Annotated in this window: 51 protein-coding genes (2 of these 51 running past the window's edge); 17 read left to right on the top strand and 34 right to left on the bottom strand. The window is 68.4% G+C overall.

Translation table 11 applies throughout. The features are described from left to right. On the bottom strand, positions 1-93 hold the start of the coding sequence (gene fabA / locus WFK98_RS19170) for a 3-hydroxyacyl-[acyl-carrier-protein] dehydratase FabA (RefSeq protein WP_266336791.1). 435 nt of this gene lie to the left of the window's left edge; 93 of the gene's 528 nt are visible here — the first part of the coding sequence; the start codon lies at positions 91-93; its stop codon lies beyond the left edge, outside the window. Between the two features lie 221 nt (positions 94-314). Here fabA and WFK98_RS19165 point away from each other — a divergent pair, with 221 nt between their 5' ends. Next, positions 315-653: a hypothetical protein gene (locus WFK98_RS19165; RefSeq protein ID WP_336801334.1), complete on the top strand. Its 339-nt coding sequence runs from the start codon at positions 315-317 to the stop codon at positions 651-653. Positions 654-708: 55 nt separating this feature from the next. On the opposite strand, the gene WFK98_RS19160 is transcribed toward WFK98_RS19165, so the two are convergent. Beyond that, a complete protein-coding gene (locus tag WFK98_RS19160) occupies positions 709-1,020 on the bottom strand; it encodes an ArsR/SmtB family transcription factor (RefSeq protein WP_266336789.1) in 312 nt (103 codons plus the stop codon). 114 nt (positions 1,021-1,134) lie between these two features. Here WFK98_RS19160 and WFK98_RS19155 point away from each other — a divergent pair, with 114 nt between their 5' ends. Beyond that, a complete protein-coding gene (locus WFK98_RS19155; protein ID WP_336801333.1) occupies positions 1,135-2,334 on the top strand; it encodes an MFS transporter in 1,200 nt (399 codons plus the stop codon). Here WFK98_RS19155 and mtnA read toward each other — a convergent pair whose 3' ends face one another. Next, a complete protein-coding gene (gene mtnA / locus WFK98_RS19150) occupies positions 2,335-3,429 on the bottom strand; it encodes an S-methyl-5-thioribose-1-phosphate isomerase (protein WP_336801332.1) in 1,095 nt (364 codons plus the stop codon). Positions 3,430-3,515: 86 nt separating this feature from the next. On the opposite strand from mtnA, the gene mtnC reads away from it, so the two are divergent. Both mtnC and WFK98_RS19140 read left to right on the top strand, forming a co-directional pair. Next, positions 3,516-4,235, top strand: coding sequence for an acireductone synthase (mtnC, locus tag WFK98_RS19145; protein WP_336801331.1), 720 nt, complete (start codon positions 3,516-3,518; stop codon positions 4,233-4,235). Continuing rightward, positions 4,232-5,143: a DMT family transporter gene (locus tag WFK98_RS19140; RefSeq protein WP_336801330.1), complete on the top strand. Its 912-nt coding sequence runs from the start codon at positions 4,232-4,234 to the stop codon at positions 5,141-5,143. Before mtnC ends, WFK98_RS19140 begins: the two co-directional genes overlap by 4 nt. Positions 5,144-5,163: 20 nt before the next feature. On the opposite strand, the gene WFK98_RS19135 is transcribed toward WFK98_RS19140, so the two are convergent. The 9 genes from WFK98_RS19135 to hemP all read right to left on the bottom strand — a co-directional run bounded on the left by WFK98_RS19135 (position 5,164) and on the right by hemP (position 14,346). Further along, entirely contained in the window at positions 5,164-5,895 is a 732-nt protein-coding gene (locus tag WFK98_RS19135) for a dienelactone hydrolase family protein (protein ID WP_336801329.1), read from the bottom strand. 70 nt (positions 5,896-5,965) lie between these two features. Then, a complete protein-coding gene (locus WFK98_RS19130; RefSeq protein WP_336801328.1) occupies positions 5,966-6,895 on the bottom strand; it encodes an ABC transporter permease in 930 nt (309 codons plus the stop codon). Further along, a complete protein-coding gene (locus tag WFK98_RS19125; protein WP_336801327.1) occupies positions 6,892-8,526 on the bottom strand; it encodes a sugar ABC transporter ATP-binding protein in 1,635 nt (544 codons plus the stop codon). Before WFK98_RS19125 ends, WFK98_RS19130 begins: the two co-directional genes overlap by 4 nt. Then, complete coding sequence (locus WFK98_RS19120; protein WP_336801326.1) at positions 8,523-9,398, bottom strand: sugar ABC transporter substrate-binding protein; 876 nt, start codon at positions 9,396-9,398, stop codon at positions 8,523-8,525. Before WFK98_RS19120 ends, WFK98_RS19125 begins: the two co-directional genes overlap by 4 nt. Positions 9,399-9,502: 104 nt before the next feature. Then, positions 9,503-11,077: a xylulokinase gene (locus WFK98_RS19115; protein ID WP_336801325.1), complete on the bottom strand. Its 1,575-nt coding sequence runs from the start codon at positions 11,075-11,077 to the stop codon at positions 9,503-9,505. Between the two features lie 148 nt (positions 11,078-11,225). After that, on the bottom strand, positions 11,226-12,011 hold the full coding sequence (locus tag WFK98_RS19110) for a heme ABC transporter ATP-binding protein (protein ID WP_336801324.1): 786 nt from the start codon (positions 12,009-12,011) through the stop codon (positions 11,226-11,228). A gap of 74 nt (positions 12,012-12,085) precedes the next feature. Further along, the gene (locus WFK98_RS19105) at positions 12,086-13,153 is read right to left on the bottom strand and encodes a FecCD family ABC transporter permease (RefSeq protein ID WP_336801323.1); all 1,068 of its coding nucleotides are present in this window, start codon (positions 13,151-13,153) and stop codon (positions 12,086-12,088) included. 11 nt (positions 13,154-13,164) lie between these two features. Then, the gene (locus WFK98_RS19100; protein WP_266336777.1) at positions 13,165-14,157 is read right to left on the bottom strand and encodes a heme/hemin ABC transporter substrate-binding protein; all 993 of its coding nucleotides are present in this window, start codon (positions 14,155-14,157) and stop codon (positions 13,165-13,167) included. A 12-nt stretch (positions 14,158-14,169) separates the two neighbouring features. Next, entirely contained in the window at positions 14,170-14,346 is a 177-nt protein-coding gene (gene hemP, locus WFK98_RS19095; protein ID WP_266336776.1) for a hemin uptake protein HemP, read from the bottom strand. Positions 14,347-14,637: 291 nt separating this feature from the next. Here hemP and WFK98_RS19090 point away from each other — a divergent pair, with 291 nt between their 5' ends. The 3 genes from WFK98_RS19090 (at position 14,638) to WFK98_RS19080 (ending at position 19,116) form a co-directional block, all read left to right on the top strand. Next, entirely contained in the window at positions 14,638-16,752 is a 2,115-nt protein-coding gene (locus WFK98_RS19090; protein ID WP_336801322.1) for a TonB-dependent receptor domain-containing protein, read from the top strand. A 151-nt stretch (positions 16,753-16,903) separates the two neighbouring features. Beyond that, entirely contained in the window at positions 16,904-17,215 is a 312-nt protein-coding gene (locus tag WFK98_RS19085) for an antibiotic biosynthesis monooxygenase family protein (protein ID WP_266336774.1), read from the top strand. A 191-nt stretch (positions 17,216-17,406) separates the two neighbouring features. Further along, positions 17,407-19,116, top strand: coding sequence for an MFS transporter (locus WFK98_RS19080; protein ID WP_336801321.1), 1,710 nt, complete (start codon positions 17,407-17,409; stop codon positions 19,114-19,116). 210 nt (positions 19,117-19,326) lie between these two features. On the opposite strand, the gene polA is transcribed toward WFK98_RS19080, so the two are convergent. Together polA and WFK98_RS19070 are read right to left on the bottom strand one after the other, a co-directional pair. Continuing rightward, on the bottom strand, positions 19,327-22,272 hold the full coding sequence (gene polA, locus WFK98_RS19075; RefSeq protein ID WP_336801320.1) for a DNA polymerase I: 2,946 nt from the start codon (positions 22,270-22,272) through the stop codon (positions 19,327-19,329). Between the two features lie 92 nt (positions 22,273-22,364). Further along, positions 22,365-22,916, bottom strand: a complete 552-nt coding sequence (locus WFK98_RS19070; protein ID WP_336801319.1) for a hypothetical protein — start codon at positions 22,914-22,916, stop codon at positions 22,365-22,367. A 255-nt stretch (positions 22,917-23,171) separates the two neighbouring features. Here WFK98_RS19070 and WFK98_RS19065 point away from each other — a divergent pair, with 255 nt between their 5' ends. Both WFK98_RS19065 and WFK98_RS19060 read left to right on the top strand, forming a co-directional pair. Further along, a complete protein-coding gene (locus tag WFK98_RS19065; RefSeq protein ID WP_336801318.1) occupies positions 23,172-26,210 on the top strand; it encodes a PBP1A family penicillin-binding protein in 3,039 nt (1,012 codons plus the stop codon). 144 nt (positions 26,211-26,354) lie between these two features. After that, positions 26,355-27,110: a J domain-containing protein gene (locus WFK98_RS19060; protein WP_336801317.1), complete on the top strand. Its 756-nt coding sequence runs from the start codon at positions 26,355-26,357 to the stop codon at positions 27,108-27,110. Positions 27,111-27,112: 2 nt separating this feature from the next. Here the strand turns inward: WFK98_RS19060 and WFK98_RS19055 are convergent, their stop codons facing one another. From WFK98_RS19055 to phaZ, 5 genes are all read right to left on the bottom strand, one after another. Then, complete coding sequence (locus WFK98_RS19055; RefSeq protein ID WP_266336768.1) at positions 27,113-27,970, bottom strand: sugar phosphate isomerase/epimerase family protein; 858 nt, start codon at positions 27,968-27,970, stop codon at positions 27,113-27,115. A 105-nt stretch (positions 27,971-28,075) separates the two neighbouring features. Next, the gene (locus WFK98_RS19050; protein WP_266336767.1) at positions 28,076-28,834 is read right to left on the bottom strand and encodes a M48 family metallopeptidase; all 759 of its coding nucleotides are present in this window, start codon (positions 28,832-28,834) and stop codon (positions 28,076-28,078) included. A gap of 118 nt (positions 28,835-28,952) precedes the next feature. After that, positions 28,953-29,393 (bottom strand): DUF3597 domain-containing protein, encoded by a 441-nt coding sequence (locus tag WFK98_RS19045; RefSeq protein WP_336801316.1) that lies wholly within the window; start codon positions 29,391-29,393, stop codon positions 28,953-28,955. 106 nt (positions 29,394-29,499) lie between these two features. Then, positions 29,500-29,970 (bottom strand): DUF2852 domain-containing protein, encoded by a 471-nt coding sequence (locus tag WFK98_RS19040; protein WP_266336765.1) that lies wholly within the window; start codon positions 29,968-29,970, stop codon positions 29,500-29,502. A 66-nt stretch (positions 29,971-30,036) separates the two neighbouring features. After that, entirely contained in the window at positions 30,037-31,710 is a 1,674-nt protein-coding gene (phaZ, locus tag WFK98_RS19035; protein WP_336801315.1) for a polyhydroxyalkanoate depolymerase, read from the bottom strand. 206 nt (positions 31,711-31,916) lie between these two features. On the opposite strand from phaZ, the gene WFK98_RS19030 reads away from it, so the two are divergent. Both WFK98_RS19030 and WFK98_RS19025 read left to right on the top strand, forming a co-directional pair. After that, positions 31,917-33,284: an ActS/PrrB/RegB family redox-sensitive histidine kinase gene (locus tag WFK98_RS19030; protein ID WP_336801314.1), complete on the top strand. Its 1,368-nt coding sequence runs from the start codon at positions 31,917-31,919 to the stop codon at positions 33,282-33,284. A 134-nt stretch (positions 33,285-33,418) separates the two neighbouring features. Beyond that, the gene (locus WFK98_RS19025; protein ID WP_266336762.1) at positions 33,419-33,976 is read left to right on the top strand and encodes an ActR/PrrA/RegA family redox response regulator transcription factor; all 558 of its coding nucleotides are present in this window, start codon (positions 33,419-33,421) and stop codon (positions 33,974-33,976) included. 71 nt (positions 33,977-34,047) lie between these two features. Here the strand turns inward: WFK98_RS19025 and WFK98_RS19020 are convergent, their stop codons facing one another. The 14 genes from WFK98_RS19020 to WFK98_RS18955 form a co-directional block, all read right to left on the bottom strand. Beyond that, on the bottom strand, positions 34,048-34,398 hold the full coding sequence (locus WFK98_RS19020; protein ID WP_266336761.1) for a RidA family protein: 351 nt from the start codon (positions 34,396-34,398) through the stop codon (positions 34,048-34,050). A 105-nt stretch (positions 34,399-34,503) separates the two neighbouring features. Continuing rightward, positions 34,504-34,782, bottom strand: a complete 279-nt coding sequence (locus tag WFK98_RS19015; protein ID WP_266336760.1) for a BrnA antitoxin family protein — start codon at positions 34,780-34,782, stop codon at positions 34,504-34,506. Then, the gene (locus tag WFK98_RS19010; RefSeq protein ID WP_266336759.1) at positions 34,718-35,017 is read right to left on the bottom strand and encodes a BrnT family toxin; all 300 of its coding nucleotides are present in this window, start codon (positions 35,015-35,017) and stop codon (positions 34,718-34,720) included. Before WFK98_RS19010 ends, WFK98_RS19015 begins: the two co-directional genes overlap by 65 nt. A 93-nt stretch (positions 35,018-35,110) precedes the next feature. Then, positions 35,111-35,593 carry an MmcB family DNA repair protein gene (locus WFK98_RS19005; RefSeq protein WP_336801313.1) on the bottom strand — a complete coding sequence of 161 codons (483 nt, stop codon included), beginning with the start codon at positions 35,591-35,593 and terminating at the stop codon, positions 35,111-35,113. A 254-nt stretch (positions 35,594-35,847) separates the two neighbouring features. Continuing rightward, positions 35,848-36,789: a lipid A biosynthesis lauroyl acyltransferase gene (locus WFK98_RS19000; RefSeq protein WP_336801312.1), complete on the bottom strand. Its 942-nt coding sequence runs from the start codon at positions 36,787-36,789 to the stop codon at positions 35,848-35,850. Positions 36,790-36,793: 4 nt separating this feature from the next. Next, positions 36,794-37,819 (bottom strand): zinc-binding dehydrogenase, encoded by a 1,026-nt coding sequence (locus WFK98_RS18995; protein ID WP_266336756.1) that lies wholly within the window; start codon positions 37,817-37,819, stop codon positions 36,794-36,796. Between the two features lie 88 nt (positions 37,820-37,907). After that, the gene (locus tag WFK98_RS18990) at positions 37,908-39,188 is read right to left on the bottom strand and encodes a beta-ketoacyl-ACP synthase (RefSeq protein ID WP_266336755.1); all 1,281 of its coding nucleotides are present in this window, start codon (positions 39,186-39,188) and stop codon (positions 37,908-37,910) included. A gap of 14 nt (positions 39,189-39,202) precedes the next feature. Continuing rightward, positions 39,203-40,417, bottom strand: coding sequence for a beta-ketoacyl-ACP synthase (locus WFK98_RS18985; RefSeq protein WP_336801311.1), 1,215 nt, complete (start codon positions 40,415-40,417; stop codon positions 39,203-39,205). Then, entirely contained in the window at positions 40,414-40,881 is a 468-nt protein-coding gene (locus WFK98_RS18980; protein ID WP_266336753.1) for a 3-hydroxyacyl-ACP dehydratase FabZ family protein, read from the bottom strand. The genes WFK98_RS18985 and WFK98_RS18980 overlap by 4 nt, the downstream gene beginning before the upstream one ends. Before the next feature lie 22 nt (positions 40,882-40,903). Next, positions 40,904-41,185, bottom strand: a complete 282-nt coding sequence (locus tag WFK98_RS18975; protein ID WP_018182383.1) for an acyl carrier protein — start codon at positions 41,183-41,185, stop codon at positions 40,904-40,906. Between the two features lie 205 nt (positions 41,186-41,390). Continuing rightward, entirely contained in the window at positions 41,391-42,284 is an 894-nt protein-coding gene (locus tag WFK98_RS18970) for a transglutaminase family protein (RefSeq protein WP_266336752.1), read from the bottom strand. Between the two features lie 2 nt (positions 42,285-42,286). Further along, complete coding sequence (locus WFK98_RS18965) at positions 42,287-44,803, bottom strand: circularly permuted type 2 ATP-grasp protein (RefSeq protein WP_336801310.1); 2,517 nt, start codon at positions 44,801-44,803, stop codon at positions 42,287-42,289. Further along, a complete protein-coding gene (locus tag WFK98_RS18960; protein WP_336801309.1) occupies positions 44,803-48,165 on the bottom strand; it encodes a transglutaminase family protein in 3,363 nt (1,120 codons plus the stop codon). The genes WFK98_RS18965 and WFK98_RS18960 overlap by 1 nt, the downstream gene beginning before the upstream one ends. Before the next feature lie 256 nt (positions 48,166-48,421). Continuing rightward, positions 48,422-49,396, bottom strand: a complete 975-nt coding sequence (locus WFK98_RS18955; RefSeq protein WP_266336749.1) for an isopenicillin N synthase family dioxygenase — start codon at positions 49,394-49,396, stop codon at positions 48,422-48,424. 86 nt (positions 49,397-49,482) lie between these two features. Here WFK98_RS18955 and WFK98_RS18950 point away from each other — a divergent pair, with 86 nt between their 5' ends. Next, entirely contained in the window at positions 49,483-50,517 is a 1,035-nt protein-coding gene (locus WFK98_RS18950) for a heparan-alpha-glucosaminide N-acetyltransferase (RefSeq protein WP_336801308.1), read from the top strand. A 15-nt stretch (positions 50,518-50,532) separates the two neighbouring features. Next, entirely contained in the window at positions 50,533-51,648 is a 1,116-nt protein-coding gene (locus WFK98_RS18945; protein ID WP_336801307.1) for a mannitol dehydrogenase family protein, read from the top strand. Positions 51,649-51,833: 185 nt separating this feature from the next. On the opposite strand, the gene WFK98_RS18940 is transcribed toward WFK98_RS18945, so the two are convergent. After that, positions 51,834-52,811 carry an NAD-dependent epimerase/dehydratase family protein gene (locus tag WFK98_RS18940; RefSeq protein WP_336801306.1) on the bottom strand — a complete coding sequence of 326 codons (978 nt, stop codon included), beginning with the start codon at positions 52,809-52,811 and terminating at the stop codon, positions 51,834-51,836. A 139-nt stretch (positions 52,812-52,950) separates the two neighbouring features. On the opposite strand from WFK98_RS18940, the gene WFK98_RS18935 reads away from it, so the two are divergent. The 4 genes from WFK98_RS18935 to cysW form a co-directional block, all read left to right on the top strand. Beyond that, a complete protein-coding gene (locus tag WFK98_RS18935) occupies positions 52,951-53,424 on the top strand; it encodes an RrF2 family transcriptional regulator (RefSeq protein ID WP_266336745.1) in 474 nt (157 codons plus the stop codon). Positions 53,425-53,524: 100 nt separating this feature from the next. Continuing rightward, on the top strand, positions 53,525-54,562 hold the full coding sequence (locus tag WFK98_RS18930) for a sulfate ABC transporter substrate-binding protein (protein WP_336801305.1): 1,038 nt from the start codon (positions 53,525-53,527) through the stop codon (positions 54,560-54,562). Positions 54,563-54,572: 10 nt separating this feature from the next. Beyond that, on the top strand, positions 54,573-55,421 hold the full coding sequence (gene cysT, locus WFK98_RS18925) for a sulfate ABC transporter permease subunit CysT (protein ID WP_266336744.1): 849 nt from the start codon (positions 54,573-54,575) through the stop codon (positions 55,419-55,421). A gap of 61 nt (positions 55,422-55,482) precedes the next feature. Beyond that, positions 55,483-56,010: the 5' portion of a sulfate ABC transporter permease subunit CysW gene (gene cysW / locus WFK98_RS18920; RefSeq protein WP_336801568.1), read on the top strand. 297 nt of this gene lie beyond the right edge of the window; only the first 528 of its 825 coding nucleotides appear in the window; the start codon lies at positions 55,483-55,485; the stop codon falls past the right edge of the window.

Below are 56,010 nucleotides of genomic sequence, written 5' to 3'. Positions count from 1 at the left end.
CAGCGGCAATTGCGCATTGCCTTCGCCAAACAATTCCCCTCGCCCGCAGGCGAGCAGAGCCTCATAGTCGAAGCTCGACGGGCGATCTGCCATGCCGTCAATCTACCTCTGTTCGGCGCGGCCTCTTAACAATGCGGGCCCGCGCACTATCCTGTTTGCGTGGAGACGTTCGCCCCCCGACGCTGATCGAGGCCTTCCTAACATAGCCGTTCCCCGATCGAAAGCCCGGCGGATTTGTTCGTTCGTGCTGCGCCGGCCGCGCTGATAGGATGAAGCGGGCCGCGATCGCCCCGATGCCGCCAGGAGATGATTCGATGCCGAGATCCTTCCGCAGGAGCGTCGTTTTCGGCGCGCTGGCGATGTTTGCCGGCTTGGCAGCAGGGCCGGCGCTCGCGGGCAGCGGCATCGACACGCCGCAACTGTTCCAGCAACCCAATCTTTTCAGCCAGCCAAAGATGTTCACGGCGCCACAGCCGACCGTGCGCACGCCGGCCGGTCCGCAGATCCGGCCGATGGTCGGCAGCGAATGCCGCACCCTGCTCGGCACCTGCCCGCTCGGCCGGCTGGAGCAGGTCGGCGACCGCTGCTTCTGCCGGACGCCGAGGGGCGCCGTGCAGCAGGGCACGACGGAGATCCGTCGCCAGGGTCGCTGACGGCCGGGGCCGCGTGGCTCTTCAACGTCGGGAAGGCAACGCCCGGAGGCGCCGGTCAGGACTTCGGACCGAGGATCGCCGGCAGCAGGCCGGGGAAGCGGGCTTCGAGGTCGTCGAAGCGGACCGAGATCATCCGCTTGGCACCATCGATGCGGGCGCGGGTGACGCCGGCCTCGCGCAGCTTGGCGAGGTGATAGGTCAGGTTGGTCTTGGGCAGGCCGGAAAAGGCCGAGGTCGCGCCGCAGCTGTCCTCGCCAACCTTCATCAGGTGCTGCACCACGTCGCGCCGGATCGGGTCGCTCAGCGCCTCCAGCACGGCGGAAAGATCGATCTGCTCGGTGAGCGGGTGAAACAGGTCCTTGGCCATGGACGAGACATAAAGGTGGCGGCCAATCAGTTCAAGAGTTATTGAACTTTGCTTGACGCCTCCGATTGCCGCGCCATATTGTCCAACAGTTTTTGAACTCTTGGATAAAACACCATGCTTCGCTCCCTGATCTGGCTGGCGCTCGGCACCTTCGCCATCGGCACGGAAGGCTTCATGATCGCCGGCATCCTGCCGATGATCGCCGGCGACCTGCAGGTGTCGGTCGCGGCGGCCGGCCATCTCGTCACCTGCTTCGCGCTGGTCTACGCCGTGGCGGCGCCGCTGCTCGCGGTGGCGACGGCCAACTGGCCGCGCAAGACGCTGCTCGCCGCCGCCATCACCGCCTTCGGCCTCGCCAACATCGTCGCCGGGCTGGCGCCGGACTATCTCTGGCTGATGGTGTCGCGTGTGCTGCTGGCGCTGTCGGCCGCCGCCTTCGTGCCGTCCGCCTCGGGCACGGCGGCGACCATGGTCGCGCCGGAAAAGCGCGGCCGCGCCATCTCGATCATCTACACGGGCATGACGGTGTCGATCATCGTCGGCGTGCCGATCGGCACGCTGGTCGCCGAGCATTTCGGCTGGCGCGCCACCTTCCTCGGCGTCGCCGGGCTGGCGGCGATCGCCCTTGTCGGCATCCTCGCCGCGCTGCCGCGCGTCGGCGCGCCGGCCAGCGTCTCGCTCGCCGCCCGCATCGAGATGGTCCGCCGCCCCGACCTCCTGATCGTGCTGGCGCTGACCTTCCTGACGCTCGGCGGCATCTTCGCGATCAACACCTATTTCGGCGCCCTGATGACCGAGATCTTCGGCGCGACGCCGGAAATGGTCGCCGGCGCGCTGTTCCTGGCCGGCATTGGCGGCGCCGCCGGCAACCTGATCGGCGGCTATGCCGCCGACCGCTGGAACGGCAGGCGCTTCCTCACCGCCGTGCTGGCGACGCTGACGATCAACTTCGCCGCGCTGTCGCTGGTCTCGGTCTTCGCGCCCAACCGGCACGGCCTCGTCGTCGCCTATGTCATCGCCGCCGTCTGGGGCCTGGCGGGCTGGTCGTTCCCGGCCGTGCAGCAGGTGCGGCTCGTCCGCCTGGCGCCGTCGCTCGCCGCGGTGTCGCTGTCGCTGAACTCGTCGGCGCTCTATTTCGGCACGGCGGCCGGCGCCGCGATCGGCGCGCTCGCGATCGATTTCGTCTCGATCACGGCGATCGGCTGGACCGCCGCGCTGTTCGAGCTGGCGGCGCTCGTCCTGATGCTGGCGACGATGAAGGCGCCGGCGCGACAGGCGGAGCCTTCTCCCTGCCCCGCCGCCGAGCGGGCCTGATCAGGCCTTCTCGGGATAGAGACCGAGCAGGCCGGCGCGGCTCGCCTCGGCGACGCCGCGCTCGGTGACGAGGCCGGTGACGAGGCGGGCGGGCGTCACGTCGAAGGCCGGGTTGCCGACCCTGGTGCCCTTCGGCGCCAGCCGCACCTTGACGATCGAGCCGTCGCCGGCGACGCCGGAGATATGCGTCACCTCGTCGGAGGCGCGCTCCTCGATCTCGATCTCGGCGACGCCGTCCTCCATGTTCCAGTCGATCGTCGAGCCGGGCAGCACGACATAGAAGGGCACGTGGTTGTCTTTGGCCGCGAGCGCCTTCAGATAGGTGCCGATCTTGTTGCAGGCGTCGCCCGAGGCGGTGACGCGGTCGGCGCCGACCAGGCAGATGTCGACCTGGCCATGCTGCATCAGGTGACCGCCAGCATTGTCGACGATCAGCGTGTGCGGCACGCCATGCGAGCCGAGCTCCCACGTCGTCAGGCTGGCGCCCTGGTTGCGCGGCCGGGTCTCGTCGACCCAGACATGGACGGGGATGCCGTCGTCATGGGCGCGGTAGACCACGCCGAGGGCCGTGCCCCAGTCGACGCAGGCGATCCAGCCGGTGTTGCAATGGGTCAGGATGTTGACCGGGCGCGAGCGGCCATTGGCCTCGTAGATCTCGCGCACCAGCCGCGCGCCCTGTTCGGCGATGGCGCCATTGGTCTCGATGTCCTCGGCACGCAGCCGGTCGGCGACGACATAGGCGGCGACGGCGCGATCGTCCGGGGGCAGGTCGCGGATCTCGCGGCGCAGGATCTCGAGCGCCCAGCGCAGATTGACGGCGGTCGGCCGGGCGGCGTTGATCGCGTCGAAGGCGGCATCGACATTGGCGTCGGACGGGTCGTCGCGCAGCGCCATCGCATAGCCATAGGCGCCGGTGACGCCGATCAGCGGCGCCCCGCGCACCACCATGCGCTTGATCGCGTCGATGGCGTCGGCGACGTTCATCAGCTTCAGCGTATCGAAGCGATGCGGCAGCAGGGTCTGGTCGACGACGGTGACCGTGGTCTCGGAGGGATCGCGCCAGATCGACCGATAGGATACGCCGTCGACTTTCATCAAAAACTCCGCGACCGAAAATGGGATGACCGCCCTCACGTAATCGAGTAGAGGCGGAAGTACCAGTAACCATCAGGGCTCCATCGATGTCGACCCCGCAAATCCGCGCCATTTTGACCGATATCGAGGGCACGACCTCGTCGATCTCCTTCGTCAAGGACGTGCTGTTTCCCTTTGCGCGCAGTCGCCTCGCCGGCTTCGTCGCCGAACACGCGGCCGACCCGGAAGTCGCCGACGCGCTGGCCGAGGCGCGCACGCTGGCCGAACGGCCCGATCTCGACACGGAAGCGACGATCGCCCTGCTGCAGGGGTGGATCGAGGAGGACCGCAAGGCCAAGCCGCTCAAGGCGCTGCAGGGCATGATCTGGGAGGACGGCTATCGTTCCGGCGTGCTGAAGGGCGACATCTATCCCGACGCCATCGCCGGGCTCGAGGCCTGGAAGGCCGAGGGCCTCGCCCTCTACGTCTATTCGTCCGGCTCGGTGCTGGCGCAGAAGCTGATCTTCGGCTTCACCCATGCCGGCGACCTGACGCCGCTCTTCTCCGGCTATTTCGACACCGCCATCGGCTCGAAGCTCGAGGCGGCGTCCTATACCGCGATCGCCGGCGAGATCGGCATCGCCCCGGCCGAGATCCTGTTCCTCTCCGACAACACGAAGGAACTGGACGCGGCCCGCGCCGCCGGCATGAAGACGATCGGCCTCGACCGCGGCGAGGCGGTGATCCCGCCCGACCAGACCCATCCGCTCGTCACCGAATTCGGCGCCATCGACGCGAAGGCCGGCACCGTCCGCAACGCAGGATGAACCGGGAATCGGGCTCCGCCACGGCGGTCGGCGCCGCCGCGATCGGCCTCTGGGCCTGCCTCGCGGCGCTGACCGGCGCCAGCAAGTCCGTTCCCACCTTCGAGGCGCTCGGCCTCACCTTCGCCATCGCCGCCGTCGCGGCGCTGGCCGGCTTCCTCGCCATGCGCGGCCCGGCCGGCGTCCGCGCCGGCCTGCGGCAATGGCCGCTCCGGGCGTGGGTCCTGACCACGGTCGCGATCTTCGCCTATCACGCGCTCTATTTCGCCGCGCTGCGCCTCGCCCCGCCGGCGCAGGCAAGCCTGATCAACTATCTCTGGCCGCTCCTGATCGTGCTGTTCTCCGGCCTGATCCCCGGCGGCAGCACCAGGCTCGGTCTGCCGCAGGTCGCCGGCGCCGTCCTGGGCTTCGCCGCCACGCTGCTTCTGGTCGGCGGGCCCGGCCCGGTCGAGGCGAGCGGCACGGCGATGGCCGGCTATCTCGCCGCCCTCGTCTGCGCCTTCACCTGGTCGCTCTATTCGGTGCTGAACAACCGCATCAACGCGCCGGGCAGCGAGCCGATGATCGTCGTCTGCGCCCTCGTCGCCGTGCTGGCGGGCCTCTGCCATCTCGCGATCGGCGAGACATTCGTCCTGCCCGATACCGGCGCGACATTGTCGCTGCTCGCGCTCGGCATCGGCCCGATCGGCGCCGCCTTCGTCGCCTGGGACCACGCCACCAAGCATGGCAGGCTGGCCCTGCTCGGCGCCATGTCCTATGCGGCGCCGCCGCTGTCGACGCTGATCCTGGTGCTGACCGGCCAGGCGGAGCCGAGCCTCACCCTGCTCGCCGCCACCCTGCTCGTCGTCGCCGGCGCCGGCCTCGCGGCGTTCGGCTCGAAATGGCAGCAGCGCCGCAGCCAGCCGGCCTGAGCGCCGCGAAAGCGGGCGCTCTAGCGCAGCGTCTCGCCAAAAAGCTCTAGCAGGCGCTTCCAGTGCCGCGCCGCGCCGGCCTCGTCATAGACGCCGTGATCGCTGACCGCCCAGCCATGCGCCATGCCGACATAATTCTCGAGGATGTGGTCGACGCCGGCCTCGCGCAGCGCCTCGGCCAGCTTCGCCGATTGCGCCGGCGGGAAGCTCGCGTCGACGCCTGCCTCGCCGACATAGACGCGCGCCCGGATCGAGCCGGCGCGCAGATGCGGGCTGTCGGGCGCGTCGCTGGCGAGATTGCCGCCATGGAAGCTCGCCGCCGCCGCGATCCTGTCCGGATAGGCCGCCGCCGCCGTCAGCGCCCGGCCGCCGCCGAAGCAATAGCCGACGGCGCCGATCGGACCGGTCGCGCCGGCCGCGGTCAGCGTCTCGATGAAGGCGGCGCCGTCGCGCTCGGTCATCGCCTGGGTCGTCGCCTGCAACATCGCCCGCAGTTGCACCCGCGTCGTCTCGTTGCTGAAGGCATTGGTGTCGAACGGCCCATAGGGCGCGGACCGGTAGAAGAGGTCCGGCACGAGGACGAAATAGCCGGCATCCGCCAGCTTCTCGGCCATGCCGTAGAGCGCCGGCCGGAGGCCGAAGGCGTCCATGTAGAGGATGACGCCAGAAGGGGTAGCGTTCGGCCCGGCCGGGGCGAACAGGGCGGCGCTGGCGGCGCCGTCGGCGGTCTTGATCTCGACGTCCTGTCTCATCGCAATGCGTCCGTGGTGGGAGAAGCAGCCGGAAGGCAACGGACGGAAGATAAGGCGGCCGAAGCGAACCTCAATCGCCGTCGCGGCCGAAATTGCGCACCAGCACGGCGGCCAGGATGATCGCGCCGGTCAGCAGGTCCTGCAGGAAGCTCGGCACGCCGAGGATGGTGAGGCCGTTGGAGACGACGGCGATGATCGCAGCCCCCACCAGCGTGCCGGGCACGCTCGGCTCGCCCTCGCGGAACGCCGTCATGCCGAGGAAGACGGCCGCATAGGCCTGCAGCAGGTAGCCGCCGCCGCCGGTCGGATGGGCGCTGCCGAGGCGGGCCGTCAGCAGCAGGCCGGCGAGGCCGGCGAGCGCGGCGCAGAGCGCGAAGGCGACGACCATGTCGCGCCGGACCGGCAGGCCGACGAGGCGGGCCGCCTCGCGATTTCCCCCGATCGCATAGAGCCGGCGGCCGAACTCGGTCTGGTCGAGCAGCAGCCAGAACACGATCGCGACGCCGATCAGCCACAGCGTCGGGACGGGTACGCCCATAAGCGTGCCGCGGCCGAGATCGCGGAAGCCGGCCGGGATGCCGGAAAAGAGCGTGGCGCCGTTGGAAACCCAGAAGGTCAGCCCGCCGATCACCGTGCCGAAGGCGAGCGTCGCGATGAAGCTCGGCACCTTGTAGCGGGCGACGAGGAAGCCGGAGACGGCCCCCATCGCCACCGCCGAGACGAGGACGACGATCATCACCACGGGAACGGCGACGCCGGCCGCGAACAGGGCGGCGGCGGCGATGCCGGCCCAGGAGACGACGGCCGAGACGGACAGGTCGAACTCGCCCAGCACCATCACCAGCGTCGCGCCGATGGCGACGATGGCGAGCAGCGCCATCTGCTGGGTGATGTTGACGAGGTTCGACATCGAGCCGAAGGCCTGCGGCGAGGCGATGGCGAAGACGAGGATGATCAGCGCCAGCGCCAGAAGCGTGCCGTAACGGCGAAGGAAGGTCATGCGGAGCGTTCCGAGGGCGGCCGATGCTCGTCGGGAGCATGGCCGAAGGCGGCGGCGACGACCGCCGCGCGGGTGAGCGAGGAACCGTCGAGCTCGGCCACCAGCCGACCGGCATGGAGCACGAGGACGCGGTCGGAAAGGGCGAGGAGCTCCTCGATGTCGCTGGTCGCCATCAGGACGGCGGCGCCGTCGGCGGCGATCCTGCGCATCTCGGCATGGATTTCGCCCTTGGCACCGACATCGACGCCGCGCGTCGGCTCGTCGACGAGGAGGGCGCGGATCGGGCGGCCGAGCCAGCGGCCGAACAGCAGCTTCTGCTGGTTGCCGCCGGAAAGCGTCGCCGGCGAGCGGTCCGGACCGGCGGAGACGAGGCGGAGACGGGCGCCGGTGGCGACGGCGAACTTTCGGATTTTCGAGCGCGACGGGACCGGAAGGCGCGGGACCGCGCGAAAATCGGAAAGGTGAGCCAGCGAAAGATTTCTCTCGATCGAGAGCGAATTGGCGAGGCCCTCGCGGCGGCGGTCCTCGGGCACATAGGCGCAGCCGGCGGCGATGCGGCCGGCCGGCCCATGCCCGGGCACCTGGCCGTCGATCGCGATCAGCCCCCGCCCGGGCGTCGCGCCCCAGAGCGTGCGCAGGAGCGACGAACGGCCGGCGCCGACGAGGCCGTAGAGGCCGACGATCTCGCCCGGCCGCACGGCAAGGGCGACGCGACCGTCGCCCGGGCCGAAGGCGAGATCGGCGGCCAGCGCGGGCTTTTCACCTCTCCCATCGGGAGAGGTCGACGGCGCAGCCGGCGGGTGAGGGGTTGCGGCGTTGCCGGAGCGGCCTGTCCCTCTCACCCGGCCCTCCGGGCCGACCTCGCCCCCTGGGAGAGGTGAATGAGTGGAAGAGCCCGCCCCCGTAGTCCCCGACATCATCGCGACCAGGCCGGCGCGGCTGGTGTCGGCGACGGCGCCGAAGCCGACCGTGCGGCCGTTTCTGAGCACGGTGTAGCTGTCGCAGAGGTCGAGCACCTCGTCGAGCCGGTGCGAGATGAACAGAACGGCGCAGCCCTCGGCCGAAAGCTGGCGCACGATCGCGTGCAGCCGCTCGGCCTCGCCCTCGGACAGGCTCGAGGTCGGCTCGTCCATGACGACGAGACGGCAGGGGTCCATCAGCGCGCGAACGATTTCCGCCATCTGGCGCTGGCCGGGCGTCAGCCGCGCCGCCGGCCGGTCGAGCGGCAGGTCGGGGGCGATGCGCGCCGCCACCTCGGATACCTTCGCCCGCATGGCGCGGCGATCGATGAACGGGCCGCGGCGCGGATGGCGGCGGCCGATCCAGGCATTGCCGACGGCGTCGAAATGCGGAACCAGGTTCAGTTCCTGGTGGATGAAGCGCAGGCCGAGCGCCTCGGCCGCGCGCGGGCCGTCGATGGCAATGTTCGCGCCATCCAGCCGGATCGTGCCGGCATCGGGCTGGTAGAGGCCGGAAAGCGTCTTGATCAGGGTCGACTTGCCGGCGCCGTTTTCGCCGACAAGCGCATGCACCGACCCCGCGCGGAGCGCGAGATCGGCGGAATCGAGAGCTTTCGTCGCGCCGAAGTGCTTGACGAGGCCGCCCAGCGCGAGAAAGGAATCCGATGTCACGGGCAGGTGACGCCCAGCGTCTCCGGGGTGATCAGCTTGGCCGGCGCGTAGATCTCGGCCTTCTCCGGCGCCTTGCCGGCGAGAATGCCGGTCAGGCCCTCGGCCGCGAGGCTGGCCATGGCGTCGAAGTCCTGGCTGACCGTGCCCTTGATGTGCGAGCACGACTTGATCAGCTCGACCGCCTGCGGATTGCCGTCGATGCCGGCGATGATGATCTTCGAATCCGGCTTGTCGGCCTCGATCGCCAGCTGCGCGCCGATCGCCGGCTCGTCCCAGGCCGCCCAGACCGCGTCGATCTGGTCGCCCTGGCTCTTCAGCCAGTTCTCGGTGGTCTTGCGCGCATCGTCGACCGGGCCCGGCACGACGACATAGTGATCGGCGACGACCTTGATGTCCGGGTACTTCTTCAGCGCCTCGTCGAGCGCCAGCTCGCGCTGGTGCACGCCCGGATGGGCCGAATAGTAGAACTTGGCGATGTTGCCCTTGCCGCCGAGCTTGCCGAACAGGAAGTCGGACAGCTTGGTGCCGAGCTCGAAATTGTCCGAGGTGACGTTGAGCACGACGCCCGGCGCCTTGGCGCCGTCGATGGTGACGACGGGAATGCCGGCGGCGGCGGCGGCATTGACCTGGTCCTGGATCTGGGTCGGATCGACGCTGACGAGCACGATCGCCGCGACCTTGGCGGCGACGACGTCCTCGATGCGGCTGGCGAGCTGGCCCATGTCGCCGCGCGTGTCGACCACCGTGGCGTTCCAGCCGGCCGTCTTGGCCTTGTCCTGGAACACGTTGATCATCTGGTTGGTGGCGACCGAGCTCTGATACGGCGTCAGCACCGCCACGTCGGCGGCGAAGGCGCCAGCCGTCGAGGCCATCAAACCGGCCAAGGCCAAACCAAGAATTCCAGCCCGCATTTTTTCACTCTCCCCTTGGGTGCGGGGAGAGTGATATCGCTTCCGCCACGCCGGGCGCAAGCGGCTCAGAGCGCCGGATCGAGCGCGGCGGCGAGCGCCCGCGCATGCGACGCCGCCTCACGATAGGCGGCAAAGCGCCGGGCGGCCCTCTTGGCCCGATCCTTCCTCGGCTTGACGACGGTTTCGTCGCTGCCGGCCGCCGACTTTTCCGCCTTGCCCGCAGCCTTCTTGGCGCCGGCGCCCGCCTTGGTCGCACTCGCGGCCTTGGCGGCGGCCGAGCCTCCCTTCGGCGCGAGCCCGATGATCGGCGCGATGATGCGGAAGGCGCCATAGGCGGTGACGATGCGGGAAGCGGCCGGAACGGTGACCCTGGCGCCGGTGACGTCGGCGATCAGATGCGCCACCGTCAGGCTGCCGGCGACGCCGCCGGCGAGCGCGATGGTGGCGGGCTTGATCGGCAGCGCGTCGAGATTGTCGCGGATGGCGTGAGCAAGCCCTTCAAGCACAGCATAGGCCAGCGCTTCCGGCGCGTGGTCGCGATCGAGGCCGAAGAAGGCGCCGCGCACGGCGCGATCGGAAAACGGCGCGCGCTCGCCGATCAGATAGGGCAGGAACAGCGCGCCCGGCGGGTTGGCGTCCTGCGCCTCGGCCGCCGCATAGAGCTCGGCGACCGGCCGGCCGGCGACATGGGCGAACCAGTCGATGGCGAGCCCTGCGGCGAGGAAGGGCGAGATGACGATGACGTCGGTGCCGACAGGCGCGGCGAGCGTATAGGCGTCGCGCGGCGGCTTCGCCACCGAATGGGGCATGGTGGCGGCGATCCAGCCGGTGGTGCCGAGATAGGCGTGCGGCCGGTCGTGCTGCTCGCTCGACGTGCCCCAGGCGGTGGCCCCGCCATCGCCGGCGCCGACATAGACGGGAATGCCGGGCTTCAGGCCAAGCGCGCCGGCGGGCTCCGGCAGCAGCGGCCCGGCGAGCGCGTCGGCATCGAGGATGTCGGGCAGGATCCGGAGCGACAGGCCGATGGAACCGAGGATCGTCGCGTCCCAGTGCCGCTCGGCGAGATTGAGCAGGCCGGTGGTGGTGGCGCAGGTCGGATCGACGACGGCGCGGCCGGTCATGCGGTGGATCACGGCGTCCTTGGCGCCGAACAGCACGCGCTCGACCGCCGTCATGGTGTCGATCTCGTGGTTGAGCAGCCAGTCGAGCCGGAACAGGCAGAGCGCCGGCTCGGCGCGGTTGCCGATGCGGTTCTCGAAATCGGGCGGCAGCTGCGCCTTCACGGCCGCGATCTCGGCCGCCGTCACGCGGGCGTCGCTATAGAGCAGCGCCGGCCGCACGCTGGCGCCGTCGCGGCCGAGCAGGATCACGTTCTGCATCGAACCGGTGAGCGTGATGGCGATCGGCTGGATGTCGATGGCGAGCGCCTGGACGGCGTCGACGGTCGCCTTCCACCAGGCGGCCGGATCCTGCTCGGCCCAGCCCGGATGCGGCACGGCGGTCACGATCGGCGTGTCGGCGGAGCGCAGGGTACGTCCCGCCTCGTCGAACAGCGCAGCCTTCACCGACGAGGTTCCGACGTCGATGATCAGTACCGTGCGCTCCGGCGACGGCTTCCTGACCGGCTTCCTGACTGCCATGTTCGAATCCCTGTCCGCGGTTTCGGGAGGCGCAATCTAGAGCCTGTTCCCGCCGGAGGGAATCGGCATGGCGACGCGCCCCTCCCCTTCGGGCAGGTTGTTCGCCGGAAACGCTCTGGGCCGCGCGGCCGGGACGGGAGCCGGCCGCTCAGGCGGCGTGGGCGCTGTGCGGCAGGATGAAGGGCGCATCGGTCGGCACGCCGCCGACATGGACGCTGACGCCGAAGACGGAACGCATCATCGCGTCGGTCAGCACCTCGCGCGGGGGGCCGCTCGCGGCGATCCGGCCGGCGCTGACGACGAGGATCTTGTCGGCATAGAGCGCGGCCAGGTTCAGATCGTGCAGGATGGCGACGACGCCGCCGCCGGCGCGGGCGAAGTTGCGCGCCGTGTCGAGGGTCAAGAGCTGGTGGCGCAGGTCGAGGCTCGCGGTCGGCTCGTCGAGGAACAGATAGCGCGGCACGCCGGCCACGACCGGCTCCCAGACCTGGCAGAGCACGCGGGCGAGATGGACGCGCTGCTGCTCGCCGCCGGAGAGCTCCTGGAAGAAGCGGCCGCCGAAGCCGTTCAGGTCGACGCGGGAGAGCGCGGCGGCGACGCGGGCGGCGCGGGCCGCCGGGTTCAGGGCGCCGCTGGTGCCGAGGCGGACGACCTCGTGCACGGTGAAGGGAAAGGCGAGCGACGAGGCCTGCGGCAGCACGGCGCGGCGCTGCGCCAGCTCATACGGCCGATAGGCGGAGAGGTTCCTGCCGTCGAGCCGGATCGAGCCGGAGGCCGAGCGCAGCTCGCCGGTCACCGCCTTCAGGATGGTCGACTTGCCGGCGCCGTTCGGCCCGACCACCGCCGTCAGTTCGCCCGGCTTCACGCGCAGCGACACATTGTCGAGGATGGCGCGCTGGCCGGCGCGGACGGTGAGGGCTTCGACTTCGAGCATGACGGCTTCCGGTTCGGAGGAGCGCGGCCGCCGGGCGGCCGCCGCTCCACGGTTCAGGTCGGGGCGTTGCCGCCCTAGAGGTCGATGACGCCGCGCTTCCTGAGCAGGATCGACAGGAAGAAGGGCGCGCCGATGGTGGCGGTGACGATGCCGATCGGCAATTCGGCCGGGGCGACGATCGTCCGGCAGACCATGTCGGCGACGATCAGGAGCGACGCGCCGAGCAGCGCCGTCGCCGGCAGCAGCGTGCGGTGTTCCGGGCCGATCACCAGGCGCAGCACATGCGGCACGACGATGCCGACGAAGCCGATGATGCCGGCGAACGCCACCGACACGCCGACTGCGAGCGCCACCACCAGGATGATCAGGCTCTTCAGGAACTGCGTGTTGAAGCCGAGATGGCGGGCTTCCGCCTCGCCCAGCACAAGGGCGTCGAGCCCGCGCGCGGTGAACGGCATGGCGATGAAGACGCCGATGACGAAGGGGAGCGTCAGCAGGATCTTGTGCCAGGTGGCGCCGCCGAGGCCGCCCATCGACCAGAAGGTCAGCTCGCGCAGCTGGAAGTCGTTGCTGCGGAAGACGAGATAGGCGGTGATGGCGCCGGCGATGGCGCCGAGCGCGATGCCGGCGAGCAGCATGGTGCCGACCGAGGTCTGGCCGCGCCGGGTCGCGATCGAATAGAGCAGCAGCGTGGTGCCGAGACCGCCGAAGAAGGCGGCGATCGGCAGCGCGCCGATGCCGAGGAAATCCATCACCGGGGCGAGGAAGGCGCCGCCGAGCACGATCACCAGCACCGCGCCGAGCGCCGCGCCGGCCGAGACGCCGACGAGGCCGGGATCGGCGAGCGGGTTGCGGAACAGGCCCTGCATCATCGCGCCGGCCAGCGCCAGCGCCGCGCCGACCATTGCGCCGAGCAGGGTGCGCGGGATGCGGATGTCGAACAGGATGACGTGGTTGACGGTGTTGATCGCGTCGAAGCGGCCGGCGAGCGCATCGGAAAGCAGGCCCGCCACCTCCGCCGTCGACAGGCCGGACGGACCGACGCACACCGAGATCACGCAGACGGCGAGAAGCAGCAGGACGAGGGCGGCGGTCACCACCCGCGCCCGGCCGCGACGGTCGCCGGCAATCGGCGCTGTCATCACGAGGCTCATCAGTTCGCCGCCGGCCACTCGGGAAGGTCGAGCTTCGGATAGAGCGCGTGGGCGAGGTCGCGCGCCGCATCGGCCGTGCGCGGACCGAAGCCGAGCAGATAGAGGCCGTCCATCGCCACCAGCGCCTTGTCGCGGGCGGCGGGCGTGGCGCGCAGCGCCGGCGAATCGAACACGACGTCCGGATCCGGCACCGACTGCGAATTCATCATCACGACGACCTCCGGGGCGGCGGCGATCAGCGCCTCGTCGGAAGCGGGCTTGTAGCCCTCGACGGCGGCCATCGGATTGACGCCGCCGGCAAGCGCGATCATCGAATCGGCGGCCGTGTTGTGGCCGGCCGCGAGCGGCTTGCCGCCGTTCAGGCTCATCACGAAGACGGCCTTCTTGCGCTCGTTTTCCGGGATCCTGGCGATCGCCGTCTCGAGCGCCTTGAACTTGGTGGCCAGGTCGTTGGCGATCTTGTCGCCCTTCTCCGTCTCGCCGAGGATGTCGGCGATCAGGCGGACCTTGGCGATGATGCTGTCGCCCGAGCGGCGCTCCGGCACGATGACGATCGGCACCGAGGCGGATTCGAGCAGGGTGATCGCGTCCTTCGGGCCGGAGCCCTCGACGGCGATGATCAGGTCCGGCTTGACCGAGAGCACGCCCTCGGCCGACAGCGCGCGCATGTAGCCGACATCCGGCTTGGCGTTCGCCTCGGGCGGATAGGACGAGGTGGTGTCGCGGGCGATGATGCGGTCGCCGGCGCCGAGCGCATAGACGATCTCGGTGATGTCGCCGCCGATGGTGACGATGCGGTCCGTCGAGCCGATCGTGACCTTGCGGCCGGTGGCGTCCTCGATCACCCGCTCGGCCGCGACCGACTGGACGATGGCGCCGCAGGTGATGACGATGGCGAAGGCCAGGCCAAAGAGGAACTGGAAGCGACGACCTGCCAGGCGCTCGACCGAGCGAGCCAGGCCGAAATGCAGGGGAGAGTGCGCGAGCCTCATGATTGATCCCGTCTACTTGTTCAATATGAGCTTGCCGGCCCGGGTGAGGCGCAGCCTGTAATCCTCGCCGACATGGCGAATGATGATTTCCCGCGCTCCCCGAAGCAGTTCTTCGCTGGCAATCACGCGCGGACCGGAGCCCGGGGCGGGCGAGTCCAGCGCTTCTGCGGCCGAAAATGTGTCGTGCATGTCAGCTCCACCGGATTGCCTGGGTGGCGGCAATTTCGAGTCATTCTAAACTTGCGAACTATTCGCAACAATTTAGTTGACTGACGTACTCACCTTTTCGTATCTCCGCAAGTGAAAGATCACTGCGCCGGTTCGGCCGCCCTCGGGGGAGCCGCGGACGACCGGCATTCCGCCAAGCACGCCAGTGCCGCGCGCCCCGCATCGAGCGGGCCCCGGACAGCCAGCCAGGCCTTCCACCTACAGAACGCCTATGGGGCTCGCATGCGTGTCGCTCGACATAAGACTTGGCTGATGGCTGGTACGGCCGCAGCCCTCCTCGCTGCCTTTTCCGCGACCGTTGCGAAGGCGCAGTCCGCCGCCGCGCCGACCGCCAACAGCTCGGAAACCGACGAAGAGCTGAAGAAGAAGGCCGCCAAGGGCCAGACCAGCTTCCTGGCGCCGATCACGGTGACCGCCGCGCCGGAAGGCTGGAAGAACCCGTTCGCGACGCCGGCGCCCGTCAGCTCGGCCGGCGAGGACGAGATCCAGCTGTTCGGCCAGCGCAACCTCGGCAACGTGCTGCGCGCCATGCCCGGCACCTTCTCGCGCGATTCGATCCAGAACGCCGGCCTCTCGGTCAACATCCGCGGCCTCGAAGGCTCGGGCCGCGTCAACACCATGATCGACGGCGTCCGCCAGAACTTCCGCTTCACCGGCCACGAGGCACAGGGCTTCGCCTATGTCGACCCGGCTCTGGTCGCCGGCGTCGACGTCACCCGCGGCGCCATCTCGACCGCCGGCGGCGCCGGCGCGCTGGTCGGCTCGGCCAATGTCCGCACGCTCGGCGTCGACGACATCCTGACCGACGGCAAGAACTGGGGCGCGCTCGCGACGCTGACCTGGGGCAGCAACGGCGTCGGCTTCTCGGAAATGGCGGCCGGCGCGGTGCGCTCGGCCGGCGGCGGCGCGGCGATCGCCGGCGCGATCAGCTACGCCAACCCCGACAACTACAAGAACGGCGACGGCATCGAGGTGCCCTATACCGGCCAGGATCGCCTGTCGGGCCTGGTCAAGGGCGAGTTCGCCCCGACCGACGACCTGACCGTCAATGTCGGAGCGGTGCTCTACACCAACGACTTCCTGGCCAATTCCTACAACCAGAACATCCGGTCGGACACCTACACCGCCGGCTTCAACTGGGATCCGGACAGCGAACTGGTCAACGTCTCCGGCCATTTCTACGTCAATGACGTCAAGATGACCTATGGCGACAACGCCGCCGGCACCGCCAACACGACGTCCGGCCGCGTCATCGAGGACCTCGGCATCGGCTTCGACCTGTCCAACACCTCGAAGTTCAACCTCGGCAACGTCGCCGTCAGCTCGACCTATGGCGTCGAGTACTTCCACGACGACGTCGACGCCTACAACACCTGGACGCCGAACAGCGAAGGTGGCGTCAATCCGAGCGGCAACAGCGGCATCGGCGGCGTCTTCTCGGAGACGACCTTCACCTACAACATCGTCGACGTGATCGCCGGCCTTCGCTACGACTTCTACACGCTCGACGGCACCACCAACGTGCCGAGCAACAATCTGGCCGGCCTGCCTGCGGGCAATTACGACCTCGACCAGTCGGAAGGCCGCGTCGATCCCCGTATCACCCTGGCGCTCAACCCCTATGAGTGGCTGCAGCCCTACGTGACCTATGCGGAGACCTTCCGCGCGCCGACGATCAGCGAGACCATGCTGGGCGGCATCCATCCGGGTAGCGGCCCGACCAACAGCTACAGCCCGAACCCGTTCCTGGAGCCGGAAATCGCCAAGGGCTGGGAATTCGGCGCCAACATCAAGAAGGACGGCCTGTTCACCGAAGGCGACATCTTCCGCCTGAAGGCCAACTACTACTACCAGAACATCGAGAACTACATCGCCGTCCAGAACGTCGGCTATGTCTGGTGGTTCGTGAACACGCCCGGCACCTCGGTCATCAAGGGTCTCGAACTCGAGGCTCTCTATGACGCCGGCTTCGCCTTCGCCAACGTGTCCTACACCCATGCGGAATCGAACCTGCCGCCGACCCAGAACGGCCTCGGCGTCGCGAGCTACCTGCCGGACAACGTCTTCGCTCTGACCGCCGGCGCCCGCTTCCTGGAGCGTCGCCTGACGGTCGGCGGCCGCGTCAACTATGTCGGCAACACCGACGCCGGCCAGGGCTTCTTCGGCTCCACCGTCGCCGACTGGGACGCCTACACGCTGGTCGACGCCTTCGCCAACTACAAGTTCGACAACGGCCTCGACCTGTCGCTCAACGTGACCAACATCTTCGACAAGGCTTACACCCCTGCCCTGTCGACGCTGAGCAGCTGGACCGGCGACACCGGCCGCGGCCGCACCGTCCTGCTGACGGCGAAGATGCAGTTCTGAGCCGGATCTGAATACACCGGCCCGGCGGTGTGGTGACGACGGGCAGGTGTGAGGAGGGAAGGCCGGCGACGGTCCTCCCTCCTCCTTTTTTTGCCGGATTGCCGGCGCACACCCACACGCACCTCATCGGCACGCAAACGGAAGATCCATCATGTACATCGCCATGAACCGCTTCAAAGTCATCAAGGGCATGGAAGCCGAGTTCGAGGAAGTCTGGCGCAACCGCCCGCGCAACCTCCACGAGATGGAAGGCTACGTCTCCTTCAACCTGCTGAAGGGCGCCACGGCGGAAGACCACACGCTCTATTCGTCGCACACCGTCTGGCAGACCCAGGAGAACTTCGTCGCCTGGACCAAGTCGCAGCAGTTCCGCGATTCCCACAAGGGCGCCGGCGACCGCAAGCCGATGTTCCTCGGCCATCCGAACTTCGAGGGCTTCGAGTCCGTGGAAGGCGTCGGCTAGCCAGCAGGCCGCATCGGCCGTCACGAGATTTTGAAGCCAGAGCCCTTGCGATCGGCCGACCTGTGGACCTATCGATGATTAGATCAGGGTAACTTACTATATCCCGATCGTATCAATAGGGCGCGCTTTCTGTCGTTCGTCCGCAGCTCCGCCGCGGACGAACCCCAAAAAGGCCCCTCGGGGCCACAAGAATGCAAGCCGAACACCACGCCGCGCGCCCGGCGAACTACAAATGGGTCGCGCTCAGCAACACGACGCTCGGCATGCTCGCCGCGTCGATCAACGGCTCGATCCTCCTGATCAGCCTGCCCGCGATCTTCCGCGGCGTCGGCCTCAAGCCGCTCGAACCCTCCAACGTCAACATCCTGCTCTGGTCGATCATGGGCTACATGGTCGCGACCTCGGTGCTGGTGGTGACCTTCGGCCGGCTCGGCGACGCACTCGGCCGCGCCCGGATCTACAATCTCGGCTTTCTAATCTTCACCATCTGCGCGGTGGCGCTCAGCCTGATCCCGAGCGGCGGCGGCGCGCTCGCCGCCTGGTACATGATCGGCGTGCGCGTCATCCAGGGCGTCGGCGGCGCCATGCTGATGGCGAACTCCACCGCGATCCTCACCGATGCCTTTCCGCAGAACCAGCGCGGGCTGGCGCTCGGCATCAACACGGTGGCGGCGATCGGCGGCTCGTTCATCGGCCTTTTGATCGGCGGCCTGCTCGCCGACATCGACTGGCAGCTGGTGTTCTGGATCAACGTGCCGTTCGGCGTCATCGGCACGGTCTGGGCCTACTGGAAGCTCAGGGATCGCACCACGCCGCGCCGCCGCCCGGTCGACTGGGCCGGCAACCTCACCTTCGGCATCGGCCTGATCCTCGTCCTGATCGGCATCACCGAGGGCATTCAGCCCTATGGCAGCTCGGCCATGGCCTGGGGTAGCCCGGAAGTGCTGACGCTTCTCGGCGTCGGTCTGGCGCTGATTGTCGCCTTCCTGATCGTCGAGAGCCGCGTCGCCTTCCCGATGTTCGACCTGAAGCTGTTCCGCATCCGGCCGTTCTCGCTCGGCAACCTCGCCAGCCTCACCGCCTCGATCGGCCGCGGCGGCCTGCAGTTCATGCTGATCATCTGGCTGCAGGGCATCTGGCTGCCGCTGCACGGCTATTCCTTCGAGGAGACGCCGCTCTGGGCCGGCATCTTCATGCTGCCGCTCACCGTCGGCTTCCTGGTGGCGACCCCGGTCTCCGGCTATCTCTCCGACCATCACGGCGCCCGGCCCTTCGCCGTCGGCGGCATGCTGATCGGCGCGCTGAGCTTCGCCGCGCTGATGATGCTGCCGCCCGATTTCAGCTATCCGCTGTTCGCGGCGCTGCTGTTCCTGAACGGCCTCGGCTCCGGCCTGTTCGTGGCGCCGAATTCGACGGCGATCATGAACTCGGTGCCGGCGGCCGAGCGCGGCCAGGCGGCCGGCATGCGGGCGACGACGCTGAACGCCGGCCAGGTGCTCTCGATCGGCATCTTCTTCAGCCTGATGATTCTCGGTCTGACCGAGCAATTGCCGGGCGCGATGGAAGCGGCGCTGATCGCCGAGCAGGTGCCGCAGGCGGTCGCCCATCACGCGGCCTCCGCGCCGGCGGTGGCGAGCCTGTTCGCCGCCTTCCTCGGCTACAACCCGATGGGCGAACTGCTGTCGCCGGACGTGCTCGCGACGCTGCCGCCGGCGAGCGTCGCCGAGATCACCGGCAAGACCTTCTTCCCGCATCTGATGGCGGCGCCGTTCATGCACGGCCTCGTCTTCGCCTTCACCTTCTCGATGATCCTGAACCTGATCGCGGCGGCGGCGTCCTGGGGCGCGGGCGGCAAGTTCGTCCACGCCGAGAGCGAAGCGTCCCCCGTCCCGGCCGAATAGGCTCTTTCCCAAAAAACAAAGGCGCGGCCCTGCGGCCGCGCCTTGTTATGTGACACAGGCACCCCTTCACCTCTCCCTGAGGGAGAGGTCGACGGCCGCGGGCCGGCGGGTGAGGGGTTGCGATCTCACCGGATGGGCCTCAGCCCCTCACCCGGCCCTTCGGGCCGACCTCTCCCCATGGGAGAGGTGAAGGAGAGGCTAAGCCGAATATCAGTGCGCCTCGTCCCAGTTGTCGGCGGCGCGGGCGTCGACGTTCAACGGCACGCTGAGCGCCACCGCCGGGCTGGGCGCGTTCTCCATGATACGGGTGACCAGCGCCAGCGTCGGCTCGACCTCGGCGTCCGGCACCTCGAAGATCAGTTCGTCATGCACCTGCAGCAGCATGCGGGCGTTGAGGCCGGCCTGCTCCAGCGCCGGCTCGACGCGGATCATGGCGCGGCGGATGATGTCGGCGGCCGTGCCCTGCAGGCGGGCGTTGATCGCCGCGCGCTCGTTGAAGGCGCGGATCGAGGCGTTCTTCGACGCGATCTCGGGATAGTGGCAGCGGCGGCCGAACAGGGTCGTCACATAGCCCTGGTCGCGGCAGATCCGCTTGGTCTCCTCCATATAGTCGCGGATGCCCGGGAAGCGCTCGAAATAGCGCTTGATATAGGCGCCGGCCTCATCGCGGGCGATCGACAGTTGGTTGGCGAGGCCGAAGGCCGAGATGCCGTAGATGATGCCGAAATTGATCGCCTTGGCGCGACGGCGCACTTCCGAAGGCATGCCCTCGACCGGCACGCCGAACATCTCCGACGCCGTCAGCGCGTGGATGTCGATGCCCTCGGCGAAGGCGTTCTTCAATTGCGGGATGTCGGCGATCTCGGCGAGCAGCCGCAGCTCGATCTGCGAATAGTCGGCCGAGACCAGCTTGTGGCCGGGCTCCGCGATGAAGGCGGCGCGGATCTTGCGGCCCGCCTCGGTGCGAACCGGGATATTCTGCAGGTTCGGCTCGGACGAGGACAGCCGGCCCGTCGTCGTCGCCGCCAGCGCGTAGGAGGTGTGGACGCGCTTCGTCTCGGGATGCAGGTAGGTCGGCAGCGCGTCGGTATAGGTCGAGCGCAGCTTGGAGAGCTGGCGCCAGTCGAGGATCTTCTGCGGCAGCTCGTAGCCCTGCTCGGCCAGGTCCTCGAGGATGCTGGCGCCGGTCGCCCAGGCGCCGGTCGCCGTCTTGGTGCCGCCCGGCAGGCCCATCACGCCGAACAGGATGTCGCCGAGCTGCTTCGGCGAGCCGACATTGAAGGGCTGGCCGGCCAGCTCCTGGATCTCGGCCTCGAGCGCGCCCGCCTTCTGCGCGAACTCGCCGGAGAGGCGCGAGAGGATGGCGCGGTCGATCGAGATGCCGCGCCGCTCCATCGAGGCGAGCACCGGCACCATCGGCCGCTCCAGCGTCTCGTAGACGGTGGCCATGCCCTCGGCGGCGAGGCGCGGCTTCAGCACCTGCCAGAGCCGCAGCGTGACGTCGGCGTCCTCGGCGGCATATTCGCTGGCGCGCTCGATCGGCACGCGGTCGAAGGTGATGCGCGACTTGCCCTTGCCGGTGACGTCGTCGAACGAGATCGGCTTGTGGCCGAGCCACTTTTCCGACAGCGGGTCCATGCCATGCGTGCCGCGGCCGGCATCGAGCACGTAGGAGATCAGCATGGTGTCGTCGAACGGCGCCGTGTCGATGCCGTAGCGCGCGAGGATCAGCCAGTCATATTTGAGGTTCTGCGCCACCTTGAGCACGGCGCGGTCCTCGAGCAGCGGCTTCAGGATCGCGAGCGCCGTGCGGATCTCGAGCTGGCCGGGCAGCAGGCCCTCGGTGAAGAGGCCATCGCCCTCGCCGCGATGGCCGAGCGGGATGTAGCAGGCCTCGTTCGGTGCAACGGCGAGCGAGACGCCGACGAGCTCCGCCTGCATCGGATCGAGCGAGGTGGTCTCGGTGTCGACGGCGACGACGCCGAGCTCGGTGGCGCGCGCCACCCAGGCCCAAAGCCTGTCCTCCGTCGTCACGACCTCATAGCCGGAATGGGTGAACGGGACCGCCTTGACGGCGGCGGCGCGCGCGGCGGCGAGGCCGGAGGGCGTCAGACCGCCAATATCCTCGATCGCCGGCTGCGGCATACCGTCGGGGCCGAGGACGGGCGCAGCGGCATCGGCCTGACGCCCCTTCGCGACCAGCGCGCCGCTCGCCTCGACCGCGCCGGATTCGACCCCTGTCGCGGCGGCGACGCGGCCGGTCAGCGTGGTGAACTCCATCGCCTTGAGGAACGAGATCAGCTGCTCGCCGATGACGGGCCGCACGCCGAGCCGGTCGATCGGCTCGTTCAGGGGCACGTCGCGGTCGAGCGTGACGAGCCGCATCGAGATGCGCGCCAGCTCGGCATTGGCGATCAGCGCCTCGCGCCGCTTCGGCTGCTTGATTTCCTCGGCCCGGTTCAGGAGCGTCTCGAGATCGCCATAGGTCTCGATCAGCTGCGCCGCCGTCTTGATGCCGATGCCCGGCACGCCGGGGACATTGTCGACCGAATCGCCCGCGAGCGCCTGCACATCGACGACCTTCTCCGGCGGCACGCCGAATTTCTCGATCACCTCGTCGCGGCCGATCGTCTTGCCCTTCATCGTGTCGAGCATCAGCACGCCCGGCTCGATCAGCTGCATCAGATCCTTGTCGGAGGCAACGATCGTCACGTCCGCGCCGGCCGCCACCGCCTGCTTCGTGTAGGTGGCGATCAGGTCGTCGGCCTCGAAACCTTCCTGCTCGATCGACGGCACGTTGAAGGCGACGACGGCCTGTCGAATCAGCCCGAATTGCGGGCGCAGGTCCTCCGGCGGCTCCGGGCGCTGGGCCTTGTACTGGTCGTAGAGCGCATTGCGGAAGGTAGTCGAGGAATGGTCGAAGATGACGGCGAGATGGGTCGGCTTGACGCCGGTCTCGTTCGCGTCCTTCAGCAGCCGCCACAGCATGTTGCAGAAGCCGGCGACCGCGCCGACCGGCAGGCCGTCGGACTTGCGCGTCAGGGGCGGCAGCGCGTGATAGGCGCGGAAGATGTAGGAGGAGCCATCGACGAGAAAGACGTGATCGCCTTTCTGGACGGGGCGGGACTGGATGGCGGAAGCGAGCGTGTCTGACATGCGCGGACTATGCCCGCGAGCATCCGGTTTGGCTACAGCGGCCGATACGATGACAACGGTTCTGCTGCCATCGTGCTGTCGGCCGGGAGCGGTCAGCGGAGCCGGACAGGCGCGACCTGGACCGGGCTCGTCGCGACGACGCTGGCGACGGCGAGACAGGCGGCGATGCCCGTCAGCGCCAGCACCATCTGCATCAGCGGGCCCTCGGTGAGGCCGGCGCCGGCGGCGATGGCGACGACCAGGCCGAGGCCGAAGGCGCCGCAAAGGCTGCCGAGCCGCTCGCGGGCGAAGGCGGCGACGACGGCGCGCAGGCTGGAAGCGGTGAGCAGGCCCAGGATGGCGAAGGCGGCGAACAGCGCCCAGTCCTCGGAGGGCGGCAGCAGCGGCCCGAACGGGGCGATGCCGGTCAGCGCCGCGGCGCCGAGGATCGGCCGGCGCGACAGGCTCATGACGCTGACCGCGGCAAGCGCGCCGGCAAGGTAGAGCAGCGCGCAGAGGGCGATCGGGGCCAGCGCGGCCAGCGCCGCCGCCGGCTCGAGCGGGGCCTTGCTGCCGAGGAAGAGGACGATCGTCGTCGAGGCCGCCAAAGTCGCCGCGATGCGCATTGTCGCCTGCTGTCCTGTCAATTCCGCCACCTGTGCCATTGCGGTCTCCTTCCAACGACCTGCTGTTTAACGGAACATTATCCATCTTCGTTCCCGGCGCTGTTACGCGGGTCACAGCCTCCCGCCGGCCGTTACCGGCGCTCCCCTCCGCCGCCGCCGCGAAGAGTGGTGGGCAAGTGCCAATTCCCCTTAAATCGCCGCATTCAGGGAGCATTCGGACCGGTAAGGATGCGTTCGACGCATTTTCCGGCGCCCCGCGCCTCACCACCCCTTGGACTGGAAGACGAAACAGGCATGGCGAGACCGCCGCGGAACGAACGGATCGAGCCGGCGCTCGACAAGCCGAACGACAGCGACGAGGGCGCCTTCGACATCCGCCTCGGCGCCGAGGACCGGACGGCCGGCGGCCACTACGCACCACGCGCCGAGCGGAGCCGCCCGCGTCAGGAACGCAGCGATCCGAGCTTCAGCGACCAGCGCAGCGAACCGGGCTTCGGCGGCCAGCGCAGCGAGCCGGCCTTCGGCGCGGAACGCGCACAACCCGAATTCGGCAAGGCGCGCGTAGAGCCCGGCTTTGGCGCCGAACGCGGCGAGCCCGCCTCGGATCGCCAGGCGCGGAGCGAGCCGAGCTTCGGCAGGAGCGCTGCGGACAAGACGGACGATGCCGACTGGGACGACAGCGACTGGGACGATCTCGGCTGGGACCAGTACGAGGCGGAATCCCGCAATCCGAAGGCCAGTGCGAAGACGGAGCCGAAGGCTGGCGCGGGCGAACGGCGCGAGCCCGGCAAGTCGCTGGAGCGGACCGAGCGCCGCCGCGAGCAGGCGGATCCGGGGCCCGGCCCGAGCGCTGGCCGCGAGCGGCGCGAGGGCGATCTCGGCGCCGCCGATCGCCGCGACCGCCCCGGCGAGACCGGCCCCCTGATCGACATTGAAGATGCGGAATTCATCGATCTCGGTGAAGATGACCCCATGGCCGAATCCCGTCGCTCCAAGCCCCGCCGCAGCAAGGCGCCAGCCCGCAAGAAGGCGCGCTCCGGCGGCCGCAAGCGGTCGTCCGGCGGCTCGGGCGTGGGAAAATGGATCCGGCGCGGCATCAAGTGGACCGTGATCCTGATGTTCTGGGGCACGATCGCGCTCGCAGGCGGCATCGCCTGGTACGCGACGCAATTGCCCTCGACGGCCAACTGGTCGGTGCCGAAGCGGCCGCCCAACATCAAGATCCTCGCCAATGACGGCACGCTGATCGCCAATCGCGGCGATACGGGCGGTGAATCCGTCCGGCTGGAGGAACTGCCGCCCTATCTGAGCCAGGCGGTGATGGCGATCGAGGACCGGCGCTTCCAGAGCCATTTCGGCATCGATCCGCTCGGCCTGCTGCGCGCCGCCTACATCAATTTCCGCTCCGGCGACGTCGTGCAGGGCGGCTCGACCGTCACCCAGCAGCTCGCCAAGAACCTGTTCCTGAAGCCGGAACGCACTATGGACCGCAAGATCCAGGAAGCGATCATGGCGATCTGGCTGGAGACGAAATACTCCAAGGCGCAGATCATGGAGTCCTACCTGAACCGCGTCTATCTCGGGGCCGGAACGTATGGCGTCGACGCGGCGTCGCGGCGCTATTTCGGCAAGTCGGCCCGCGACATCTCGCTGAAGGAAGCGGCGATGCTGGCGGGCCTCCTCAAGGCGCCGTCGCGCTATGCGCCGACCAGCGATCCGGTCGCCGCCAATTCGCGCGCCAATGTCGTGCTCGGCGCGATGCGCGAGGCGGGCTTCATCACCGCCGCGCAGCAGAAGGAAGCCGCCTCGATCACGGTCAAGGCGCAGCCCGAGGGCGAAGGCGGCGCCGGCCGCTATGTCGCCGACTGGGTCGCCGACCTGGTGCCGGAAGTTGTCGGCGCGCTCGACCAGGACGTGATCGTCGAGACGACGATCGATCCGCATCTGGAGGAGAGCGCCGGCAAGGCGCTGACCGAGGCGCTCGACAAGAGCGGCAAGTCGTTCGGCGTGTCGCAGGGCGCCCTGGTGGCGATCGACGGCACCGGCGCCGTGCGCGCCATGGTCGGCGGCCGCGACTACCAGAAGAGCCAGTTCAACCGCGCCGTCGAGGCGAAGCGCCAGCCGGGCTCCGCCTTCAAGCCGTTCGTCTACCTGTCGGCGCTCGAATACGGCATGGTGCCGGAGACGATCCGCGTCGACGAGCCGACCCGCATCGGCAACTGGGAGCCGAAGAACTACGAGAAGATGTACAAGGGTCCGGTCTCGTTGCAGACCGCCCTCGCGCTCTCGATCAACACCGTCGCCGTGCAGCTCGCCAACGAGGTCGGCCCGGACCGCGTCATCAAGACGGCGGAGCGGCTCGGCATCAATTCGCCGTTGCAGCCCAACCCGTCGATCGCGCTCGGCACCTCGGAAGTGAACCTGCTGGAGCTGACCGACGCCTATGTGCCCTTCGCCAATGGCGGCTATGGCGCCAAGCCGCATGTCATCGCCACGGTGAAGAACGTCGCCGGCAAGACGCTCTACGAGCATCCCGCCACCAAGGCGACGCAGATCATCGACCCGCTCTATGTGGGCATGATGAACAGCATGATGACCGACACGCTGCAGCGCGGCACCGGCCGCAAGGCGGCGATCGCCGGCTGGCAGGCGGCCGGCAAGACCGGCACCACCAATGATTCGCGCGACGCCTGGTTCATCGGCTACACGGCCAACCTCACCACCGGCGTCTGGCTCGGCAACGACGATTCGAAGCCGACCAAGCGGATGACCGGCGGCAGCCTGCCGGCGCAGATCTGGAACCGCTTCATGACCGAGGCGCACAAGGGCGTCGCGGTCGCGGCGCTGCCGGGCAACTACGCCTATCGCGACCCAGCCGAGACAGCGCAGGAGCTCTACCAGAACGGCCAGTATGTCGGCCCCGAGCAGGGCGGGCTGGTCGATGAATACGGCCAGGTGGTCGGCAGCGGCCCGCCGCCGTCGCAGCAACAGCAACAGCCCACCTATCAGGGCCAGCAACAGCCGTCCTATGAAGGCCAGCAGCAAGGTCAGCCGGGCGGCCAGCAGCAGCCGCAATATCGCGACCAGCAGGCGAGTCAGCCCGATTATGGCGGCTACAACGACCCCGAGGCCGCCGACGGCTCCTGGAGCGACGGCGGCGACTACCAGAACCCGCCGCCGGGCGCGCGCATCTATCGCGAGGGCGACCCGTCCTATGGCGCCGAGCGCGGCGCCCCGGTGCCGCCGGCCGCGGTCGGCGAGGACGGCCAGGCGGGCGTCTACCAGGCGCGCCCGCACCGCCGCAACCTGCTCGACCGCCTGTTCGGCGGCTGAGCGGGCGGGCGGCCGGCCATCGTGCGGTGGACATTGCCGGCCAGCCGTGGATAGTGGCGACGCGCCGCTTCGCGGCGCTTCCTTTCCATGCCCATCCTTCCCTGCGGAACGGCCGGGCGCCCTGCCCCAGGGAGACATCCGGCAATGGCCGACAAGCGCAAGCTCTACCGCGAGTTGGCCGTCGAACCCGACGCGACGCCGGCCGAGATCGACAAGGCCTATCGCCAGCGCGCCCGCACCGCGCATCCGGACGCCGGCGGTACGGCCGAGGCGTTTCACGCGCTGAGCCACGCCTATGCCATCCTTTCCGATCCCGACCGCCGCAAGGCCTATGACGAGACGGGCTTCGAGGGCGAACTGACAGACGACATCGTCAGCCGGGCCATGGAGCGCATCCATGCGCTGGTCGCCTCGGTGCTGGAAAGCGACCTGCCCTTCGAGACCGTCGACCTGATCGCGCCGATCCGCGACACGCTGACCAAGCAGAAGGCCGATATCGGCGCCGGCATCCGCAAGCTCGAGCGCCAGGCGAAGCGCGCCGAGGCGATGGCCGCCCGCTTCCGCAAGCGCGAGGGCGACAACATCATCCGCAAGGTGCTCGAGCGCCGCGCCGCCGACACGCGCGAACAGGCGGAAAAGACCCGGCGCGAGGAGGCGATCTTCGCCAAGGCGATCGAGCTCCTGGCCGACTATTCGTTCGACTTCGAACCGCCGCCGCCGCCCAAGACCGCGGAGCCGATCAAGGCGTCCGAACCGGCGCGGCCGGCCCCGGCGGCAAAGCCCGCCGAGCCGATCCGCCCCGTGCCGACCGCCACAAAGCCGGGCGAACCGGTCAAGCACGCGGAAGCGGCCGCGAAGCCCGCCAAGCCGGGCCCCCGGACGCTCAACCTGGTCCGCTGAGATCAGCCGGCGCTGGCGCGCGCATCCTCATAGTGCCGGCGGATGAAATCGCGCTCGATCGCGAGATTGCCGAACTCGTCATCGTCCGGACCGTCATAGATCAGCGTCAGCGGGCCGCGGAAGCCGGCCGCGTCCGCCGCCATCAGGCAGCGCCGGTAGTCCTCCGCATGCAGCACGCCGCCGCCGAAATCAGCCTTGGCGTGGCAGCAGGTGGCGAGATCGAAGATCGCCTCGAGGTCGTCATACTTGGCCGGGCCGGACCAGTTGCCGAAATCGCCGTTCAACCCCACCGTGTCGTCGAGCCGGTCGAACAGGTAGCGTACCTCGCGCGGGCCGGGCAGCAGCTCGAACCAGTTCTCGGTGACGACGCGGACGCCGCGCGCCTCGCCATAATGGCCGAGGCGGGTCAGGCCGGCGATGCTGCGATCGAGCGCCTCGCGCGTCGGCTCGGCCCGGCCGGCGATGACGCGGGCCTGCTCGGCGCCGAACAGCGCCGCCGTATCGATCCAGCCCTCGATCCAGGCGAGGTCGCGCTCGGCCGTCGCGGGATTGGAGATGTCGCCATATTCGATCAGCAGCGTCTGGAAGCGGACGCCCGCCTTCTGCAGCGCCGCCCTGAACGCCGCCGCATAGTCGGCCTCCCGGCTCGGCAGGTGGAAGGAGCAGACCTCGATGCGATGGACGTCGAGCGCGGCGACGACGGCGGCGGGCATGTCGAGCAGGCTCAGCTTGCCCACGCCATAGGTCGGCTCCGGCGCCAGCGCCACGTCATGATCCGGCCGGTTCGGATAGGTAAGCCCGAGCGTGCGGTGCAGGCTCCAGCTCGATACGGCCAGAGCTGGCGAGTTTTCGGCAGACATCACGCACTCCCGTCTTGTGACACGGTGCGATCATAGCGGGTGACGGCATCTCCGAAAATGTCTCGCCGTCCCAGAATTGCCGCGCCGGAATGGATAGCCGTCGCGCTATTCGGCCCCGACCGCATGCAGCGAGGCGCCATGGCGGGTGAGCCAGGCCTTGGCCTCCTCCATGCCGGGGCAAATCGCGGCGACATGGCGCCAGAAGCGGACGGAATGGTTCATCTCGCGCAGATGCGCCACTTCATGCGCGGCGAGATAATCGAGCACGGCCGGCGGCGCCATGATGATCCGCCACGAATAGGCGATCGTGCCCGACGACGAGCAGGAGCCCCAGCGGCTGGTCGGGTCGCCGAGCCGGATGTTCTTGACGGTCACGCCGAGCGACGCCGCATGGCGAGCGGTCGCCGCCTCCAGGTCGCGGCGCGCCTCGCGCTTCAGAAAATCGGTGACGCGGCGCGGCAGGTGGTCGATCTCGCCGGGAATGACCAGCTCGGCGCCCGCCTCGGCCTCGTGCAGGCGGACGATGCCGCGCCCGGGCCGATGGACGATGCGGACAGGCACGCCGCGCAGCGGGATCATGGCGCCGTCGGCGAGCGGCGTCGCATCCGGCAGGGCGGCGAGCCGCGCCTGCAGCCAGCCGCGATTGCGCTCGAGGAAGGCGCGCGCCTCGGAGAGCTTTCCGCGCGCCGGGATCGTCACCACCGGCTCGCGCACCGATCCGCGCAGGCGCAGCGTGTAGCGCTGCGCGCGCTCGTTCCAGACCAGCGCCACCCGCACCGGCTCGCCGCCGATCTCGACATGGCAATGGTCCGGCTTGGCGGCGGCGCGCGTGGGGGAACCGGTGAGGCGCTCGAAGAAACCCATGAAGCGTCAGTCTGCTGATTCGCAGGCAGCATGATGGCACGAAGCCGGCGCAACCCCGAAACCAGCGACGGAAGGGGCAGGCCGCGCCGAGGCCGGCCTGCCGCGAAGGGAGGGAGGTTCAGTGCTTCAGTTCGTCGGGGACCTTGCCGCCATTTTCCGCCAGCTTCTGCATCACGGCCTTGTGCAGCCAGATGTTCATGGCGGCGGAATCATGGCCATCGCCGGTATAGTGGAGCTCGCTGGCCAGTTCCTTGCGGGCGGCAAGGCTGCTGTCGAGGTCCAGCAGCTTGAGCAGATCGACGATCGACTTCTTCCAGTCCAGCTTCTGGCCCGACTTGGCGGCCATCGCCGTCAGCACCGCCACGACATCGACGCCCGCCTGCGGCGGGGCGGCCGAACCGGCAGCTTTGGCGGAACCGGTCTCAGCGGGACTGGCGCCGACGGCCGGCGGCGCGGCCGGGCTGGCGGCCCCCTTCGCTGCGACATCCGGCGCGCGCTCGGCCGCCTGGGCCTCGCCGCTCTTGAAGATCTTGTTCAGGATCACGCTCAATCGGCTCATGCTTCACCGCTCCTGCTCGTTGCTGCACCCGTCGTCGAAGTCGCATTCCGATCCGGAAAAGAAGAAGGGCCGCGCCTGCGGCGCAGCCCTTCCCGACGTCATGCCGTCAGAGGTCGATCACCGGGCCCGGCCCGTCGTCGCGCGAAGGCGGCGTCTGGTTCCGGCGCGCCTCGGCGCGATCGGCCTTGAAGCGATCGAACTCCTCCTGGTCGCGGGCGCGACGCAGGTTGCGGACGAAGGCCTCGAATTCGGCGCGCTCTTCGTCGAGCTTGCGCCGCTCCTCGTCGAGCCGCTTCAGTTCGGCGGCGCGATAGTCGTCGAAGGCGGCGTTGCCGCTGTGGCTCTGATAGGCGCCCCAGCGCTGCTCGCGCCGGCTCTGCCAGCCGCAGCCGGAGAAGGAGCGCTTGAAATCGTCGCGCATCCCTTCCGCGTTGCGGCGGAACTCGGGTAGCCGGTCGCCCCAGATGATGTAGGCGAGCATGGCGAGGCCGAGCGGCCAGAACACGAAGAAGCCGAGGACCATCAACGCGATGGTGAGCGGCGTCCATCCCGGACGCAAGGCCTGAGTATGGGACATGGAACCTTCCTCTCTCGCACCCCCAGCAACGGAAGTGGGAAAGGTCCGATCCCGATTCAAGAAGATTTATCCAGCGGACGCTGCGGCAGCTTCCCCGCCCGCCGCAGGCGCCGATTGCATCAGAGCCTTGGCCTGCTCGATCCATTTCTCGCGCGCGAGGCGGCCGCGCAGGCCAAGCCGGGCGTCGAGCGCCGTCGCCTGCTTCGCCGTCAGCCGCGCGATCTGGGCATAGCGATGGATGCCCGCGGCGTTGAGGCTCGCCTCCAGCTTCGGGCCGATGCCCGCGATCCGCTTCAGATCGTCTGCCGGCTCGCTCACGGACTTTGCCACGGGTGCCTTGGCCACCGGAGACTTGACGACCGCAGGCTTCACCGGCTCGGGCTTCGTGGTTTCGACGCTGGCCTCCTTCGCGGGCGCGACCGGCTTGGCAGTCTCGGCCGCGGCGGCCGCCGGCTTTGCCGTGGCGGCGGGCTTCGGCGCGGACGCGCGATCGCGGTTGTGCGTCAGCACGAAATCGCTGATGCGCGGCGCGATCTCGGCCCGGAAGCGGGAGCCGTTGAACACGCCGTAATGGCCGACCTTGGGCTGGACATAGTGCGCCCGCATGTCCTCGGGGATGTTGACGCAGAGATGCTGCGCCGCCTCGGTCTGGCCAACCCCGGAAATGTCGTCGTTCTCACCCTCGACCGTCAGCAGCGCGACGTTGCGGACCGCCGTCAGGTCGACCGGGACGCCGCGATGCATCATCGTCCCCCTCGGCAGGGCGTGGGTGATGAACACCGTCTCGACCGTCTGCAGGTAGAACTCCGCCGTCAGGTCCATGACCGCCAGATATTCGTCGTAGAAGTCGCGGTGCTTGGTGGCGCTGTCGCCGTCGCCGGCGACCAGGTGCTTGAACAGGTCCTGATGCGCCGTCACATGGCGATCCAGGTTCATGCTCATGAAGCCGGAGAGCTGCAGGAAGCCCGGATAGACGTCGCGCATGACGCCGGGATGCGGGAACGGCACCTTCATCACGACATTGTCGCGGAACCAGTCGAGGTTCTTGCCCTCGGCCAGCTTGTTGACGGCGGTCGGGTTGATCCGGGTATCGATCGGGCCGCCCATCAGCGTCATCGAGCGCGGCGCGAAGCGGTCGCCGGCGGCTTCCATCAGCGCCACGGCAGCGAGCACCGGCACCGCCGGCTGGCAAACGGCGATCACATGCACGTCGTCGCCGAGGAAGTGCAGCATCTCGATCAGGTAGTCGATGTAGTCGTCGAGATCGAAATCGCCATCCGACAGGGGCACCATGCGCGCATCGGCCCAGTCGGTGATGTAAACGTCGTGGCGCGGCATCATCGCCTCGACCGTGCCGCGCAGCAGCGTGGCGTAATGGCCGGACATCGGCGCGACGATCAGGAGCTTGGGATCCTTGCGCGGCCGTTCCAGCTGGCGCTCGAAATGGATCAGGTCGCAGAACGGCTTGCTCCAGGCGATGCGCTCGACGACCGGCACGCGCGTGCCGCCGACCAGCGTCGTCGGCAGGTCGAAGCTCGGCTTGGCATAGCGCCGCGTCGTCCGCTCGAACAGCTCCAGCCCGGCCCGCCAGTTGCGGGCGAGCGGCGTCTGCCCCATCGGGTTCAGCGGGTTCTTCAGGAAAAGATCGAACATGTCGGCGGCCGCGCGCATGGGCGTCAGCGCCGCGTGGTTCAGTTCATAGAGCTGATAGTAGGATAGGAAGCCCATCATGCCGTCCATCTGCCGCTCCGCGAAGGGATCGTCCCGGCCGGATATTCCGTCTGGCAGTAAGGGCGGCGGCCAGCCTTGTGCGTTGCAATATGTAAGAATGATCCGAGCTTCGATGCAAGGGAATTGCGGATACGGACACCCGCAAATCGCCTGATCGGACCGGTAACGTGCTATAAGCCGGGCAAATTTCGCATTTTCAACCCAGGTTCAAGCCCATGCCCGAGCAAGCCCATCCCTCGCACGATTTCGGCGCGCGAAGGCTGAAGCTCGACACGCTGGTCCGCCTGCGCTGGCTCGCCATCGCCGGCCAGACGGCGGCGGTGGTGTTCGTTCGCTTCTGGCTCGAATACCCGATGCCGATCGGGCTCTGCCTGGCGGCGATCGCGCTGTCGGCCTGGCTCAACCTGTTCATCAAGATCCGCTATCCCTCCAGCCTGCGCCTGCAGGGACGCACGGCGGCGCTGCTGCTCGCCTATGACGTGCTGCAGCTGACCGTGCTGCTGTCGCTGACGGGCGGATTGCAGAATCCATTCGCCGTCCTGATCATCGTGCCGGTCATCGTTTCCGCGACGACGCTGGCGCCGCGCCTGACCGTGGCGCTGGGCGGGCTGGTGATCGTCGCCGTCACGGTGCTGTCGGTCTGGCACATGCCGCTGCCCTGGGCCGGCGGCCAGGCGCTCACCCTGCCCTTCCTCTATGTCGTCGGCGTCTGGGTGGCGCTGGTCTCGGCCGTCTTCTTCATGGGCGTCTACGCCTTCCGCGTCGCCGAGGAGGCGCGCCAGCTCGCCGACGCGTTGACCGCGACCGAGCTGGTGCTGGCGCGCGAGCAGCATCTCTGGGCGCTGGACGGGCTCGCCGCAGCCGCCGCGCACGAGCTTGGCACGCCGCTCGCCACCATCGCGCTGGTGACCAAGGAGATGGAGCGCGAGCTGCCGCCCGACAGCCCCTACGCCGAGGACATCGCCCTGCTGCGCAGCCAGTCGCAGCGCTGCCGCGACATCCTGGGCAAGCTGACCTCGCTCTCGACCGAGCCCGGCCAGCATGTCGACCGCATGCCGGTCAGCCACATGCTGGCCGAAGTGATCGAGCCGCATGCCGATACCGGCATCGACATCGAAATCAAGTTCGTCGGCGAGCCCGTCAGCGAACCGGTCGGCCGGCGCAATCCGTCCATCCTCTACGGCATCGGCAACCTCGTCGAGAACGCCGTCGACTTCGCGGAGACGACCGTCGAGATCACCGCCGCCTGGAACCCGGACAATGTGTCGCTGACCATCGCCGACGACGGGCCGGGCTTCGCCTCGGAGGTGATCGACCATATCGGCGAGCCCTATGTGACGACCCGCTCGCGCGCGATCGAGGGCGCCGAGGACCATGAGGCCGGCGGCCTCGGCCTCGGCTTCTTCATCGCCAAGACGCTGCTGGAACGCACCGGCGCGCGGCTCGAACTCTCCAATCGCGAAGCGCCTGCGCATGGCGCGATCGTGCGCATCACCTGGTCGCGCGACGCGATGGACCGGCTCGGCATTTCTGGCAAGTCGGACGGCGGCGACGGCCCCAGAGGCTCCGCATCGCACAGTTGACGCCGAGAACTGCGCCGGCGCAGCGCTGTTTTGGCGTTCCCGCCTGCAGGCTGGCCTTGGCGCGGAGGCTCGGGATGCCTATAACCCGGTCTGGAAGATAAAGAGAATTCAGGGAGGCGCGGAGTTAAACGTCTATGACAGACCTAGAGTCGGCCGGCCTCGCCGGCACCGATACGTCGCTCATCATCGTCGATGACGACAAGGCTTTCCTGCAGCGACTTGCCCGGGCGATGGAAGCACGCGGCTTTGAAGTCGAAACCGCCGATACGGTCGCGGAAGGCATGCGCAAGGTCGACCAGAAGCCGCCGGCCTATGCCGTCGTCGATATGCGCCTGGAAGACGGCAACGGCCTCGACGTCATCGAGCTGATCCGCAAGCGCCGCCCGGAATCGCGCACCGTGGTCCTGACCGGCTATGGCAACATCGCCACCGCCGTCACCGCCGTGAAACTCGGCGCGGTCGACTATCTCGCCAAGCCCGCCGATGCCGACGAAGTGTTTTCGGCGCTCACCCGCGATCCGACCGAACGCGCCCTGCCGCCGGACAATCCGATGTCGGCCGACCGCGTCCGCTGGGAACACATCCAGCGCGTCTACGAACTGTGCGAGCGCAACGTCTCGGAGACGGCCCGCCGGCTCAACATGCACCGCCGCACGCTGCAGCGGATCCTGGCGAAGCGCGCCCCGCGCTGATCGACCGATTCCCGCAGAGATGAAAACGGGCGCCGCGGCGCCCGTTCGCATTTTTGATCCGAAGCCGGCGTCTACGGCAGCGCGGCGACGATGATGATCTCGACCAGGTGCGCCGGGGTGGCGAGCTTGGATTCGCCCGTGGCGCGGGCCGGCGGGTTGGCCTTGTCGACCCAGGCGTCCCAGACGGTGTTCATGGTGCCGAAATTGGCCATGTCGGCCAGCCAGATCTGCGCCGACAGGATGCGCGACTTGTCGGTGCCGGCCTCGGCCAGCAGGCGATCGATGGTGTCGAGCACGGTCTTCGTCTGGGCTGCGACGTCGTCGCCCGGATTGCCGACCTGGCCAGCGAGATACACGGTGTTGCCGTGGACGACGCCTGCGCTCATGCGGGGGCCCGGCTCGATGCGACGAATGCTGCTCATGGGATTTTCCTTTTGCGGATTGGCCGAACCCGTCTAGCGGCATAGCGCCGCTGCTTCAAGCCCGGAGCGGCAACCAATGCTGCGCACGTCGCCATCTGGCGTCGGTCAGGATTGGCGATGAGCCCGCGCATAGGCCCGGAGCACGTCCTGCATCCGCGTCAGATGTCCCTTTCCCTTGGCCTTGAAGAAATCGAAGACATCCGCGTCGAGCTTCAGATGCACCGAGCGCGGCGCCTGCTTCGGCTCGACGGCCATCGCCTTCTGCCAGAAATCCGGTCCCAGGGACTCGCCTTCCGGTGCGTCGGCATCATGAAAGAGTTCATTCCTCGCCTTCATCTCGCGGATCTCGGCGAGCGAGGCCTTCTTCATATTGTCGTCGCTCATCGCGACCTCCCTTCCATGCCGTGATCAGCCGCGTCCTGCCGTTTCGCTCGGTATGAACGACGATGAAGCATTCGTCGTCGACCATGCCCAGCGAAAGCTGCCTCACCTCGCCATAGACCCGATCATCCGGCCGGGTCAGCACGACGCCTTCGAAGATGAGGGCCGCGTACAGCATGTCGACGCCCCGCTCCCGGATGACCTGCTGACGCTTGTTCTCATCCCACTCGAAATCCAAGGAACGGTCCTTCGACGATGCGAGAATTGGCAGGTCTGAATGAAAGCGACCGGGGGTTAATGTACGATAAAAGTGTACACTTGTCACGACATCTCAGAGAATCTCGCGAAATCCGGCTTCGGGGTCGAACAGGCCGTGCAGGCGGTGGGCGGCTGCCTGGGCGAAGCGAAGCGTCATCGCCTTCCGCCTTGCGGCGACCAGCGGCGCATGCGGCGCCTCGCGCAGGATTTCCGCGCCATAGGCATCAGCCAGGATCAGCCCCGCCTGCTCGGGAAAGATCTCCTGCGGCACGCCGGCATGGCTGGCGAAATAGAGCCGGTCGCAATAGGGCGCGTAGTCCGGCCATTTACCGTCGGCGCGAAAATCGGCGATCGACGACTTGATCTCGACGATGGTGATCTCGCCAGAAGGGCCGAGTGCGATGATGTCGGCGCGCCGCCCCGTCGCCAGCACCAGCTCGGTGACGATGGCATGGCCCCGCGCACGAAAAAGCCGGCCGACGCCGCGCTGCAACGCCAGCGCCATGTCCGACTGGCGGCCATCGCGCGGGACCGTGAGGACAGGAGAATGAACCATGAACAGAGTGTGCCACGCGGCGGTGGAGAAGGAAAGAACGACGTGGCTGGGTTCACCGATCGAACGGGCGCGCGTGGGAGAAGCACTGCCAGAAACGCGGCCTCCCCTGCCTTCACCTCTCCCGGCGGGAGAGGTCGGAGCGAAGCTCCGGGTGAGGGGTTAGGGACCGTCCGGTGAAGCCGTAAACCCTCACCCGCCGGCCTTCGGCCGTCGACCTCTTCCTCAGGGACATGTGAAGGAAGAGCTCGACCCGCCTAGCGCCAGCGATTGTGCAGCCAGAGCCACTGCTCGGGATGCTCGCGCACCCAGCCCTCGACCACCGACATCACCTTGGCGGTGCCGGCGTCGACGTCTATCAGGCCCTCCGCGTCGCGCGGCAACTCGACGGGGGGCGTCAGCTCGACGCGAAAGCGGCCGTTCGGCAGGCGCACGGTGCGGGCGCCATGCACGGGGCAGTCATAGTGGCGGGCGAGGCGGGCGACGAGCGGATTGGCGTGCACCGGACGGCCGAAGAACGGCACCTTCGGCCCGCGGCTGTGGTGCTGGTCGCACAGCATGCCGACATGCTCGCCGCGATCGAGCGCCGCGCCGACCTCGAAGGTGGCGCCGCGGTTGGAAGCGACGAGCTTGCCCATCATCTGCTCGCGCTGCTGCATCAGGTCTTCGGCGATGACGTTGTTGGTCGGCGCGCGGAACAGCGACACCACCGGCAGGCCGAAACGGGCGGCGACGACCGCGAGGATCTCCCAGTTGGCGAGATGGGCCGAGAAGATGATGCCGGGCTTGCCGTCGTCGCGCATCGCCAGGAACTGGTCGACGCCGACGACCTCGATCCGGCCCTCGCCGAGCCGTTCCGGGTCGATATCGACCAGCTTGTCGAGGAAGACATACTCGACCATGGTCTGGCCGAGCCCGCTCCAGACTCCCTGCAGGATCTTCTCCCGCTCGGCGGCGGACTTTTCCGGGAAGGCGGCGGCGAGGCTCTTGCGCGCCAGCCTGGTCTCCGACACGAAGCGGCCGACGAAGCGGGCGACCGCCCCGCCGACACGGCCGGCGCGTTCCTCGCCGAGCGAGCGTACGCCGGCCACCATCCCGCGCACGACGAAGGCGATCGACGCATGCGCCGCCTTCGAGCGCGTGACGCGCCGCGTCAGCTTCTTGAGCGGCTTCTTCTTTTTCTTGCCCGGAAGCGCCATCAGATCAGAGCGTGACGATGATCTTGCCAAAGACCTGGCGCTGCTCGATCCGGTCGAGCGCCGCGTCGATGTTGTCGAACGGCACGACGCTGTCGATCACCGGCTTGACGACGCCGGCGCCGATCTTGGCGAGCGACGAGGCGATGTTCTCGATCCGGCAGCCGAACGAGCCGATCAGGCGCAATTGCTGCTGGTAGAGCTGGAACAGGTTGATCTCGGTCGAGATGCCCGTGGTCGAGCCACAGGTGACGAGCGTGCCGCCGCGCTTCAGCGAAAAGACCGAGCCGGCCCAGGTGTCGACGCCGACATGCTCGAACACGACGTCGCAGCCGCGCTTCTTGGTCAGCTTGCGGACGACGCCCTCGAAGCGCTCCTCGCGGTAGTTGATGACGTGGTCGGCGCCGAGCGCCTTCGCCTTCTCGCCCTTCTCGTCGCTGCCGACGGTGGTGATCACCGTGGCGCCAACCGACTTGGCGAGCTGGATGGCGGCGGTGCCGATGCCGCTGCCGCCGGCCTGGATCAGGATGGTCTGGCCGGCCTCGAGCTTGGCGTTGTCGAACAGCATGTGCTCGACCGTGCCGAAGGTGATCGGCGTGCAGGCGGCAGCCTGGATGGAGACATTGTCCGGCGCCGGCACGACATGGCGGGCCTTCAGCGTGACGTAGTCGCAGGCGAGGCCGTCGATGTGGAAGCCGCGAACGCCGGCGACGTTCTCGCAGAGATTGTCCTTGCCGGCATGGCAGGCCGGGCAGGCGCCGCAGGTCTCGGCGCCGTAGATTGCGACCGTCTGGCCGACGCGGACATTGGTGACGTCGGCGCCGACCGTCTCGATCGTGCCGGCAGCCTCGGCGCCGACCGTCAGCGGCAGCTTGCGCTTGGCGAAGGCCATGCCGCGCCAGCCCCAGACGTCGATGTGGTTCAGCGCCACGGCGCCAATCTTGACGCGCACCTCGCCAGGGCCCGGCTCCGCGGACATGGGGACGTCAACGATCGAAAGCTTGCGGTCGGCGAGCAGCTGAAGGGCGCGCATGGAATATCCGTCTGTCGTTCTGAACAGCGCCTGCATACCGTCTCGGCGCGGAACATGCCAGAGGCTGGCTCCGCGCCAAGCGTCGCGGTCAGGCCGGGCCGGCCGCGATCACCAGGCAGGCGTTCTGGCCGCCGAAGCCGAAGGAGTTCGACAGCACCATCGAGACCGGGGCGGTGCGGGCGACATTCGGCACCACGTCGAGCGAGATCGACGGGTCGGCGACATCGTGGTTGATGGTCGGCGGAATGACGCCGCTGCGGATGGTCTGGATCGAGAAGACCGCCTCGATCGCGCCGGCCGCCGTCAGCGTATGGCCGATCATCGACTTGTTGGAGCTGATCGGGATCTTCTTGACGTTCTCGCCGAACACGGCCTCGAGCGACAAGGCTTCCATCTTGTCGTTTTCCGGCGTGCTGGTGCCATGCGCGTTGATGTAGTCGACCTCGTCGAGCGCGATGCCGGCGTCGCCGAGCGCCTGGCGCATGGCGCCGATGACCGGCGAGCCGTCCGGCTTGGAGCGGGTGCGGTGGAAATCGTCGGCCTGCTCGGCCGCGCCGCGGATGACGGCGAGGATCTCGGCGCCGCGCGCGACCGCCGCGTCGTAATCCTCGAGCACCAGCGCGCCGGCGCCCTCGGCCATGACAAAACCGTCGCGGTTCTTCGAGAACGGCCGCGAGGCGGCGGCCGGGTCCTCGTTGTTGGTCGAAAGCGCCGACAGCAGCGAGAAGCGGATCAGCGATTCGACCTGCACGGAGCCGTCGGTGCCGATGCAGAGCGCGGCCTCGGTATCGCCGCGGCGGATCGCCTCGACGCCGAGCTGGATGGCGGTGGCGCCCGAAGCGCAGGCCGTCGACAGCGAGATCGGCGCGCCGCGCGTGCCGAAGCGGTCGGCCGTCTTGTCGGCGACGCAGGCATAGAGCGCGTATTCGTAGGTGTCGGGATCGTTGAGCGTCATGGCGCTCTCGATCATCCGGTCATAGGGATCGCTGACGCCGGCGTCGCCCTTGTCGTAGAGGTCGCGCTTGACCGACCAGTCAAGCTCGACCGGCGGCACCGCCATGAACAGCATGCCGGGAAAATCGCCGGGCGTGCCGATTTTGGCGCGAGCGATCGCCTCCTCGGCGGCGAGTTCGGCCAGCTTCTCCGTCAGCACGGCGGAGCGCGGCGCCTCGTCGAACAGGAAGTCGACCGTGCCGGCCATCGTCGTGCGGAGATGGTCGACCGGGAAGCGGGTGATGCGATGGATGCCGGACTTGCCGGATGTCAGCGCCGACCAGTTGTCGTCGATGCCCTGGCCGAGCGAAGTGACGACGCCCATGCCGGTGACGGCGACGACCGGACGCCCGAGATGATCCCGCGTCTTGCCCATGATCCCAACCTTTCTCAGTCGATCGCTTCGAGGAGCGCCATGCCCTCGCCGCGCCAGAAGCCCCAGCTCGTCGCCAGGATCTGGGTGGGGACGTCGGTCGCTTCAAGCTCCAGCCCGGTCGGATCGGACGGCCGGTAGAAACCTTTTCGCGACAGCGCCAGGGCGGCGAGCGCGATCTGAGCCGGGAAAGCAGCCTCGAGACTGTTGCCGATCCAGCTCTGCGTGGCGCGGATCGGCCCGACAAGGCCTTCCGCGACGAGCGATTCGAGCAGCGCGCGCTCTTCGCGCGTCGGGCTCGCAATGCCGGTCGCGCCCGACAGCACGCCGACCGGCTTGTCGCCGAGCGACGGACGCAGCGCATCGACCTGGCTCTTCGCCACGGCCGTGGCCTGGCCGGGCTCGCGGCGGCTGCGGCCGGAAAGCACCGGACCGAGCCGGGCGTAGCCGGCCTTGCCGCGCGCTTCGGCGTGCTCGCGCGATTCGAGCACGAGGAAAACGCCGAGCGAGCCGGTGACCATGCCGCCGCCCGCCTCGGCGCGCTCCCAGACGGAGTTGACGGCGCCCTTCCAGAGCGTGTTGCCGAGCGCCAGGCTCAGCAACATATCCTTGCGCTCGGCATTGTAGGCGGCACCAACGAGGAACTGGTCGCCCTGGCCGGCGCGGATGCGCCGCGCGGCGATCTCGACGGCGCTGATGCCGGCGATTTCCTCGCCCATGAAGGTGCGCGACGAGCCGGTCACCTTGTGAACGATCGACACATTGCCGGCGAGCAGGTTGGAAAGCTGGGCCAGGAACAGGGTCGGGCGCAGATCGTTGGCGAGGCGCTCGTTCAGGAACGCCTCCGTATCGGCCGCAGCGCCGAGGCCGGCCAGGATCTGGCCGTCGACGACGAGATCGCGCTCGCCGCCGCCCGCCGCGACGATCATGTCCATATGCGCCAGGCGGTCGAGATCGCCGGCAAGGCCCGCATCGGCGAGCGCCAGGCCGGCGGCATAGGTGCCGAGGCGCTGCCACGGCTCCATCTGGCGAATGTCGGCCTTGCGCGGGATCTGCTTGTCGAGCTCGAGCGGCACCATCGGCAGCACCGGGAACGGCGCGAAATGCTCCGTATCGGCGGCGGCCGGCCTGGGCTCGTCGACGGCCAGCGCCTGCCAATGCGCATCCAGCCCCTCGCCGAGCGAGGAAATCAGGCCGATGCCGGTGATCCAGACGTCGCGGGCGTCGCTCATGCCGTATCTCCGACCGGCACCAAGCCGATCTGCCGCACCCGCTCGCGCATGTTTTCGATGAGCTCGGGAGCCGGGAAATCCATTACGCGCAGCGTCAGCTCCGCGTCGCAGACCGGGCCGTTCGACTCGATCTTCGCCTCGGTCACGCCGAAGCCGGAGCCGTCATGCGTCAGCGTCGCATAGACGTCGAGCTCGGCGCCCGGCTCGATGAACTTGCGGAACTTCGCCTTCTTGCTGCCGGCGAAGAACGGCATGCGCGAAAGACCGTTCAAGCCGAGGATCAGGAAGCCGGAGGCCTGCGCCATGGTCTCGATCAGGAGCACGCCCGGCAGGATCGGATAGCCGGGAAAGTGACCCTCGAACACCGGGCTCGCCTCGGGGACGAATGCCTTGGCATGAATCCGACCGTTCGCAGCGTCAAAATCGACGATGCGATCGATCATCTGGAAATATTCGAGACGCATGGTGGCTTCGACGCCGGATCCGTCAGGCGTTCTTCTTGGCGACGAGATCGTCGATATGCGCGCAGAGGTTCTTCAGCAGGAAGTATTCCTCGACCGAGGCCTTGCCTGCGTTGACTTCCTGGGTCCACTGCTCGAGCGGGATCTTGATCCCGAACTTCTTGTCGAGCGCGAACACGATGTCGAGGAAATCGAGGCTGTCGATGCCCAGGTCGTCGATGGCATGGGACTCGGGCGTGATCTTCTCGCGCGGAATTTCGCTGGTCTGGGCGATCACATCGGCGACGACGTCGAACGTGGAGGACATGACGGTCACGTAATCCTATCTAGAATGGCTCTCGCATTTCGGGGCCGATCCGCACTTGCACCACTCGATCGAAGCCAGTGCGGCAGACATGCCAACCGATCCCGCAAGCCAAGGCGGCAGGGAATTGCATTCGTCCTGATACCGTGTGCCGCCGAGAAATACCAGCCTGTCGCGCTCAGCCGTCAAATTCGTTCTTGGAATGATGCTATCCGGCATCGGACCCGGAGATGGCGAGAACGTCGACCTCGACGTCGAGTTGGTGCGCGCCCGAGGTGACGATGACGCCGTCGACCGGCGCGGCGTCGGAATAGTCACGCCCCAGCGCCAGGATGACGTGATCTTCCGCCGCGACAACGCCATTGGTTGGGTCGAGCCCGACCCAGCCAACCTCGCTGCCGCACCAGACGGCGACCCAGGCGTGGGTGGCGTCGGCGCCTTCCAGCCGGGGCTGGCCGGGCGGCGGCAGCGTGCGCAGGAAGCCGCTGACATAGGCGGCGGGAAGCCCCAGCGTGCGCAGGCCGGCGATCATCACATGGGCGAAATCCTGGCAGACGCCCGCCCGCTTGGCGAAAGCATCGGCCGGCAGCGTCCGCACGTCGGTCGCCTCGGGGTCATAGGCGAAATCGGCCTTGATCCGGCAGGTGAGGTCGAAGGCCGCGGCCAGGATCGGCCGGCCGGGAGCAAAGCTCTCCATCGCGTAGGCGGCGATCGCGTCATCGATGGCGACGACGCGGCTCGCGAACAGGAAATGCACCGGCGACAGCGGCCCGAGATCGGTATCCGCCACGGCCTGGCCGCGGATCTCCTCCCAGCCGGGCGTCGCCTCGACATCGAGCTGGCCGCCAGCGTCGACGGCAACGCGCGCCCGCGTCTCCAGGGTCAGCTCCTCATGTGGAAACGCGAAGGCGACGGTGGTGATGCGGTTGCCGAAAAAATCGAAGCCGTCATGGCGTTCGGTCGGCTCGGGCGTGATGACGAGGTCGGCGGCGATGACGCGCTGGCTGTCGCGGGCGACCGGCAGCAGGCGCAGAACCTGGCGGGCGAAGGGCACCGGCGAGGCGTAGCTGTAACGCGTGGTCTGGCGAATGTCGTACAGCATCGTCAGTCCCCGCGATCGGCCGGTTCGGCGGAGCGCCGATGGGTGAAATAGGCGAGCGTGATCTCGTCGGAGATCTTCATCAGCGTCTGCTCGAAACCGAACAGACTGTCGGCATCGAGGGCGGCGGCATCGGCCGTGCCGAGCTCGGCCGCAAGGCGCGTGGCGAGACGATCTGCCGGCGCCAGCAGCCCGGCCGGCGCATGCGCCGGCATGCCGGCCAGCAACTGGCGGATCTGGTCGGCCTGGAAGGCGAGCGCCCGCGGATTGCCGCCATCGAGCAGCACGAGATCGACGACCGGAACGCGCGCCGCCAGCATCACATAGCGGATGCGGTAGGTGATCTGGCTGTCGGCGAGCTCCAGCAGCGCATCCAGTTCGCCGGGCTTGCCCGAAAGGCCGCAGAAGCGGGCGGCTCGGGCAATGGCGAGGCCGCGCTCGATGCGGCGGCCGGTTTCGAGAAAGCGCCAGCCCTGCTGACGCACCATGTTCTCGTGCACCAGGCCGGAAAACGCCGCGATCAGACGCAGCGCCGCGTTGGCGCGCTCGAGCGTGTCGCTGTCGGTCCCGGCCTCCAGCGGCTGGTTCAGCAGCGCCTCGAGGTCGGCGACGGTGCGCCAGGCGTCCGGCGACAGGCGGTCGCGGATGACCGAGGCGGCGCGGCGCGACGCCTGGGCGAGCCGGGGCACGGTGTTGAAATCGCTGCGGTCAGTCAGGATGGCGATCGCCCGCGCGGTCGGCCCCGCCTCCGCCGGCACCTCGCCGATCGAGCCGGCGGCGGCGAGCGTCGCGTCGAGCTGGGCGATCACCGCCTCGCCGTCATATTCGGCGTCGATGTGCCGGGCGGCAATGGCGCGCACGATGCGCAGCGTCGCCTCGGTCCGCTCGACATAGCGGCCGAGCCAGAACAGGTTCTCCGCCGCCCGGCTCGGCAGCGTCTGCGTCATGCGCTGCAACGCGACCTTGTCCGGCGAGGCGAGCAGCGTCGTCTCGGCCACGGGCTTGTCGGAGAGCACCCAGACATCGGCCGAGGAGCCGCCCTGCTGTAGCGTCACGGCGCGCGCGTCGGGCTGGTCGGAAATCCGGCAGAAGCCGCCGGGCATCACGGTCCAGCCGTCCGGCGTGCGCGCCACATAGAGACGGAGGATGGACGGGCGCGGCTCCAGCCTGGCGGCGTCGCCCTCGCCGCGCCAGACCGGCGTCGTCGAGAGCTTGACCGCTTCCTGGCCGACGAAATCGGTGCCGCGCCGGCCGATGGCGCGGATGAGGTCCGCCTTGCGGTCGGGATCGAGCGCGCCGCCCAGCACGGCGCCCCGGTCGATGAGGCCGGGCACGCTGGCGCCGAGCGCCGGGGCGATCACCATGCGGTCGAACTCGGCGACGACATGGTCGCGCTCCTGCGTCTGGCCGCACCACCAGGTGGCGACATTCGGCAGGATCAGGTCCTCGCCCAGCACGCGGCGGGCAAGGCCGGGAAGGAAGCCCAGCATGGCGCGCGATTCGACCAGGCCCGAGCCGAGCGCGTTGGCGATCGCAACATTGCGCTGGCGCACGGCGCCGGCGAGCCCGGGCACGCCGAGCCGCGAGGCCGGGTTCAATTCGAGCGGATCGGCGAAATCGGCATCGAGGCGGCGCCACAGCACGTCCGCCCGCTTCAGGCCCGAGATGGTGCGCATGTAGACGGTATCGTCGCGCACCGTCAGGTCCTCGCCCTCGACCAGCACGAAGCCGAGATAGCGCGCCAGATAGGCGTGCTCGAAATAGGTCTCGTTGAGCGGACCCGGCGTCAGAAGCGCGACGCGCGTCTCCTCATGCCGGTTCAGCCGGTTCAAGCCGGCGCGAAACGCCTGGAAGAATCCGGCCAGCCGCTCGACGTTGAAGCCGCGATAGAGATCGGGCAGCGCGCGCGACAGGGCAATGCGGTTTTCGAGAGCATAGCCGGCGCCGGACGGCGCCTGGGTGCGATCGGAAACCACCCACCAATTGCCGTCCGGTCCGCGCCCGACATCGACGGCATAGAAACGCAGGTGATGGCCGCCAACCGGCTTGGCGCCGACCAGCGGACGCAGATATTCCGGGCTGCCGGCGATAATCGCCGCCGGCAGGCCGCCATCGGCGGCGAGTTGCCCCTCGCCATAGGCATCGGCCAGCACGGCATCGAGCAGCTTCGCCCGCTGGATCAGCCCGGCCTCGAGGCGGCTCCACTCCTTCGGTTCGATCAGGAACGGCACATGCGACAGCGGCCAGGGGCGCTCGTCGCCATTCTCGGCGCCGTAGACACGCAGCACCACGCCGGAATCCGCCAGATGCCGATCGGCCAGGCCGAAACGATGCTGCACCTCGCTCGGGCCGAGCTGGGCCATCGATTCGACGAAGCGCATCCAATGCGGCCGGATGCTGCCGTCAGGACCGATGAACTCGTCGGCGACGCCGGCGAGCGGCCGGTAATTGGCGATCAGCCGTTCCGCCCTGTCGGCGGCGATCCTGCTGCGGCGGATCGCTTCCTTGCGCGTGATCGGCATCAGAGATTGGCCGGTCGGCGAAGATCGAGGGTCATGGGGAACTCCGGCGAGCCGGTCTCGGGCTGTGGCATGAAATGCCCAGCTGTATGCCCCATTGCCTCGAACCGCGCCAGCCGGCGGGCCTCCGCCTCGTAGGAATTGACCGGGAAGGTGTCGTAGTTGCGGCCGCCCGGATGGGCGACGTGATAGACGCAGCCGCCGAGCGACCGCTGCGACCAGCTGTCGACGATGTCGAAGGTAAGCGGCGCATGGGCCGGAATGGTGGGGTGCAGGCCGCGCGCCGGCTGCCACGCCTTGTAGCGCACGCCGGCGACGAACTGGCCGGCGGTCCCGGTCGACGTCATCGGCACGCGGCGGCCATTGCAGGAAACGACGTGCCGGCGCGGGTCAAAGCCGTCGACGCGGACCTGGATGCGCTCGACCGAACTGTCGACATAGCGCACCGTACCGCCGATCGCCCCTTCCTCGCCCAGCACATGCCAGGGCTCCAGCGCCTGGCGCAGCTCCAGCTTGACGCCCTGCTGCTCGATCCGGCCGATGAAGGGGAAGCGGAATTCGCGCTGCGCCTCGAACCAGACGGGATCGAAGGCATAGCCGGCGCGCTGCAGGTCGCCGAGAACGTCGAGGAAATCGGACCAGACGAATTGCGGCAGCATGAAGCGGTCATGCAGCTGCGTGCCCCAGCGCATCAGCGAGCCCTGCTGCGGGTTCTGCCAGAACATCGAGATCAGCGCCCGGACGAGCAGCTGCTGCGCCAGGCTCATGCGGTAGTCCGGCGGCATCTCGAACGAGCGGAACTCGACCAGGCCGAGCCGGCCGGTCGGGCCATCCGGCGAATAGAGCTTGTCGATGCAGATCTCGGAGCGATGGGTATTGCCGGTGACGTCGACGAGCAGGTTGCGGAACAGCCGGTCGACCAGCCAGGGCGCCGGCGTGAGGCCGTTGCCGGGCGCCGGCACGCTGGCGAGCGCGATCTCCAGCTCATAGAGCCCGTCATGCCGCGCCTCGTCGATGCGGGGCGCCTGGCTGGTCGGGCCGATGAACAGGCCGGAGAACATGTAGGACAGCGAGGGATGGCGCTGCCAGTAGAGCACGAGGCTCTTCAGAAGATCCGGCCGGCGCAGGAACGGACTATCGGCGGGATGGGCTCCGCCGACGACGACATGATTGCCCCCCCCGGTGCCGGTGTGGCGACCGTCGGTCATGAACTTCTCGGTGCCGAGGCGCGACAGCCGCGCTTCCTCGTAGAGGTCGCGGGTGATGGCGACGCATTCGGTCCAGTTGCCCGCCGGCTGCACGTTGACCTCGATGACGCCGGGATCAGGCGTCACCTTGATGACGTCCATGCGCGGGTCGATCGGCGGCGGATAGCCCTCGACATGCACGGCGAGGCCGAGCGCGCGGGCCGATTCCTCCAGCGAGGCGAGCAGCTCCAGATAGTCCTCCAGCGTCTCGGTCGGCGGCATGAAAACGCAGAGCCGGCCGTCGCGCGGCTCGACCGAAAGCGCGGTGCGCACCGAGCGGCCGCCGGCCAGATACTGCGCGACCTGCTCGCCGCGCTCGCCCTCGGCCGTTTCCGAGCCGGCGCCGGCAAGATGGCGGGCGCGCTCCTCCTGCCGCGACAGCGCCTCATGCCGCTCACGGCCGAGATCCTCGGGATCGGGCAGCGGCTCGCGGACCGAGCCCGGATCGCGCTGGACGATGAAGGGATAGGAGGAGACCGGCACGTAGGGCAGCGACGACAGCGGCAGGCGGAAGCCGACCGGGCTGTCGCCGGGGACCAGGAACATCTTGCCGCGCCGGAGCGGCCATTTCTCCGATATCCAGCGCCGCTGCGCCCGCGCCTGCCAGCGCTGCACCGGCAGGATGTAACCGGAGGGCTCGGCGAGGCCGCGCTCGAACACGCGGGCGATGCGGGCGCGCGCCTCCGGATCGTCGAGCTTCGAATCGTGCGGCGTGACGTTCTCCGGCAGCTCGGCTTCCTTGAGGATCCAGTGCGCCGGATCCTCATAGGCGGGGACGACATGGTCGGCGGAGATGCCGAGCCGCTCGGAGAGATCGGCGAGCAAGGCGCCTGCCTGCTCCGGCGTTGCATTCAAATCGTCGGCTTCCGTCGCGATCAGGCCGGCGTCGCGCCAGATCGGCTTGCCGTCCTTCCGCCAGTAGAGCGCGAAGGTCCAGCGCGGCAGGCTCTCGCCCGGATACCACTTGCCCTGGCCGTAGTGCAGGAACCCGCCCGGCGCGAAGCGCTCGCGCAGCCGGCGAATCAGGTCGTCGGCGCGGTCGCGCTTGGTCGGACCGACGGCGTCCGTGTTCCATTCGCCGGCCTGGTAGTCGTCGATCGAAACGAAGGTCGGCTCGCCGCCCATGGTGAGGCGGACGTCGTTCGCCTCGAGATCGGCATCGACGCGGTGGCCAAGCGCGTCGAGCGCCGCCCAGCTATCGTCGGAAAAGGGCAGGGTCACGCGGGGATTTTCCGCGACGCGGTCGACACGCATCTCGAATTCGAAAGCGGTCTCGGTGCCCGGATCGGCCGAGAACGCGCCGGTGATCGGCGCGGCCGAACGATAATGCGGCGTGGCGCAGAGCGGCAGATGGCCCTCGCCGGTAAACAGGCCCGAAGTCGGGTCCATGCCGATCCAGCCGGCGCCCGGCACATAGACTTCGGCCCATGCATGCAAATCGGTGAAATCGACATCGGTGCCGGACGGACCGTCGAGCGCCGCGACGTCCGGCTTCAGCTGGATCAGGTAGCCGGAGACGAAGCGGGCGGCGAGGCCGAGATGGCGCAGCGCCTGCACCAGCAGCCAGCCGGAATCGCGGCAGGAGCCGGCGGCCGAGGAAAGCGTTTCCTCCGGCGTCTGCACGCCCGGCTCCATGCGGATCAGATAGCGGATGTCGTTCTGCAGGCGCTGGTTGATCGCGACGAGGAAATCGACGATCTGCGTGCTCTCGCGCGGGATCGATGCCAGAAACTTGGTCAGCAGCGGTCCGGCCGGCTCCGGCGCCAGATAGGCGGCCAGTTCCTCGGCAAGCGCCGGCTCATAGGCGAACGGGAACTGCTCGGCATAGGGCTCGACGAAGAAATCAAACGGATTGTAGACCTCGAGCTCGGCCAGCAGGTCGACCTCGATGGCGAATTCGGTGGTCTTTTCCGGGAAGACGAAACGCGCCTGCCAGTTGCCGTGCGGATCCTGCTGCCAGTTCACGAAATGATCGGCTGGCGTCACCTTCAGCGAATAGCTCGGCACCTTGGTGCGGCAATGCGGAGCCGGACGCAGGCGGATGACCTGCGGCCCGAGCGCGACGGGGCGGTCATAGCGATAGCGGGTGACGTGGCGAAGCGCGGCGAGGATCGACATCGGCTCTTGGGCTCTCCTTCAGCGTTCGCCGCGGGACATTCCGGCGGGCACACCCGCCGCAACGACGCAAGATTCACGCCATGCCGGCCGCCCCGAAGCCCCAGAGACAGCTTAGGACAGGACAGGTTCCGTTTGGAATACGGATCCCGCCCATCCCCTCTCCCCGGGGGAGAGGTCGACGCACCAAGTGCGGCGGGTGAGGATCTACGACCTCACCCGGATCGCTCCCCAAGCCCTCACCCGGAGTGCCCGAGGCCTATGCCTTGACGACGGTCGAGCGGAATTTCGACGCGAGATATTCGCCGGAACCGACCGGCGGATAGGTCGCCGTCTCGCCCGGCTTCAGGCAGGTCTCGATGCAGGCGATCTCGGCGTCCCAGTTCGGCTGATGGAAGAAAGCCATCGACTGGCGGCGGGCCGAGCGGCCGACGTCGCGCGGCGGAATGGTGACGCGGTGCAGCGTCGATTTCCACTGGTCGTTGGTCCAGCGCTGCATCAGGTCGCCGATGTTGATGACAAAGCTGTCGGCGATTGCCGGCACGCGGTGCCATTCGCCGTCCAGGCCCTTCACCTCGAGACCGCCCGGGGCGTCTTCCTGCATCAGGATGGTGATCGAGCCATAGTCGGAATGCACGCCGGCACGCAGCTGGCCGGGAACGGGATCCTCGGTCAGGTCCGGATAGTTCAACAGGCGCAGGGCGCTCGCCTCATGGTCGATGAAGCGGTCGAAATAGGCCTCGTCCAGATCGAGCGCGAGGGCGAAGAAGCGCATGATGCGACCGGCGAGCGCCGACATCTCGCGGTAATAGGCCTGGGTCGCGAGGCGGAACTCGTCGCCGCCGACCGGCCAGGGATTGGCGGAGAAGACGAAGGCCTCGGCGTCGTCGCCCGGCTTGTGGTCGAGGCGCTGGAAAGCGGACGGACCGAAGGAAAACGTCTCCTTCAGATCGGCCGGCTTGGCGTCGCCGAGCGAGGCGGCGAGCGTCTCGCCCTTGACCGGGCTGTAGCCATAGGGATAGCCCGGATACGGCATCACGGCGGTCAGCTTCTCTTCGACCGGGCGATCGAAGAAGGAACGCGCCGCCTGCCAGCCGCGCTTGACGACTTCGGGGTCCGCACCGTGACCGGTAATGAGGAAGAAACCCGTTTCGCGGCAGGTGCGGCCGATGGCATCGGCGACGGCGCGCGGGCCCTGGGGATCGGAGAGATCGATGATCGGAATGATCGACATGCGGGTCCTTGAACCATGACTGAACGACGCGTCGAGACTATGGGCGGCAACGGCGCTTGGGAACCGTCAATCGGCGGCGCGTGCACATGAATGATGCAACCGTGATGCCGGCTGATGCAGAGCCGCAGGCCGATGCCATTGCGCCCCGCAGCCGGCGCATCGCCGCCCTCGACGTGGCGCGCGGCGTCGCGCTCGTCTGCATGGCGATCTTCCACGGCGCCTGGGACGTCGCCTTCCTGCACATCATCCGCTTCGATCCCGGCGCCTCGATCGGCTGGGTCGTCTTCGCGCGCTCGATCGCCGGCTCGTTCCTGCTCCTGGTCGGCATCAGCCTCGTGCTTTCGACCCGCAACGGCTTCCGCCCAAGGCCCTATCTGAAGCGGCTGGCGATGATCGCCGGCGCGGCGGCGCTGGTGTCGCTCGCCACCTATTTCGTCATGCCCGAAGGCTGGATCTTCTTCGGCATCCTGCACCAGATCGCGCTCGCAAGCGTGCTCGGCCTCGTCTTCCTGCGGCTTCCGCCGCCGGCGGTGCTCGTCACGGCCGGCGCCGTCTTCGCCCTGCCCTTCCTCTATCGCGATCCCGTCTTCGCCCAGCCGGCGCTCTGGTGGATCGGCCTGGCGCCGAAGCCGCCGACCTCGTTCGACTTCGTGCCGCTGTTCCCCTGGTTCGGCGTGGTGCTGGCCGGCATGGCGTTGGCGAAATTCGCGATCGCGCGCGGCTGGGACCAGCGCCTCGCCCTCTGGCAGCCGCGCCTCGCCCCCGCCCGTTGGCTCGCCTTCGGCGGCCGCCACTCGCTCGCCGTCTACCTGATCCACCAGCCGGTGCTCTACGCCTTCTTCTACGTCCTTGCCGCCATCGTCGCGCCGAACGGAGCGGAGGACGCGGCGCGCGCCGATTGCGCCGACCGCTGCGTCGCCGTCGGCAAGAGCGCCGCCGATTGCCAGAACTATTGCGGCTGCGTCTTCGACACGCTGAAGGACAAGCAGCTGATGTCGCCCTTCCTGGGCCGCACGCTTTCCGACGACCAGACGCTGCGCGTGCAGGAGACGGTCGCCGTCTGCTCCGCCACCACCTTCCCCCCCGCGCCGGAAGCCCCGGAAAGCGGAACGCTGCAATGAGTTTCGAGGAATCCGATGCCTGAACCCATCCGCACCCCGATCGTCCAGTTCGGCACCAGCCGCTTCCTGCAGGCGCATGCCGACCTCTTCCTGTCGGAGGCGCGCGGCCAGGGCCAGGACGTCGGCCCGGTCACCATCGTGCAGACCACGGCCTCCGGCGCCCGCGCCGGCCGGCTCAGGGCCTTCGACGGATCGCCGATCCCGATCATCATCCGCGGCATCGAGAACGGCGCGCCGGTCGAGCGCACGGTCGCCGTCACCTCGCTGGTGCGCGGCCTCTCCGCCGTCGACGACTGGGCCGAGGTCGAGCGCGTCGTCGTCGACGAGGCCGAGATCCTGATCTCCAACACCTCGGACGCCGGCTTCGCGCTCAACGAAGGCGAACGGCTCGGCGCCGAGGTGCCGCGTTCGTTCCCGCTCAAGCTGCTGAAGCTGCTCGTCGCCCGCTGGCACGCGGACGGCGCGCCTCTGACGCTGTTTCCCTGCGAGCTGATCCCGCGCAACGGCGACGTGCTGCGGGCGCTGCTCCTGAAGCTCTCCGACGAGAACGGCCTGTCGGAACCGTTCCGCGCCTGGCTTGAGTCCTGCATTTTCGCCAATTCGCTGGTCGACCGCATCGTCTCCGAGCCGATCGAGCCGGCCGGCGCCGTGGCCGAGCCCTATGCGCTCTGGGCGATCGAGAAGCAGCAGGGCCTGGTCGCGCCCTGCATCCATCCCGATGTCCGCATGGTCGAGGACCTCGCCGTCGTCGAGCGGCTGAAGCTGTTCATCCTCAATCTCGGCCACACGGTGCTGGCCGAATGGTGGCGCGAGGGCGGCCGGGCCGAGGGCGAGCTGGTGCGCGAGATCGTCGCCGACCCGGCGCTGCGCCGGCGGCTCGACGCGATCTACGACGCGGAAGTGCTGCCGATCTTCGCCGCCGGCGGCATCGCCGAGGCGCCGGAATACCGGGCGAGCGTGCTGGAGCGCTTCGAAAACCCGTTCCTTGCCCATCGGCTCGCCGAGATCTTCGGCAACCACGCGGAAAAGAAGCGCCGCCGCATCGGCGGCCTGCTGGCCTGGAAGCAGACGATCGGCCTCGACCTCCAGACGCCGCAGCTCGACGCGATCCTGGCGTCCGGGATCGGGTAAGGCTCGGACCGGTCAGTCTCCAAGCAAGCCCCTCACCCTACCCTCTCCCGCAAGCGGGCGAGGGTTTTGGCCGGCGTTCGTCATCAAGTGAGGGCGCAATTGCGGATGCGGGTCGCCGATGAGCCCCCTCGCCCGCCTGCGGGAGAGGGCTGGGGTGAAGGTCTTTCGACCTCCGCCCTCGACGCCTATCCCGTCGGCCTCGCGTTGTACCCGCGATACCAGTCGACGAAGCGGTCGATGCCCTCGTCGATCGAGGTTTTCGGCGCGAAGCCGAGTTCCGCGCCCGCAAGGTCGATATTGGCAAACGTCGTCTCGACATCGGCCTTGCGCATCGGCGCGAACCGGATCTCCGCCTTGCGGCCGGTCGCCCGCTCGATCGTGGCGATGAAATCGAGCAGCGCCACCGGCTGGTTGTTGCCGAGGTTGAAGAGGCGGTTTTCCGCCCGCGCCGGCGTCCGGTCGGCCGCGCCCAGCACGCCGGCGACGATGTCGTCGATGAAGGTAAAGTCGCGCCGCATCGCCCCGTTGTTGAAGACGGTGATCGGCCGCCCCTCGAGGATGGCGCTGGTGAACAGCCACGGCGCCATGTCCGGGCGCCCCCACGGACCATAGACGGTAAAGAATCGCAGGCCGGTCGAGGCGACGCCCTGAACATTGGCATAGGAATGGGCGATCAGCTCGCCGGCGCGCTTGGTGGCGGCATAGAGCGAGGCGGGACGGTCGCAGCGATCGGTCTCGCGGAACGGCACGTCCTCGTTCAAGCCATAGACCGAGGAGGACGAGGCATAGACGACATGGCGCAGCTTCGGCAGCCGCAGCGCCGCCTCGAACATCACCACCTGGCCGGTGACGTTGGCGTCGGCATAGGCGATCGGGTTCTCGATCGAATAGGCGACGCCGGCCTGGGCGGCGAGATGCACCACCGTCTCGATGTCGGCGTGGGTGGTAACGAGGCGCTCCATCGCCGCCATGTCGCTGACGCTCGCCTCGACGAACTGGAAATGCCGGTGCGCCGAAAGCCTTTCGAGCCGGGCCTGCTTCAGCGCCGGGTCGTAATAGGCGTTCAGATTGTCGACGCCGATGACGGCGTCGCCACGCTCTAGAGCCGCTTTCGCGACATGCGAGCCGATGAAGCCCGCCGCACCGGTGATGAGCATTTTCATGCCCAACGGCTTTAGCTGATTTGCGGTCTCGGACAAAGGCATGCGCTCGCTTTTCGCGGCCTTTCGTTTCTTTCCGCGCGCCGATCCGCTATGACACGGAAAGCGTCGCACCTGGCGCATCAGAATTGCTGGATCTCGGATGATTTCGCAGAAGGCCAAATACGCGTTCAAGGCGCTGATCCATCTTGCCAGGCAGCCCCAGGGCGAGACGACCCAGATCGACGACATCGCACGCGAGGCCGGCGTTCCGCGCAAGTTCCTCGAGCACATCCTGCTCGACCTGAAGCATCGCGGCATCATCGCCAGCCGGCGCGGCCGGGCCGGCGGCTATGTCATGATCAAGCAGCCCGGCGACGTGACGATCGGCCAGGTGCTGCGCGCCATCGACGGCCCGATCGCACCGCTTTCCTGCATTTCCCGCACCGCCTACCAGCCCTGCGCCGATTGCCCCGACGAGGCCGCCTGCGCCGTGCGGCGGATGTTCGCCGGCCCGTACGAGACCCAGCTCCAGGCCTTCGAGGCGACGACGCTGGCCGACGCGCTGATCGATGAGGCCGGCGCGGCGGATCTGGACAACTCCCGCGACATCGTTTCTGCTGAGGGGCGGATCTAGGAAGGATTTTCTAGAACGGCTCTAACAGAAGGCGTCCCGTGGTTTGAAATTGTCGAGCGCCTATGTCGAGATAGTGGGATCATCGATCAGGGAGCACACGATGGTCCGACCGATATCCTCGCTTGTCCGCCGCCTTCGACCCGCGCTTGCCGCCCTGGTCGCCGGCGCCGCGATGGTTGTGACGCCGGCGCTGGCCGACGTGGCGCTGCTGAACGTCAGCTACGACCCCACCCGTGAGCTCTACAAGGCCTACAACGCCGCCTTCGCCAAGCACTGGAAGGCGGAGACCGGCGAGACGGCCACCATCCAGCAGTCGCATGGCGGCTCCGGCAAGCAGGCCCGCTCGGTCATCGACGGCCTCGACGCCGACGTCGTGACGCTGGCGCTGGAGGCCGACATCGACGCCATCGCCAAGGCGACCGGCAAGATCCCGGCCGACTGGCGCGGCCGCCTGCCGCACAATTCCTCGCCCTACACCTCGACCATCGTCTTCCTCGTCCGCAAGGGCAACCCGAAGGCGATCAACGACTGGGGCGACCTGATCAAGGACGGCGTCGAGGTGATCACGCCGAACCCGAAGACCTCGGGCGGCGCCCGCTGGAACTACCTCGCGGCCTGGGCCTACGCCAACAAGGCGTTCGGCAATGACGAGGCCAAGACCAAGGAATTCGTCTCGACCCTGTTCAAGCACGTGCCCGTGCTCGATACCGGCGCGCGCGGCTCGACCACCACCTTCGCCCAGCGCGGCATCGGCGACGTGCTGCTCGCCTGGGAGAACGAGGCGTTCCTGGCGCTCGAGGAGCTCGGTCCCGACAAGTTCGACATCGTCGTGCCGCCGCTCTCGATCCTCGCCGAACCGCCGGTGGCGCTGGTCGACGGCAATGTCGACGCCAAGGGCACCCGCAAGGCGGCGCAGGCCTATCTCGACTATCTCTATTCGCCCGAGGGCCAGACCATCGCCGCCAAGAACTTCTACCGCCCGTCCAAGCCGGAAACGGTCGACGCCGAATTGCTGAAACGCTTCCCGAAGATCGACCTCGTCTCGATCGACGATCCGCAATTCGGCGGATGGGCCAAGGTCCAGCCGGAGCATTTCGGCGACGGCGGCATCTTCGACCAGATCTACAAGCCGAACTGAACGGACAAAGATGGCCGCCACGACCATCGCAACGGTCAGGAAGTCGAGCGTCATCCCGGGTTTCGGGTTGGCGCTCGGCGTCACTTTGACCTATCTCGGCCTGATCGTGCTGATCCCGCTCGCCGGCCTGTTCTGGCGCTCGGCGAGCGGCGGCCTCGACGAGTTCATCCGCATCACCACCGACCCGCGCACGCTCGCGGCGCTGCGGCTCTCCTTCACCACCTCGTTCCTGGCCGCGCTGGTCAATCTCGTCTTCGGCATGATCCTCGCCTGGATCCTGGTCCGCTACGATTTTCCCGGCCGCCGCCTGATCGACGCCGTCATCGACCTGCCCTTCGCGCTGCCCACCGCCGTCGCCGGCATCGCGCTGACGACGCTCTATGCGCCGAACGGCTGGATCGGCGCCTGGCTGCAGCCGCTCGGCATCCGCATCGCCTATAGCGAGACCGGCATCATCATCGCGCTGATCTTCATCGGCCTGCCCTTCGTCGTGCGCAGCGTGCAGCCGGTGCTGGAGGACCTGAACCGCGAGGTCGAGGAAGTGGCAGCGACGCTCGGCGCGAACCGGCGCCAGACGGTGCGCCGCGTCGTCATGCCGGCGCTGCTGCCGGCGCTGCTGACCGGCTTCGCGCTCGCCTTCGCGCGGGCCGTCGGCGAATATGGCTCGGTGATCTTCATCGCCGGCAACAGCCCCTACAAGACGGAGATCGCGCCGCTGCTGATCGTCATCAAGCTGGAGGAATTCTCCTATTCCGGCGCCACGACGATCGCCGTGCTGATGCTGATCGCGTCCTTCCTGATCCTGCTGGCGATCAACCTGCTGCAGGCCTGGAACCGGCGGAGATATGGCGATGTCTGACGGAGCCTTCACCACCGCCCGCCTGCCGGGCGCTTCGGCGATCCATTTCCGCCCGGTGACGATGGAGCGCAAGCGCGTCCGCGTCGGGCTGATCCTGCTGTCGCTGGCCTTTCTCGGCCTGTTCCTCGTGCTGCCGGTCGTCGCCGTCTTCGTCGAGGCGTTCCGCGGCGGCCTGCCGGCCTTCTGGGAAGCGATCTTCGAACCCGACGCGGCGGCCGCCATCCGGCTGACCCTGCTGGTCGCGGCGATCTCGGTGCCGTGCAACCTCGTCTTCGGCCTCGCCGCCTCCTGGGCGATCGCCAAGTTCGACTTCAAGGGCAAGAGCCTGCTCAACACGCTGATCGACCTGCCCTTCTCGGTCTCCCCCGTCATCGCCGGCCTGATCTACATCCTGATGTTCGGCTCGCAGAGCCTGATCGGGCCGTGGCTGAAGAGCGAGGGCATCCAGATCATCTTCGCCGTGCCGGGCATCGTGCTGGCGACGATCTTCGTCACCTTCCCCTTCGTGGCGCGCGAGCTGATCCCGCTGATGGAGGAACAGGGCCGCGGCGACGAGGAAGCGGCGCTGTCGCTCGGCGCCTCCGGCTGG

The organism is Kaistia sp. MMO-174 (assembly GCF_037147815.1).
GTDB lineage: Bacteria > Pseudomonadota > Alphaproteobacteria > Rhizobiales > Kaistiaceae > Kaistia > Kaistia nematophila.
Note: the sequence above shows the minus strand (reverse complement) of the source record. Positions and strands in the feature narration are given on the sequence as shown.

Excerpts from the sequence above, each read along its gene's own strand:
- WFK98_RS18960 (WP_336801309.1), bottom strand. The coding sequence starts at position 48,165 with ATGTCGATCCTCGCCGCGCTTCGCCACGTCACCCGCTATCGCTATGAC.
- polA (WP_336801320.1), bottom strand. The coding sequence starts at position 22,272 with ATGTCAGACACGCTCGCTTCCGCCATCCAGTCCCGCCCCGTCCAGAAA.
- WFK98_RS19000 (WP_336801312.1), bottom strand. The coding sequence starts at position 36,789 with ATGGCGCTTCCGGGCAAGAAAAAGAAGAAGCCGCTCAAGAAGCTGACG.
- WFK98_RS18940 (WP_336801306.1), bottom strand. The coding sequence starts at position 52,811 with ATGAAAATGCTCATCACCGGTGCGGCGGGCTTCATCGGCTCGCATGTC.
- phaZ (WP_336801315.1), bottom strand. The coding sequence starts at position 31,710 with ATGGACGGCATGATGGGCTTCCTATCCTACTATCAGCTCTATGAACTG.
- WFK98_RS18955 (WP_266336749.1), bottom strand. The coding sequence starts at position 49,396 with ATGTCGATCATTCCGATCATCGATCTCTCCGATCCCCAGGGCCCGCGC.
- cysT (WP_266336744.1), top strand. The coding sequence starts at position 54,573 with ATGGCCGCCACGACCATCGCAACGGTCAGGAAGTCGAGCGTCATCCCG.
- WFK98_RS19140 (WP_336801330.1), top strand. The coding sequence starts at position 4,232 with ATGAACCGGGAATCGGGCTCCGCCACGGCGGTCGGCGCCGCCGCGATC.
- WFK98_RS19030 (WP_336801314.1), top strand. The coding sequence starts at position 31,917 with ATGCCCGAGCAAGCCCATCCCTCGCACGATTTCGGCGCGCGAAGGCTG.
- WFK98_RS18990 (WP_266336755.1), bottom strand. The coding sequence starts at position 39,188 with ATGGGCAAGACGCGGGATCATCTCGGGCGTCCGGTCGTCGCCGTCACC.
- WFK98_RS19005 (WP_336801313.1), bottom strand. The coding sequence starts at position 35,593 with ATGGTTCATTCTCCTGTCCTCACGGTCCCGCGCGATGGCCGCCAGTCG.
- WFK98_RS19105 (WP_336801323.1), bottom strand. The coding sequence starts at position 13,153 with ATGACAGCGCCGATTGCCGGCGACCGTCGCGGCCGGGCGCGGGTGGTG.
- WFK98_RS19120 (WP_336801326.1), bottom strand. The coding sequence starts at position 9,398 with ATGGCCTCGACGGCTGGCGCCTTCGCCGCCGACGTGGCGGTGCTGACG.
- WFK98_RS18970 (WP_266336752.1), bottom strand. The coding sequence starts at position 42,284 with ATGCTGTACGACATTCGCCAGACCACGCGTTACAGCTACGCCTCGCCG.
- WFK98_RS18945 (WP_336801307.1), top strand. The coding sequence starts at position 50,533 with ATGCCTGAACCCATCCGCACCCCGATCGTCCAGTTCGGCACCAGCCGC.
- mtnC (WP_336801331.1), top strand. The coding sequence starts at position 3,516 with ATGTCGACCCCGCAAATCCGCGCCATTTTGACCGATATCGAGGGCACG.
- WFK98_RS19060 (WP_336801317.1), top strand. The coding sequence starts at position 26,355 with ATGGCCGACAAGCGCAAGCTCTACCGCGAGTTGGCCGTCGAACCCGAC.
- WFK98_RS19115 (WP_336801325.1), bottom strand. The coding sequence starts at position 11,077 with ATGGCAGTCAGGAAGCCGGTCAGGAAGCCGTCGCCGGAGCGCACGGTA.
- WFK98_RS18985 (WP_336801311.1), bottom strand. The coding sequence starts at position 40,417 with ATGAGCGACGCCCGCGACGTCTGGATCACCGGCATCGGCCTGATTTCC.
- WFK98_RS19090 (WP_336801322.1), top strand. The coding sequence starts at position 14,638 with ATGGCTGGTACGGCCGCAGCCCTCCTCGCTGCCTTTTCCGCGACCGTT.
- WFK98_RS18930 (WP_336801305.1), top strand. The coding sequence starts at position 53,525 with ATGGTCCGACCGATATCCTCGCTTGTCCGCCGCCTTCGACCCGCGCTT.
- WFK98_RS19100 (WP_266336777.1), bottom strand. The coding sequence starts at position 14,157 with ATGAGGCTCGCGCACTCTCCCCTGCATTTCGGCCTGGCTCGCTCGGTC.
- WFK98_RS19085 (WP_266336774.1), top strand. The coding sequence starts at position 16,904 with ATGTACATCGCCATGAACCGCTTCAAAGTCATCAAGGGCATGGAAGCC.
- WFK98_RS19155 (WP_336801333.1), top strand. The coding sequence starts at position 1,135 with ATGCTTCGCTCCCTGATCTGGCTGGCGCTCGGCACCTTCGCCATCGGC.
- WFK98_RS18935 (WP_266336745.1), top strand. The coding sequence starts at position 52,951 with ATGATTTCGCAGAAGGCCAAATACGCGTTCAAGGCGCTGATCCATCTT.
- WFK98_RS19065 (WP_336801318.1), top strand. The coding sequence starts at position 23,172 with ATGGCGAGACCGCCGCGGAACGAACGGATCGAGCCGGCGCTCGACAAG.
- WFK98_RS19055 (WP_266336768.1), bottom strand. The coding sequence starts at position 27,970 with ATGTCTGCCGAAAACTCGCCAGCTCTGGCCGTATCGAGCTGGAGCCTG.
- WFK98_RS19050 (WP_266336767.1), bottom strand. The coding sequence starts at position 28,834 with ATGGGTTTCTTCGAGCGCCTCACCGGTTCCCCCACGCGCGCCGCCGCC.
- WFK98_RS18965 (WP_336801310.1), bottom strand. The coding sequence starts at position 44,803 with ATGCCGATCACGCGCAAGGAAGCGATCCGCCGCAGCAGGATCGCCGCC.
- mtnA (WP_336801332.1), bottom strand. The coding sequence starts at position 3,429 with ATGAAAGTCGACGGCGTATCCTATCGGTCGATCTGGCGCGATCCCTCC.
- WFK98_RS19025 (WP_266336762.1), top strand. The coding sequence starts at position 33,419 with ATGACAGACCTAGAGTCGGCCGGCCTCGCCGGCACCGATACGTCGCTC.
- WFK98_RS19045 (WP_336801316.1), bottom strand. The coding sequence starts at position 29,393 with ATGAGCCGATTGAGCGTGATCCTGAACAAGATCTTCAAGAGCGGCGAG.
- WFK98_RS19070 (WP_336801319.1), bottom strand. The coding sequence starts at position 22,916 with ATGGCACAGGTGGCGGAATTGACAGGACAGCAGGCGACAATGCGCATC.
- WFK98_RS19135 (WP_336801329.1), bottom strand. The coding sequence starts at position 5,895 with ATGAGACAGGACGTCGAGATCAAGACCGCCGACGGCGCCGCCAGCGCC.
- WFK98_RS18980 (WP_266336753.1), bottom strand. The coding sequence starts at position 40,881 with ATGCGTCTCGAATATTTCCAGATGATCGATCGCATCGTCGATTTTGAC.
- WFK98_RS19080 (WP_336801321.1), top strand. The coding sequence starts at position 17,407 with ATGCAAGCCGAACACCACGCCGCGCGCCCGGCGAACTACAAATGGGTC.
- WFK98_RS19020 (WP_266336761.1), bottom strand. The coding sequence starts at position 34,398 with ATGAGCAGCATTCGTCGCATCGAGCCGGGCCCCCGCATGAGCGCAGGC.
- WFK98_RS19160 (WP_266336789.1), bottom strand. The coding sequence starts at position 1,020 with ATGGCCAAGGACCTGTTTCACCCGCTCACCGAGCAGATCGATCTTTCC.
- WFK98_RS19130 (WP_336801328.1), bottom strand. The coding sequence starts at position 6,895 with ATGACCTTCCTTCGCCGTTACGGCACGCTTCTGGCGCTGGCGCTGATC.
- WFK98_RS18995 (WP_266336756.1), bottom strand. The coding sequence starts at position 37,819 with ATGCGCGCCCTTCAGCTGCTCGCCGACCGCAAGCTTTCGATCGTTGAC.
- WFK98_RS19040 (WP_266336765.1), bottom strand. The coding sequence starts at position 29,970 with ATGTCCCATACTCAGGCCTTGCGTCCGGGATGGACGCCGCTCACCATC.
- WFK98_RS19015 (WP_266336760.1), bottom strand. The coding sequence starts at position 34,782 with ATGAGCGACGACAATATGAAGAAGGCCTCGCTCGCCGAGATCCGCGAG.
- WFK98_RS19165 (WP_336801334.1), top strand. The coding sequence starts at position 315 with ATGCCGAGATCCTTCCGCAGGAGCGTCGTTTTCGGCGCGCTGGCGATG.
- WFK98_RS19110 (WP_336801324.1), bottom strand. The coding sequence starts at position 12,011 with ATGCTCGAAGTCGAAGCCCTCACCGTCCGCGCCGGCCAGCGCGCCATC.
- hemP (WP_266336776.1), bottom strand. The coding sequence starts at position 14,346 with ATGCACGACACATTTTCGGCCGCAGAAGCGCTGGACTCGCCCGCCCCG.
- WFK98_RS18950 (WP_336801308.1), top strand. The coding sequence starts at position 49,483 with ATGAATGATGCAACCGTGATGCCGGCTGATGCAGAGCCGCAGGCCGAT.
- WFK98_RS18975 (WP_018182383.1), bottom strand. The coding sequence starts at position 41,185 with ATGTCCTCCACGTTCGACGTCGTCGCCGATGTGATCGCCCAGACCAGC.